59 protein-coding genes and 1 pseudogene (1 of these 60 cut by a window edge) are annotated in these 57671 nt (G+C 39.3%); 18 read left to right on the top strand and 42 right to left on the bottom strand.

Annotated features, from left to right (window positions below; genetic code table 11):
- Positions 1-193, bottom strand: partial view of a YpmS family protein gene (locus tag ATG70_RS21155; RefSeq protein ID WP_098446431.1) — the beginning only. 404 nt of this gene lie to the left of the window's left edge; the window shows 193 of its 597 coding nt (coding positions 1-193); it begins with the start codon at positions 191-193; the stop codon falls past the left edge of the window.
- 117 nt (positions 194-310) lie between these two features.
- Between ATG70_RS21155 and ATG70_RS21150 the strand changes: the two genes are divergently transcribed.
- Positions 311-499: a hypothetical protein gene (locus ATG70_RS21150; protein ID WP_373560797.1), complete on the top strand. Its 189-nt coding sequence runs from the start codon at positions 311-313 to the stop codon at positions 497-499.
- Positions 500-782: 283 nt separating this feature from the next.
- Positions 783-1697: a peptidylprolyl isomerase gene (locus ATG70_RS21145; protein ID WP_098446430.1), complete on the top strand. Its 915-nt coding sequence runs from the start codon at positions 783-785 to the stop codon at positions 1695-1697.
- Between the two features lie 46 nt (positions 1698-1743).
- Here ATG70_RS21145 and ATG70_RS21140 read toward each other — a convergent pair whose 3' ends face one another.
- The 9 genes from ATG70_RS21140 to ATG70_RS21100 all read right to left on the bottom strand — a co-directional run bounded on the left by ATG70_RS21140 (position 1744) and on the right by ATG70_RS21100 (position 12879).
- Positions 1744-2019 carry a sporulation YhaL family protein gene (locus tag ATG70_RS21140; RefSeq protein ID WP_098446429.1) on the bottom strand — a complete coding sequence of 92 codons (276 nt, stop codon included), beginning with the start codon at positions 2017-2019 and terminating at the stop codon, positions 1744-1746.
- Positions 2020-2104: 85 nt separating this feature from the next.
- A complete protein-coding gene (locus ATG70_RS21135) occupies positions 2105-3322 on the bottom strand; it encodes an MDR family MFS transporter (protein WP_306472728.1) in 1218 nt (405 codons plus the stop codon).
- Positions 3323-3458: 136 nt separating this feature from the next.
- Positions 3459-4430, bottom strand: coding sequence for a 3'-5' exoribonuclease YhaM (gene yhaM, locus ATG70_RS21130; RefSeq protein WP_098446427.1), 972 nt, complete (start codon positions 4428-4430; stop codon positions 3459-3461).
- A gap of 48 nt (positions 4431-4478) precedes the next feature.
- The gene (locus ATG70_RS21125; RefSeq protein ID WP_098446426.1) at positions 4479-5849 is read right to left on the bottom strand and encodes a sensor histidine kinase; all 1371 of its coding nucleotides are present in this window, start codon (positions 5847-5849) and stop codon (positions 4479-4481) included.
- Positions 5846-6511: a response regulator transcription factor gene (locus ATG70_RS21120; protein WP_098446425.1), complete on the bottom strand. Its 666-nt coding sequence runs from the start codon at positions 6509-6511 to the stop codon at positions 5846-5848. Before ATG70_RS21120 ends, ATG70_RS21125 begins: the two co-directional genes overlap by 4 nt.
- Before the next feature lie 4 nt (positions 6512-6515).
- On the bottom strand, positions 6516-9302 hold the full coding sequence (locus tag ATG70_RS21115) for an ATP-binding protein (protein WP_098446424.1): 2787 nt from the start codon (positions 9300-9302) through the stop codon (positions 6516-6518).
- Positions 9302-10543: a metallophosphoesterase family protein gene (locus tag ATG70_RS21110; RefSeq protein WP_098446423.1), complete on the bottom strand. Its 1242-nt coding sequence runs from the start codon at positions 10541-10543 to the stop codon at positions 9302-9304. Before ATG70_RS21110 ends, ATG70_RS21115 begins: the two co-directional genes overlap by 1 nt.
- 190 nt (positions 10544-10733) lie before the next feature.
- Positions 10734-11987, bottom strand: coding sequence for an ABC transporter permease (locus ATG70_RS21105; protein WP_098446422.1), 1254 nt, complete (start codon positions 11985-11987; stop codon positions 10734-10736).
- The gene (locus tag ATG70_RS21100) at positions 11980-12879 is read right to left on the bottom strand and encodes an ABC transporter ATP-binding protein (RefSeq protein ID WP_098446421.1); all 900 of its coding nucleotides are present in this window, start codon (positions 12877-12879) and stop codon (positions 11980-11982) included. The genes ATG70_RS21105 and ATG70_RS21100 overlap by 8 nt, the downstream gene beginning before the upstream one ends.
- A gap of 140 nt (positions 12880-13019) precedes the next feature.
- On the opposite strand from ATG70_RS21100, the gene ATG70_RS21095 reads away from it, so the two are divergent.
- The gene (locus ATG70_RS21095; protein WP_098446420.1) at positions 13020-13205 is read left to right on the top strand and encodes a YhzD family protein; all 186 of its coding nucleotides are present in this window, start codon (positions 13020-13022) and stop codon (positions 13203-13205) included.
- Positions 13206-13265: 60 nt separating this feature from the next.
- Here the strand turns inward: ATG70_RS21095 and ATG70_RS21090 are convergent, their stop codons facing one another.
- Positions 13266-14747, bottom strand: a complete 1482-nt coding sequence (locus ATG70_RS21090; RefSeq protein ID WP_098446419.1) for an aldehyde dehydrogenase family protein — start codon at positions 14745-14747, stop codon at positions 13266-13268.
- A gap of 159 nt (positions 14748-14906) precedes the next feature.
- Positions 14907-15758, bottom strand: a complete 852-nt coding sequence (locus tag ATG70_RS21085) for a Cof-type HAD-IIB family hydrolase (protein WP_098446418.1) — start codon at positions 15756-15758, stop codon at positions 14907-14909.
- A gap of 197 nt (positions 15759-15955) precedes the next feature.
- Here ATG70_RS21085 and ATG70_RS21080 point away from each other — a divergent pair, with 197 nt between their 5' ends.
- Positions 15956-16177, top strand: coding sequence for a hypothetical protein (locus ATG70_RS21080; protein ID WP_098446417.1), 222 nt, complete (start codon positions 15956-15958; stop codon positions 16175-16177).
- A gap of 150 nt (positions 16178-16327) precedes the next feature.
- On the opposite strand, the gene ATG70_RS21075 is transcribed toward ATG70_RS21080, so the two are convergent.
- The gene (locus ATG70_RS21075; protein ID WP_098446416.1) at positions 16328-16696 is read right to left on the bottom strand and encodes a YlbF family regulator; all 369 of its coding nucleotides are present in this window, start codon (positions 16694-16696) and stop codon (positions 16328-16330) included.
- An 83-nt stretch (positions 16697-16779) separates the two neighbouring features.
- Positions 16780-17922, bottom strand: a complete 1143-nt coding sequence (locus ATG70_RS21070; RefSeq protein ID WP_098446415.1) for a DUF445 domain-containing protein — start codon at positions 17920-17922, stop codon at positions 16780-16782.
- Positions 17923-18049: 127 nt separating this feature from the next.
- Between ATG70_RS21070 and ATG70_RS21065 the strand changes: the two genes are divergently transcribed.
- The 10 genes from ATG70_RS21065 (at position 18050) to ATG70_RS21020 (ending at position 27421) form a co-directional block, all read left to right on the top strand.
- Positions 18050-19408, top strand: a complete 1359-nt coding sequence (locus ATG70_RS21065; protein WP_098446414.1) for a YheC/YheD family endospore coat-associated protein — start codon at positions 18050-18052, stop codon at positions 19406-19408.
- A gap of 12 nt (positions 19409-19420) precedes the next feature.
- On the top strand, positions 19421-20509 hold the full coding sequence (locus ATG70_RS21060) for a YheC/YheD family endospore coat-associated protein (RefSeq protein WP_098446412.1): 1089 nt from the start codon (positions 19421-19423) through the stop codon (positions 20507-20509).
- Complete coding sequence (locus ATG70_RS21055; protein ID WP_098446411.1) at positions 20478-21851, top strand: YheC/YheD family endospore coat-associated protein; 1374 nt, start codon at positions 20478-20480, stop codon at positions 21849-21851. Before ATG70_RS21060 ends, ATG70_RS21055 begins: the two co-directional genes overlap by 32 nt.
- Positions 21848-23011, top strand: coding sequence for a YheC/YheD family endospore coat-associated protein (locus ATG70_RS21050; protein ID WP_098446410.1), 1164 nt, complete (start codon positions 21848-21850; stop codon positions 23009-23011). Before ATG70_RS21055 ends, ATG70_RS21050 begins: the two co-directional genes overlap by 4 nt.
- A 44-nt stretch (positions 23012-23055) precedes the next feature.
- Positions 23056-23274, top strand: a complete 219-nt coding sequence (locus ATG70_RS21045; RefSeq protein ID WP_098446408.1) for a DUF5342 family protein — start codon at positions 23056-23058, stop codon at positions 23272-23274.
- An 84-nt stretch (positions 23275-23358) separates the two neighbouring features.
- Positions 23359-23538 carry a hypothetical protein gene (locus ATG70_RS21040; RefSeq protein ID WP_098446634.1) on the top strand — a complete coding sequence of 60 codons (180 nt, stop codon included), beginning with the start codon at positions 23359-23361 and terminating at the stop codon, positions 23536-23538.
- A gap of 113 nt (positions 23539-23651) precedes the next feature.
- Positions 23652-24542, top strand: a complete 891-nt coding sequence (locus ATG70_RS21035) for a PucR family transcriptional regulator (protein ID WP_098446407.1) — start codon at positions 23652-23654, stop codon at positions 24540-24542.
- A 163-nt stretch (positions 24543-24705) separates the two neighbouring features.
- A complete protein-coding gene (locus ATG70_RS21030; protein ID WP_098446405.1) occupies positions 24706-25803 on the top strand; it encodes an ABC transporter ATP-binding protein in 1098 nt (365 codons plus the stop codon).
- A gap of 174 nt (positions 25804-25977) precedes the next feature.
- Positions 25978-26769 carry a transporter substrate-binding domain-containing protein gene (locus ATG70_RS21025; RefSeq protein WP_257147827.1) on the top strand — a complete coding sequence of 264 codons (792 nt, stop codon included), beginning with the start codon at positions 25978-25980 and terminating at the stop codon, positions 26767-26769.
- Positions 26762-27421 carry an amino acid ABC transporter permease gene (locus ATG70_RS21020; protein ID WP_098446404.1) on the top strand — a complete coding sequence of 220 codons (660 nt, stop codon included), beginning with the start codon at positions 26762-26764 and terminating at the stop codon, positions 27419-27421. The genes ATG70_RS21025 and ATG70_RS21020 overlap by 8 nt, the downstream gene beginning before the upstream one ends.
- 35 nt (positions 27422-27456) lie before the next feature.
- On the opposite strand, the gene ATG70_RS21015 is transcribed toward ATG70_RS21020, so the two are convergent.
- From ATG70_RS21015 to ATG70_RS20990, 6 genes are all read right to left on the bottom strand, one after another.
- Positions 27457-27705, bottom strand: coding sequence for a hypothetical protein (locus ATG70_RS21015; protein ID WP_098446402.1), 249 nt, complete (start codon positions 27703-27705; stop codon positions 27457-27459).
- A 75-nt stretch (positions 27706-27780) separates the two neighbouring features.
- Entirely contained in the window at positions 27781-27996 is a 216-nt protein-coding gene (locus tag ATG70_RS21010) for an alpha/beta-type small acid-soluble spore protein (RefSeq protein WP_048313244.1), read from the bottom strand.
- A gap of 518 nt (positions 27997-28514) precedes the next feature.
- Positions 28515-29867: a TrkH family potassium uptake protein gene (locus ATG70_RS21005; protein ID WP_098446632.1), complete on the bottom strand. Its 1353-nt coding sequence runs from the start codon at positions 29865-29867 to the stop codon at positions 28515-28517.
- Between the two features lie 253 nt (positions 29868-30120).
- Positions 30121-30834: an alpha/beta fold hydrolase gene (locus ATG70_RS21000; protein ID WP_098446401.1), complete on the bottom strand. Its 714-nt coding sequence runs from the start codon at positions 30832-30834 to the stop codon at positions 30121-30123.
- A gap of 70 nt (positions 30835-30904) precedes the next feature.
- Positions 30905-31477, bottom strand: a complete 573-nt coding sequence (locus tag ATG70_RS20995; RefSeq protein WP_098446400.1) for a hypothetical protein — start codon at positions 31475-31477, stop codon at positions 30905-30907.
- Between the two features lie 3 nt (positions 31478-31480).
- Complete coding sequence (locus ATG70_RS20990; RefSeq protein WP_098446399.1) at positions 31481-32884, bottom strand: SpoVR family protein; 1404 nt, start codon at positions 32882-32884, stop codon at positions 31481-31483.
- A gap of 171 nt (positions 32885-33055) precedes the next feature.
- Between ATG70_RS20990 and ATG70_RS20985 the strand changes: the two genes are divergently transcribed.
- Positions 33056-34021: a bile acid:sodium symporter family protein gene (locus ATG70_RS20985; protein WP_098446397.1), complete on the top strand. Its 966-nt coding sequence runs from the start codon at positions 33056-33058 to the stop codon at positions 34019-34021.
- A 38-nt stretch (positions 34022-34059) separates the two neighbouring features.
- On the opposite strand, the gene ATG70_RS20980 is transcribed toward ATG70_RS20985, so the two are convergent.
- The 5 genes from ATG70_RS20980 to ATG70_RS20960 form a co-directional block, all read right to left on the bottom strand.
- The gene (locus tag ATG70_RS20980) at positions 34060-35139 is read right to left on the bottom strand and encodes a mechanosensitive ion channel family protein (protein WP_098446396.1); all 1080 of its coding nucleotides are present in this window, start codon (positions 35137-35139) and stop codon (positions 34060-34062) included.
- 67 nt (positions 35140-35206) lie between these two features.
- Positions 35207-36106 (bottom strand): EamA family transporter, encoded by a 900-nt coding sequence (locus ATG70_RS20975; RefSeq protein WP_098446394.1) that lies wholly within the window; start codon positions 36104-36106, stop codon positions 35207-35209.
- A 258-nt stretch (positions 36107-36364) separates the two neighbouring features.
- Positions 36365-36553, bottom strand: a complete 189-nt coding sequence (locus ATG70_RS20970; RefSeq protein ID WP_098446393.1) for a hypothetical protein — start codon at positions 36551-36553, stop codon at positions 36365-36367.
- Positions 36554-36665: 112 nt separating this feature from the next.
- Complete coding sequence (locus tag ATG70_RS20965; protein ID WP_098446392.1) at positions 36666-37235, bottom strand: TlpA family protein disulfide reductase; 570 nt, start codon at positions 37233-37235, stop codon at positions 36666-36668.
- Positions 37236-37437: 202 nt separating this feature from the next.
- Positions 37438-37698 (bottom strand): metal-sensitive transcriptional regulator, encoded by a 261-nt coding sequence (locus ATG70_RS20960; RefSeq protein WP_098446390.1) that lies wholly within the window; start codon positions 37696-37698, stop codon positions 37438-37440.
- A gap of 157 nt (positions 37699-37855) precedes the next feature.
- Here ATG70_RS20960 and ATG70_RS20955 point away from each other — a divergent pair, with 157 nt between their 5' ends.
- On the top strand, positions 37856-38044 hold the full coding sequence (locus tag ATG70_RS20955; RefSeq protein WP_098446389.1) for a hypothetical protein: 189 nt from the start codon (positions 37856-37858) through the stop codon (positions 38042-38044).
- Between the two features lie 99 nt (positions 38045-38143).
- Here ATG70_RS20955 and ATG70_RS20950 read toward each other — a convergent pair whose 3' ends face one another.
- The 15 genes and pseudogenes from ATG70_RS20950 to ATG70_RS20885 form a co-directional block, all read right to left on the bottom strand.
- Complete coding sequence (locus ATG70_RS20950; protein WP_098446387.1) at positions 38144-39880, bottom strand: phospho-sugar mutase; 1737 nt, start codon at positions 39878-39880, stop codon at positions 38144-38146.
- 194 nt (positions 39881-40074) lie between these two features.
- Positions 40075-41610 (bottom strand): bifunctional GNAT family N-acetyltransferase/carbon-nitrogen hydrolase family protein, encoded by a 1536-nt coding sequence (locus ATG70_RS20945; protein ID WP_098446386.1) that lies wholly within the window; start codon positions 41608-41610, stop codon positions 40075-40077.
- Between the two features lie 115 nt (positions 41611-41725).
- Positions 41726-42163 carry a CBS domain-containing protein gene (locus ATG70_RS20940; protein ID WP_098446385.1) on the bottom strand — a complete coding sequence of 146 codons (438 nt, stop codon included), beginning with the start codon at positions 42161-42163 and terminating at the stop codon, positions 41726-41728.
- Positions 42164-42241: 78 nt separating this feature from the next.
- On the bottom strand, positions 42242-43111 hold the full coding sequence (locus ATG70_RS20935) for a ComEC/Rec2 family competence protein (RefSeq protein WP_179886358.1): 870 nt from the start codon (positions 43109-43111) through the stop codon (positions 42242-42244).
- A 124-nt stretch (positions 43112-43235) separates the two neighbouring features.
- Positions 43236-44405 carry a sporulation protein YhbH gene (gene yhbH, locus ATG70_RS20930; protein ID WP_098446382.1) on the bottom strand — a complete coding sequence of 390 codons (1170 nt, stop codon included), beginning with the start codon at positions 44403-44405 and terminating at the stop codon, positions 43236-43238.
- Positions 44406-44691: 286 nt separating this feature from the next.
- Entirely contained in the window at positions 44692-44859 is a 168-nt protein-coding gene (locus ATG70_RS22645; RefSeq protein ID WP_179886343.1) for a hypothetical protein, read from the bottom strand.
- A 59-nt stretch (positions 44860-44918) separates the two neighbouring features.
- Positions 44919-45476 carry a signal peptidase I gene (gene lepB, locus ATG70_RS20925; RefSeq protein ID WP_098446380.1) on the bottom strand — a complete coding sequence of 186 codons (558 nt, stop codon included), beginning with the start codon at positions 45474-45476 and terminating at the stop codon, positions 44919-44921.
- A 157-nt stretch (positions 45477-45633) separates the two neighbouring features.
- Positions 45634-47529: a PrkA family serine protein kinase gene (locus tag ATG70_RS20920; protein ID WP_098446379.1), complete on the bottom strand. Its 1896-nt coding sequence runs from the start codon at positions 47527-47529 to the stop codon at positions 45634-45636.
- 183 nt (positions 47530-47712) lie between these two features.
- Complete coding sequence (locus tag ATG70_RS20915; protein ID WP_098446377.1) at positions 47713-48018, bottom strand: antibiotic biosynthesis monooxygenase family protein; 306 nt, start codon at positions 48016-48018, stop codon at positions 47713-47715.
- A 762-nt stretch (positions 48019-48780) separates the two neighbouring features.
- The gene (gene trmL / locus ATG70_RS20910; RefSeq protein WP_098446376.1) at positions 48781-49254 is read right to left on the bottom strand and encodes a tRNA (uridine(34)/cytosine(34)/5-carboxymethylaminomethyluridine(34)-2'-O)-methyltransferase TrmL; all 474 of its coding nucleotides are present in this window, start codon (positions 49252-49254) and stop codon (positions 48781-48783) included.
- Positions 49255-49318: 64 nt separating this feature from the next.
- Positions 49319-50206 (bottom strand): amidase domain-containing protein, encoded by an 888-nt coding sequence (locus ATG70_RS20905; protein ID WP_098446374.1) that lies wholly within the window; start codon positions 50204-50206, stop codon positions 49319-49321.
- Positions 50207-50261: 55 nt separating this feature from the next.
- On the bottom strand, positions 50262-50888 hold the full coding sequence (locus ATG70_RS20900; RefSeq protein WP_257147826.1) for a YczE/YyaS/YitT family protein: 627 nt from the start codon (positions 50886-50888) through the stop codon (positions 50262-50264).
- Between the two features lie 207 nt (positions 50889-51095).
- A complete protein-coding gene (locus tag ATG70_RS20895; RefSeq protein ID WP_098446373.1) occupies positions 51096-51632 on the bottom strand; it encodes a methylated-DNA--[protein]-cysteine S-methyltransferase in 537 nt (178 codons plus the stop codon).
- A gap of 66 nt (positions 51633-51698) precedes the next feature.
- A pseudogene (gene queG / locus ATG70_RS20890) lies at positions 51699-52836 on the bottom strand (tRNA epoxyqueuosine(34) reductase QueG).
- A gap of 31 nt (positions 52837-52867) precedes the next feature.
- Positions 52868-54562, bottom strand: a complete 1695-nt coding sequence (locus ATG70_RS20885; protein WP_098446370.1) for an ABC-ATPase domain-containing protein — start codon at positions 54560-54562, stop codon at positions 52868-52870.
- 82 nt (positions 54563-54644) lie between these two features.
- Between ATG70_RS20885 and ATG70_RS20880 the strand changes: the two genes are divergently transcribed.
- Positions 54645-55313: a B3/B4 domain-containing protein gene (locus ATG70_RS20880; RefSeq protein ID WP_098446369.1), complete on the top strand. Its 669-nt coding sequence runs from the start codon at positions 54645-54647 to the stop codon at positions 55311-55313.
- Between the two features lie 274 nt (positions 55314-55587).
- Positions 55588-55809: a protein YvfG gene (gene yvfG / locus ATG70_RS20875; protein WP_098446367.1), complete on the top strand. Its 222-nt coding sequence runs from the start codon at positions 55588-55590 to the stop codon at positions 55807-55809.
- A gap of 40 nt (positions 55810-55849) precedes the next feature.
- On the opposite strand, the gene ATG70_RS20870 is transcribed toward yvfG, so the two are convergent.
- Both ATG70_RS20870 and ATG70_RS20865 read right to left on the bottom strand, forming a co-directional pair.
- Positions 55850-56551: a DsbA family oxidoreductase gene (locus ATG70_RS20870; protein ID WP_098446366.1), complete on the bottom strand. Its 702-nt coding sequence runs from the start codon at positions 56549-56551 to the stop codon at positions 55850-55852.
- Positions 56552-56652: 101 nt separating this feature from the next.
- On the bottom strand, positions 56653-57288 hold the full coding sequence (locus ATG70_RS20865) for a DUF421 domain-containing protein (protein WP_098446365.1): 636 nt from the start codon (positions 57286-57288) through the stop codon (positions 56653-56655).
- Between the last annotated feature and the right edge of the window lie 383 nt (positions 57289-57671).

Here is a 57671-nt window from a genome sequence, read left to right as displayed (position 1 = left end):
CATTCAATTCATCTTTTTTCATCTGAATCGAAAATGTCGTTTCAAAAGGTTCTTCTGTATTTTTCTCATTTGAGAGTTTGGCAATCTCACTTTCAGGAAAATAGTATTGATAGAATCCTACTACACCTGCAAAAATGAGGACGACAGCAGCTAAGAGAATGATAAAGGCCGTCTTCCATCGGTTTTTAAACATTTGAACAGCTCCTTATGGGACGAATATTTTCCATGATACTACGGATTGAAAGATAAGTTAAAGAAAACCGTTATATATTTCTTCGAATTAACGAAATGGACTCTGGGAGGTTCTTACATGACCATTATTGGATTAATCTTCATCCTATTTGCGACTTTCATTCTAGTTACATTTAACTCTATGACAAATGCCCTATGCTTGAAGAAAAACATTCCTGAAGAAAAACAGCCAAATGTATTTAGAACCATTAACGTTCTTATCACGATTTTGCTTATTTCTTCCTATGTAGAAGTTTTATTCACTTAGGATAGGATACAAAAAACGTATCTGCATGCATACTCAAAAAAAGATGAGGCGATGAGCCTCATCTTTTTTTGTTTCGCCTGCTTCGTCTGCTCGACTATTGCCGTTCAAAAAAAGAAGAGGTTTCCTGAATTTAATTATATCAATTTCACACAGAACCTGGTTGTTTTGTGTAATTTTTCTCATATTTCCAATTCAATTTAACTTCACATATCTTTCTATGCTATAGTATTAACTGTATCACAATATTGTTAAATTTAACTAACCCTTTAGGAGTGTATACTTGATGAAAAAAATGTTCATTATGCTTTCTGCTTTAATCGCTTTACTTGCGATATCCGCTTGCAGCAATGATTCAGGAGATAATTCAGAAGCTGTCGTTGAAACAAGTGCTGGAAATGTTACACAGGAAGAATTTTATCAAGCATTAAAAGATCAAGCTGGTGAATCGGTACTAAGCGATCTAGTCCAAACGAAAATTCTAGAAGATAAATACGATGTTTCTGATAAAGAAGTTGAGAAAGAACTCGATAAGATCAAAGAAAATTTTGAAACAGATGAGCAACTTGAACAAGCCCTTCAATCAAATGGATACCAGGACATTGAGCAGTTTAAAGTCGATGTACGAAAGCAGCTTCTTGCTCAAAAAGCGGCGACCGACGGTGTAGAGGTGACGGACGAGAAGCTTAAAGAATTCTATGAAGATAACAAGAATCTTTTCACAGAACTAGAAGCAAGCCACATTTTAGTTGACGATGAAGAAACAGCGAAAGAAGTGCAAAAGAAACTAGAAGACGGCGGAGATTTCGCTGAACTTGCAAAAGAATATTCGAAAGATGGATCAGCTGAAAATGGCGGTGATCTTGGCGTATTCAAAAAAGGTGACATGGTTGCAGAGTTTGAAGAAGCTGCCTTTGCATTGAAAGAAGGCGAAGTAAGTGACATTGTTCAATCACAATTTGGCTATCACATTATTAAGCTAAAGAAGAAAACAGTTATGTCATTTGAAGATGCAAAAGATCAAGTTGAAGAACAGTATATGCTACAAAATGCAAAAGACGTACCAACAGTTATTGATGAACTAATCAAAGAATCTGATATTAAAGTAAAAGATGATCAGTTTGAGGATCTCTTCAAAAAAGAGGAGACAGAAGAAAACACTGAAACTGAAGAGTCTGACGACGCTCAATCAGAAGAATAACGTTAAAAAGACGAAAGGGCTTAGCCCTTTCGTCTTTTTTATTGTGCTATTCCGGTATTCGCTGTTTCCTACGTTCGCGTTCTTCCTCCATTCGTTCCACGTACACTCTACCTTCTTCTTCAATATGAATCTGATCAACTTTTCTCTCTTCAGCTGTTAATTGCATTGTCTTATAACCACTGTAGACAATACCTGCTAGTACAAAATAAATCCACCATGGAAATTGAGAGAGTACGCCTGATAATGTGGCCGATATCTCAGTGAGTTGAAACAAACTTAAAATGAACAAAAAACCTAGAAGTATAAGAACGCCTTTCCTCATCCAAAGCACTTCCTTTCTTTCGTACAAGCTTCTTCAATTACTACACTTTATGTACAAAAGAAATGAATTATACCAGTTAGAAGAGTTAAGAATGGTTAACCCCCTCTTTCTCACTCATGTTAAACATCACAAAATAGATGACAGCAGCACCCACAGCGAGAAAACTGATCAAGTAAAACGTCCACTGAAATCCTATTAAGGCTGTAAGTGGTATAGCTACTGGTGCGACCGTTCTACCGATTGTAAAACGAAGACTTGCAGCTGCAAAATATTGACCACGCATATGCTCTGGAGCTAGACGTGAAACGAATCCTTCTTGAATCCCAACAACCATCAGCTCTCCCATTGTAAAAATAAACATAGCAATAGCAAGAAGCCATATAGAAGTAACGTTTCCGAATAAGATCATGCTTAGCGCATAGATCAAACAAGAAACAATAAAAACATTTCGCTCTTTAAATTGATTCATTTTAGTTGTCATATAAACGGTTAACAGCGCAACCAGTAAGCCATTTTCTGATATGAGCCAACTAAATATCTGATTGCCATCTGCTCTGATCGCAGTATTTAAGAACGTAAACACAGCTTGCTCTGGCACTTTTTCGCTTAAATAAACTGCGATTAATAAATCAAGCTGCATAAATGTCTGAGCGACAAGGACGCCAGCCAAAATAAATAACAGAAAAACTTTGTCATTCGCAATCACTCGATAGTCTTGAAGCTGAGTCCAAAGAAACTTTGTCCATTTCGTAGAGGAATCTGTAACGAGACTATTTTGTCTCTTTTCAGGAGCTGTCTCACGAATAAAGATGGAAATTAATACTGCCAGAGAGAAGCTGACGGCAGCAGCAATTAATAGCAAACCAAATCGATGCTGAAAGAAGAATAGTCCGCCTAGAATTGGTCCGACGACAACTGAAATATTGAGTGCTGTATAGAAGACAGAAAAGACTGTATTCCGGTCCTTTTCTTCCACAACATCTGCAACCATGGCATGACTAGCTGGCCAGTACAATGATCCGAAGATGCCAAGAACAGAAAAGCTTACAAACGTTAGCATTGGGGAACTAAGCCATGGAGAATTAGCAAACGCAAACACAACAAACGTGAGTCCCTGCCCTAAAGCAGAAAGAAACATCATTTGCTTTCTTCCATATTGATCCGCGCAATACCCACCAATTAAATTAGCGATTACGGCAACAACCTGAGACAAAACTAGTAAAAGACCTGCCATTCCTTTCCCAAATGAATCCGAAAAATAAATGGCCATAAAGGGAAAGAACATCCAAAAAAGAATGTTCATCAATCCCTCCCCAAATAGTCTAATCTTTAAATTCCGATCCCAATCCTTTAATTTCATGTCCATCCTCCGAGGTGTCCTTTTTCTCAGAAAAAAGAGAAATGGTTCAAAGAACGCATTTCCCTTCTGTTACCATACTTTATTTTGTTGCATTTTCACTAATAGGTGTCATCTTAGGTTTATAAAATGAACGATTATCAAGGGCAAAGACGCGATCTGTAAATTCACCTGGCTCAACTTTATTAAGAGCTCGATCAAGCATATTCATTTTCGCATCAATGTTGTCAATCATATGCAAAATCTCTGCTTCCCGAATCATTGGAGGCTTTGGACTACCCCACTCCGCTTTACCATGGTGACTCAAGATCAGATGTTGAAGAAGCATAACTTCTTCACCTTCAATTTCTAAATCCTTTGCTGCCTGACCGATTTCATTCACCATGATGGATATATGACCGAGTAGCTTTCCTTCATTCGTATAGCTTGCTGCAATCGATCCTGATAGCTCTACGACTTTTCCTAAATCATGTAGGATAATTCCGCCATAAAGCAAATCTGTATCAAGAGATGGGTATAACTGAGATAAGGACTTAGCAATATCAAGCATGGAAACGACATGATAAGATAATCCCGAAACAAACTCATGATGATTTTTTGTTGCGGCTGGGAAGGTCAGAAAGTCATTTTGATGTTTTTTTACAAGATGACGGGTAATACGCTGAATGTTTGGATTCCGCATTTCAAACACATACTGCGTGATTTTCTCCATAATTTCATTCACTTCAAGTGGAGCTGATTCAACAAAATCACTTACTTTCACCTGGTCCATATCTGTTGCAAGGCGAATAGCTTTAATTCTTAGTTGATTACGTCCACGATAGCTTGTCACATCACCTTTGACCTTAATAATTTGTTGAGCATCAAAACTCTCTTCATCGTCAGAAGATGCGTCCCAAAGCTTAGCCTCAATATCTCCTGACTTGTCCTGTAAAATTAATGTAAGAAAAGGCTTTCCATTACTTGCTACGCCTTTCACTGATGATTTAATTAATAAGAAGTGATCCACTTGATCACCTACTCGGTAATGTCCGATTCCCTTGAATTCCTTCATCTTTCCACCTCCGGGTCAAAATGTATTTATCTAGTATAGCATAGCGCCTTACTCAGACCTTTCGCTTTGTTTTTTCGGCATTATAATCGAAAAAACAACTCCCTGATCCAAATTGGTTACTTCTGCTATTCCTTTGTGACGTTCCGCAATTTTTTTGACGATCGCAAGTCCGATACCAAATTGCCCTTTATCACCTTTTTGGAACGGTTCAAACAATCTATCTTTTTCTACTTTTTGAAATGATAGTGGTTCACCATCATTATAGACTTCTAATATAAGGCGTCCTTCATCCTCACGAGCCATTAAGTGAATCTCACTGTTAGCATAGCGCAACGCGTTTTGAACAAGGTTGTCCATAGCCGTTAACATTTGTTCATGTATTGCCGTCAGTTCTATCTGTTCCCCTGATATCGAAAACGTCACATCTTCCCTCTGATACATGAATCGTTCACGAAGTTCTTCAGCAAGGACCCCAAAGCGAAATGTTTCCCATTTTCCTTCAGGCTCATCAATTGAATCCAGCTTAATATACGTCAGCATCCCTTTTACACGTTGCTCCATCCGATCGGATTCATTTAAAATGACTGTCATCGTATTATCGAGTGAATCAGGCATGACGCCATCTTTAATAGACTGCGCATAGCTTTTGATGATCATTATCGGTGTTTTCAACTCATGAGAAGCATGTTGGATAAATGTTTTCTGCGCTTTATCATATCTCATTAAGTTCTGCCTCATTGATTCAAATTGATTGGAAAGTTTCTGAAACTCCTCATCACCTTCCCATTTGAACGGCTCCTTCCAATTGCGGTTTGCAATTTGCTCAAAACGTTCCCCAAGCACGGTTAAAGGTCTTCGCAAATATTGCGCAATCCACGCTGCAGGAAAAAGGCTAAGAAACAAAGCAAAGAGTAAAATGATAATTAATCTCCACCAGAGGCGGTCAATCATTTGATTGCGATACGTATCCCACATATAAGAAATAAAGTATGCTTCTTGTCCATTCACATCAACTTTGGATATCACATAAAACAATGATGCCTGGTTATTATACGTGAGTTCATAACGTCCTTTATCTTTCTTCTGATCCAGCGCATTTTTGCGCATTTCAATAATAACTTCATCCGGAATTGGATCTCCTTGTAGTGGGCCACTATACAGTCTTGTAATCAATGTATGTCCCACTGACCGCTCAGCGTCTCTCCGCTCAATAAAATCTTGATCTGTTTGAGGTGGAAGTGGACCATCCTGATCAGGAAACGTATATCGTTGTTGCTCACTCTCAATAATCTGGTACGTTTCTTCTGTTAACGTTCCTTTAATAGAAAGAGGATAGATAACCGCAATCACGACGCCCACAAGCAGTACTAGAATCATAAACGAGAGCCAAATCCGTTTTGTTAAGTTCAGGCGAATCATGTGATTAACCGATAACCAAGTCCATAAGACGTCTCAAGATTCATGCGGGGCATTTTCTTTCTTACACGTCTAATCACATCATCAACGGCGCGATCTGACCCAACATAATCGTCTCCCCAAACATGAACAAGAATTTGTTCTCTAGACAATGTTTGATTAACATGATCAACTAAATAAAGAATTAAGTCCATTTCTTTCGTTGTTAATTCAACAGGCTCTCCTCGATCTAGCACTTTTCTTGAAACAGGGTCAATTTCATATTCTACAATTTCAAATCGTTTTTGGGAAGATTGCTGATACACTCGCTTTAATAGCTTTTTGGCGCGAATGATTAGTTCTCTCGGCATGAATGGCTTTGCAATATAATCATCACTTCCTAATTCAAGACCAACAATGCGATCAAGATCTTCATCTCTTGCTGAAATAAAGATAACCGGCACATCGTCCTCTGCCTTAATTTTCTTTAACAATTCATATCCATCAATTCCAGGAAGCATAATATCCAATATCCAAAGATGACAGGATTCGTGAATGCTTTCGAGCGCTTCTTCACCACTCAAAAAAGTTTTTACTACAAATCTTTCCTTTTCCATATACGTTTTTAATATTTGAACTAGATTCTCTTCGTCTTCAACCAAGTGTATTTTGTAAACTTCTTCCATAAATTCACCTCATTAAATGATCTTTTTTATTTATCACATCAGATGAACGTTCAAGTACATGCATCTTGTCATTTATCCCAACCGTGGTAGCTGTATGGCATGTTAATAAAACCACTTGATGTTCTTTAGAAAACTTCTTAATAAATGCTTTCGCAAGATTCGTCCGTTTTTCATCAAAATTCACAAAAATATCATCAAGAAAAATTGGCATTTCTACTGCAGATATAGAAGCAAGTGCGAGTCTTATACACAAATATAATTGCTCAGCTGTTCCCCTACTTAATTCAGATGGTTTGTACGCTCGTCCGCTCTTATGAACAACTCGAAAAGGTTCACCTTCTAAAGGTGGATAAATAGCGGTGTAACGCTCATCTGTAATTGTTTTGAAGTATTCTTCTGCTTTCTTCATCACAGCTGGTAGGCGTTCTTCTTGATATCTTGCTTTCGCTTTCGCTAGAAGATCAGATGCTACTTTCATGACAGACCATTTTCTGGCATATGCGTTAATCTCATCCTCCTTTTGCTGCCGTTGCAAAAGTAGCTCATCATACGTGCCATCTTCTGTTAAAAGACGAATTTTTTCTTGCTCACCAGCTATCTGCTTGTAAAGCGTCTGCTGCTTCTCCAATATAGACGTTTCTTCCTGCTCTACTTGTTGACGCTGATCCTCTAATTCTCCCACAGTTGTAAACCTCACAGATGTATCCTCACCGAGCTGAGATGAAAGAGTAGCAAGCTTTTGGTTCAGCTCTTTTGCTTCTTGATGAGCTTTTCCTTTTGTTCGATAGGCCTCTTCGCCTTCTGTCTCTGCTAACAGCATTAGCCCCTCTATTTCCTCATTGCAGCTGTTTAATTTTGCAGAAACCTCATCGCACTGCTCCTCTAGGGATTTTAACTTACTTTTCGCCAAGTCAACTTTTTTCAAACTTTCTCTTTGTTCTTCCGCTTTTTGGAGCACGCGTTGAATCGCATTTTCAGGCGTTTGATAGTGTAAATTCACTTTGTCACATAAACGCTTCATTCTATCTTCGACCAAGGCTAAATGAGAGTCAAGCTCCTCTATCTGCTTCTGCTTTTGATGACGGTCCGTCTGTAGCTTCTTGATTGAAACTACCCTGTCAAATGCGTCTAGCAATGATGTAGAAGGTAAATTTTTTGGAAACGAATGACGTACGAGCCACTCCTCCAAATCCTTATCAAGTTGATACCTCTCTGCTTCCCAGAGATCCACTTTTTCTGCAGCTTTCAAGTATGCACGGTTAAGGCGATCAATTTGATCTTTTATTTGTTCAGCTTGTCGAGTCCACTCTCTCTCACGGATCAGTGCCTCATCTTGCAAGCCGCCTTTAGAGGCCTTGGTTGTGTAAGTCATAAGGATTGCTCCACCGATAACAATAGCCGCCGCTACGAAACCAAGAAGCCAATTTTCTGCTAAACCTATCACAATCAGAAGTATGATGGCGACTGCCATCATCTCAAATGGCCGCTTTTGGGTTGAAAAGCTTTCTCTCTCTCCCTTTTTATGCTTTTTCTCAGAAGCAATGCGTTCTTTTATGCGATTGAACTCATTTTCTTCTTTCTCAAGATCTTCTTTAGCCGTGAGGAATCCCTCATTAACGTATTGGTATTTCTGATTTGATTGCTGGTAGGCTTCTGTGATTTGTTTTAAGCTTTCACGCCCTGAAAACGACGTCTTCACAGGTTTTACTTTTTCTTCAGTTTCTCCTAATTCCTGCAACTCTGATTCAAGTGTTTTCTCAAGTGATAAAAGTTCTTGCTTACGTCTTCTTCTTTCTTCTGTTCTTCCTCGGTAAAGAATCATTTCTTCGTTCAAAGAGGAAACTTCTTGTAAGAACGTTTTTGCATCAGGAAGAAGATGATCAGGATGAATTTCTGCTTGTAGACCCTGCTTTCTTTTCTTTAAACTTTCTAATTCCCCAGATAAAAGGACAGACTGTTCTTTCCATTTATCGAACCTCCCAAGTCCCTCCTCTGGAAAAGGATCGAACTCAGGTAGAGTATCCAATAAATGATGAAGCTTCTGTTTTTGTTTTAGAAGAGGGAAAATTTGTTTCTCATAATCAAGGGTTCGCTGCTCAGATTGAAGGAATTGCAACCTTTCTGCATTGCCCTTCACTTGTGTTTCTAACTTCTCGACCTTCTCGATCAAATGGTTATAGCTCTCGTTTTTCTTCTCCCATTCGTTCGTCTTTTTCTTTAATAACTCATAGCTTTCCAGTTTTTCATTAAGTTGTGGTTTTCTACCACCTGGCTTAAAAATTTCGCCTTGCCACTTTTCAAAGTTCTTTTCAATGGCAAGTAATGAAGCCCCACCGCTCATACCGGCTTCATATAATACTTGATTCCAACCTTCTTCATCATAGTATTGATAGTCATTTAGCGTTGTCAAATTACAAAAGAAAATTTGTCTAAAGCTCGTTCGATTCATTCCCTTTAATAGTGCCTTTAAATCGTCACTATCTCCAAATGAGCCGTTCGAATAGTAGATCACAACCTGTTCAGACGTGCGATCTTTCGTTCTTTCAATTCGAAACATTTCTCCATTATTTTCAACAGAAAGCACTCCTCCAAAACGCGGCAGTTGATTCATCTTATAGTTATTTTCTTGACGAGCCTGAAAGCCAAATAAGACGTATTCGATAAACGCAATAAGCGTTGATTTTCCTGCTTCGTTCTCTCCAAATATAAGTTGCAATTCAGTTGAAATATCTTCGATTCGATCGTTTTCAAACTTTCCGAAACCATAGATTTCGATGCCATTAAGTTTCATTACTCGCCATCTCCTTTTGAATCAATGAGGTAGGTGAGCAAAAGTTCTTCCGCTTCTTTTATTAACTGACTTTCATCTTCTAATGGATGAAGTGCCTTTCTCGCTCGCCTGTGGCTATAGAGAGGGGATATGGCTTCTTTCAGATCATTTTGCTCATAGTGGTCTGAAATAAAGAGAATGTCTTGTAAAAAGCCACTCTGCTCTTTTAAACTGTCCCGATCCCATGAAGGCATAGAATGCAAAGATAATTTGTACGGCCACACAAATCCGTTATCTTCCATGTCTCGATTTAATTGGAGCGTCTGGAGAAGGTCATCTAATTGGTTTGCATACAGCAGATCTGTATGTAATGAACTTATCCCGATAAATTCAAAATTGATTAAATGCCCGCCTGTAGAGAAGTTTTCCTGATTCAGTATTTCTTCACAAACGTTTAGAAGTTGCTCCATGGAATTACATTTCCCAATATCAACAACTGGCCTATGCCATGTAACATCAGACGTTTGATGAAAAACCGTGAATGGATCAGCATCGCTTAACTTTACAAAATAACATCCCTTTTTGCCACGTTCTTTAGAATGAGCCCCCTGGATGTTTCCGGGATACACGATCGGTGGATTTTCCAGTAACTCTGTCCGTTGATGAATATGACCAAGCGCCCAATAATCGAAGTTTTTTTCGATTAATTCACTTAACGTAAACGGGGCATAAGCAGAGTGCTCCGTCTGTCCTTCTAAATTTCCGTGAAGCATTCCGATTTGGAAACTCTCTTCATCCGTCCTTTGATAAGCACTTACCATCCGTTCATTCACATGACGAGTTGGATAACTAAATCCATGAATCCAGGCAACCGTCTTTTCTTCTTGCTTGAATGGAACAGCTTCCACTTCCTCACTGAAAAAGTAGCTTGATTCTGGCCAAGTTAAAGCAGCCCACTCTCCGTCCAGTGCATCATGATTTCCATGGGAAAGATAGCTATAAATCCCCGCTTCATCTAATCTCTTTAACTCTTGTAAGAGAACCATCTGTGTCTTTATGCTACGATAGCTACTATCAAACAAATCTCCAACAAAAAGGACAAAATCGACACGTTGCTGAATAGCAAGATTAACGATAGCGCGCAAAGAGCGATAAGCACTTTCTCGAACAAATTCATGAATCGAAGTTGGTAATTGATTAGCACCGGTGAATGGTCTATCTAAATGTAGATCCGCACAGTGCAGAAAGGATACTTCTTTCATCACTCATCTCCCTTTCAAATGCTCTCTACCATTCATTTTACCATATCTAATCGAGCGCACGTTCGTACGCTTTCACATTCTTTACTCACCTGCATCGAACACTTATGAGCCCAACCGATGAAGATGTAAAAAATAAATAAGACCCGAAGAAACCATATCTCCGGGTCTGCTAACTTCTTTTCTTTTGATGTTATTGTTCACGTTTCGATAACTTTAATGCTTTTCCAATGTCTTTTAATGAAGATGACTTTCCATACATGAGAACACCACCTCGGTAGACTTTCGCGCCCATAATGCCAAATAACACAATTGCTCCAACGAGCAACGTAAGGCTTAGAGCTACTTCCCAGAATGGAATCGAGAGCATTCCTACACGTAAAAACATGACGACCGGAGAGAAAAACGGGATATAGGATGAAATCGTGACAAATGTAGAAGATGGGGTACTTAGTCCGAACATCGCTATAAAAAAGGCAATAATAATAAGAAGCTGTATTGGCATGATCATCTGCTGCACTTCTTCGGCTCTACTAACGAGTGAACCGACCATAGCAAGAATCGTTGCATATAGTAAATACCCAAGAATAAAGAATACAATCGCATAGACGATAAGCGAAGTTGACAAGTTGCCGAAATCAAGAAATGAAAGGAATCCTGTTTCTGTGAGTTCGTCTTCCTGCATTTGCATAAACAGATAACCACTCGCAATAATAATCGCGTATTGCGTTAAACCAAGCAAAGCGATTCCAAGAATTTTGCCAAACATTTGCTTTACGGGAGAAACACTTGATATTAAGATCTCCATCACTCGTGATGATTTCTCAGTTGCTACTTCAACAGCTACCATATTCCCATAAAAAATGACTGAAAAGTAGATAACGAACAAGAGCACATAGACAAACACGCGCGCTTGATTCAATTCCTCCTCCGTCTTTGCCCCTTTTTCTAAAGCTACTTTCTCAAACTGTACAGGCTGATCAATTTGATTAAGCTGCTCCGGAGTCACGCCAGCTTTTTCAGCTGCGAGTGTACTCTTCATTTGTTGAAGAGCTGTTTCAATCACTTGAGGAGTGACTTGTTCTGCCACCGTCTCCGCTTTATAAAGACCTGTCGGTTCGAGAGCTTCGTTTTCTTCTAGAACCAAGTAGCTGTCAAGGTCTCCCTGTTCGACCGCCTCTTCCGCTTCATCTTCTGTTCCCTCGAACTTTTCTAAGACAATTTCCGCGTCCATCATCTTGATTTGATTTTCAAGGGATGGATAAAACGAGCCAGTATCAATTACCCCTACACGATCGGCCTCACTTGAATCGAACGTATTCATAATGGTTGAGATGTTCGTAATTAAAAAAATCATCAATAATGTAATAACCGTCGTAATAATAAAAGCTTTGGACTTTAATCGGTTTAAATACGTCTGGGATAGGACGATGAAAAACTTATTCATATGCCGCACCCACCTTTTCGATGAAAATATCATTTAATGACGGCTCTTCTAATTCAAACTGTCGAACAAACCCTTTACTTACCAACTCCCGTAAAACGGTTTGAGACACTTGTTCATTTTCAATTTGAACGATGCTATGATTCAATCCCTGTTTCAATCGAACAACTCCGGCAACGTTTTCTAAAAAGGCAACGTCAAAATCTGCATCAATTCGAATATTCTTTTTTCCATATGAACGTTTAATTTCTTTTAAATTTCCTGATACAACTGCTTTTCCTTTATGTAGGATACAAAGATGCTCACAGAGTTCTTCCACATGCTCCATACGATGACTGGAAAACAAAATGGTCGTCCCACTCTTTTTCAAATCAAGCACCGCCTCTTTTAGTACTTCAACATTTACTGGGTCAAGACCACTAAAAGGCTCATCAAGAATGAGCAATTCCGGTTTGTGAATAACACTTGCAATAAATTGAATTTTTTGTTGGTTTCCTTTCGATAGTTCTTCTACTTTCTTGTCAAGGTACTCAGGGACTTTAAACCGATCAAGCCATATCGCTATTTCCTTTTCAACTTCTGCTTTCTTCATTCCTCTTAACTTACCAAGATAAATGAGTTGTTCTTTCACTTTCATCTTTGGATAAAGACCGCGTTCTTCAGGTAGGTAGCCAATTAAATGACTGGAATCATAAGAGATCCCTTCTCCCTTCCAACTAATGGTTCCTTTTGTTTGATCAATAAGTCGCAGTAACATCCGAAAGGTGGTGGTTTTACCCGCTCCATTCCCACCGAGCAAACCAAAAATCTCATTCTCTGGAATAGATAAATTAAGACGCTCAACTGCTGTAAAAGCGCCAAACTGCTTTGTAACATTTTGAAATTCGAGCATAATTTCCCCCTCTTAATTGATCTTACTTCATTCGAAACACTCCTCGATAAGTATAACGCTTGATTCATCTAAAAGATTCATTTTTTCAGAAAAAAGTGACAACAAATTGATCAATCGGTAAACTACTAATAGGAGGGGATTACATGGAAAAATACATTATCACGGCATTTGAAAAAAGTGGCGCTACCGTTCTTGATGAAAGTTTCGAGGCGCAAGACGACAAGGAAGCTAAAAAAGTAGGCGAAGAGCTGTTGAAACAAAAAGGATTTGAAAATCATACGGCACGTGTCGTATCATCTGCAGGTAAATTGATCGTCTTAAAAAGATAGCCCAAACGGACTACCTCACAAAAACCGCCCGTCCATAAAGGACGAGCGGTTCTCTTTTGATTACTTTAAGTTAATCCAAACGCTCTTCACTTCTGTGTAGTTATTTAGTGCATAAGAGCCCATTTCTCTTCCGATACCAGATTGCTTATAGCCACCAAACGGAGAAGCGGCGTCAAACGCATTGTAGCAGTTCACCCATACCGTTCCAGCTTTTATTTTGTTTGCAACATAGTGAGCAGACTTCAGATTCTCTGTCCAGAGTCCAGCTGCGAGACCATAGTTCGAGTCATTTGCTCGTTCGATCACTTCATCAAGGTCTTCAAACGGCATTGCCGCAACAACAGGGCCAAAGATTTCCTCTTTTGCAATGGTCATTTTATCATCTACATCAGAGAAAATGGTTGGCTGGACGTAGTATCCCTTATCATAAGGAACTTGTCCACCAGTCAGTAATTCTGCGCCTTCATCTTGTCCTTTCGAAATATATTTCATAACTCGCTCGTGCTGTTCAGCCGATACGAGTGGGCCCATTTCAGTATCAGGATCCAAGCCAGCTCCCTGCTTGATCTTTTGACTATGGCTTACTAAGTCAGCCATCACATTATCATATGCTTTCTTCTGAACAAAAAGTCTTGATCCCGCACAGCAAACCTGGCCCTGATTAAACATAATACCACTTAACGCGCCTGGTATCGCTTTTTTCATATCAGCGTCTGGTAAGATAATATTTGGAGACTTCCCACCTAGTTCAAGCGTAACCCTCTTCAAATCATTTGAAGCCTGATTCATAATATATTTCCCAACCTCAGTCGACCCAGTAAATGCAATTTTATCCACATTTGGATGTTTGACGAGTGCATCCCCTGCCGTCTCACCATATCCTGGTACAACGTTCACAACACCTTCAGGGAAACCAGCCTCTTCCATCAATTGAGCTAAGTAAAGTGCTGAAAGCGGCGTTTGCTCCGCAGGCTTAAGTACAACCGTACAACCAGTTGCAAGAGCAGCACCAAGTTTCCAGGCTGCCATAAGTAGAGGGAAATTCCACGGAATGATTTGTCCCACAACACCTAATGCTTCATGGCGCGTATAGTTAAAGAACGGACCGTTAACTGGAATGGTTTGTCCCATGATTTTGGTTGACCAGCCAGCATAGTAGCGAAAATGCTCAATCGCAAGTGGAACATCCGCATTTTGCGTCTCACGAATCGGTTTACCATTATCAAGCGTATCAATCATCGCAAGCTCTTCTTTATTTTCTTCCATCAAATCAGCTAGCTTATAAATTAAGCGACTTCTAGCAGAGGCAGACATGCGAGACCACGGTCCGCTATCAAAAGCTTTCCGAGCTGACATAACTGCTTCATCAATATCGTCTTTCATTGCTTCACTAACTGTAGCAAGTACTTCACCTGTTGAGGGGTTTAGCGTATCAAATGTTCTACCTGATACCGAATCCTTCCATTGACCGTTAATATAAAGTTGCTTTGTGCCTTTCAGAAATTCCGTCACCTTTGGATTCAAGTCGAGTAATTTTTGCATACTATCCCTCCAGAATTCAAAATTATCAAACATTATACATATTAGCTGTTTTTTCGTGAAAGCCTTTTCATTTCAAGAAAATGATACAAAAGTCGCACAAAAGACGCCTTCATTCCCTACTATTCGTCAGGGTTCGATGAAGGCGTCCGTAAACTTGAGCTACCTTTTTAGTTGGACACGCATTTGCTTTCGAAAAACTTCTTTTACCATATAAGAAACGCCTTGTTGATCATTTGATCGCGTTACCCAGTCGGCAAGTCTCTTTAATTCATACGAAGCATTCCCCATTGCCACGCCAAGACCCGCTTGTCGAATCATTTCAGCATCACAATCTGCGTCACCGATCACAACCATTTCATCCACAGGCACTCCTAATTTCTCCCCTAAAATACGAAGTCCTTTTGCTTTAGAAACGCCTTTTGGAATGATGCCAAAATTACATTTTGTCGATCGAACAACGGATATCGAAGGAATGCGCTCCTCTAACATAAGACGTGCTTCCTCTCTTTCTTCTTCATTAAAGAAATGCGCATCAATTTTTGGAGGAGAGAGGTCTTTCTTTTCTAGATACTCACTTAGTGTTTCCACAAAGTTTACAGGATAGAATAATGGATCTCCTATACCTAGCGTCATCTTTGCTGATAAATAGTTGTTATGCTTCACTCGATTTCCAACAGCTAGCCGTTCATGAATGATGCGAATATGGCAATCGAATTGCTCTAGAATATTAACAATCTTATTAACATCTTCGATTGAAATTCTTTCTTCATAAATTGGCTTTTCAACCTCTTCAGCAATAAAGGCGCCACTATGCGTAACGAGCATGACGTCATCTAACTTCACTGCCCTTGCAATTTTCTTAGCAGATGCAAAGTTACGACTCGTTGTGAGCGTTACGTATACTCCTTTCTCTCTCACATAACTAATGGCTTCCTTCGTTTCTTTGTCAATTTTATGATTAGATCTAAGTAAAGTTCCATCAATATCTAATGCTAGAAGTTGATAAACCATTCAAATCCCTCCTATATAGAAGTACTCCCTTCCCCACTTATCTCTATGACTCGTAACTCTTGTCTTATCACACTAATTTACCTGATTTAAAACGCTATCAGAATTAAGCGTTTAAAAAAGTGACAGTATGGGAAGTTTTAATATGAAACTAGTATTATTACAAATGTATTACAATAACGGAGAGGGGTCTTAGACGTATGACAAAAGGGAAAGAAAGAATCAGATTTGACTGTACAGGAGCATTTAGTGAGCCACATATTTATAAATGTTCTGAATGCGACCATGAATTTAGAGGGATCATTGCCGAAGATAAGAAAACGGATCACCAATTAAACTGTCCTCATTGTTCAGTAGAAGAGACGATCATTACACAACCGACTCAGTTTGAAGTCATTGGCGTTATTGAGAACGCTTCCTAAGCACTTATCCCTTTTATAGCTAATTCCGTGTTTTTGTGCTTATTCGAATGAAGCGCACGTTTCACTCGAATAAACCCAAAATCAAGCACCGAACGCACGAGATACAAAACATATAAAAAACCGCTCATCCTAAGATGAACGGTTTTTTTATTACTGCTGAATGTCTTCTTCAGAGCTACCGTAAAGGTCCTCTAGAGGCTTCGTTACGATTTTGTTAATGTCCTGAATTACCTGGCTCATGCGCTGTTCTTGCTGCATCAACTGGGAAATCACTTCATGTTGCTGCACAAGTTCAACTTGTTGTTGAGCTTTTTGAGCTTCTTCTTCTGTGATCTGTTGACCAGACATTTGCTTCTGTTGAAGCTCCATTTGCATGTTGCGGAAGTTATCAAAAAGTTTCTTTGATACTTCATCTTGATTTACCTGATCGTATAATTCTTTAAGCTTCGTGTAGTCCTCATGCTCGCGCATTGCGCTTTCTAATTCGTATGCTACGTCGTAAAGATTTTTCTCTGCCATTCTATCTACCTCCTTAGTAAGTGAGGATTATTTCGCTCTCATAACCCTATACTTCCCCACTATAACAAAGACTGAAACGAAATTCATCCCAAAAGGGTGATGATTATGCCTTGAATTAATCCAATCATACCTCCGAGTACTGCTCCTAGATACGTAATCATTTTAAATTCGCGCCTAGATATCGATAAAACCATTTCTTCAAGACGTCCTACTGAGAACGTCTCAACCTGACTTTTTACTACATCAGCAAGGTGCAATTGCTCCATGAGCGGCTGCAAATTCTGACTTAGGTACTGACCAGCTGCATCCACTATTCTTGGCACAAAGTCTTCAATAATACGCTGTTTATAAGGCTCTATTGCTTCTGATAGGCTTAGGTTCATCACATGCTGAATTGGAAGTTCATTCACAATAAGGTTCGTTATTCCTTGCACGAGCTCTTCTGAATCGAATTTGTCTTCAAACGTTTCTAATTTCGTTTCTTTAAGCGATTGCCATTCTTTCTCCAGCATCGTGATGATAACATTTTGAATATCTTTTTGCTTTAAAAGACGAAGCAGCTCAGGTTGCACCTTATCGACTAATCTTGTATTCGTAAAAAACATATTAATCATACTTCCAAGCGTTCCACGGTCAGCAAGATAACGATCAATCATGACAGATAGTTTGTTCTTTCCTTCAGAAGAAGCGATGTAGTCACTGATTTTCGTTAAAATAAGATCTGCAATCGGTTCGATTGCGCCATCAATTCTCTCCTGTGTTTTCTCTGGAAGAATCTCAGCTAATTCCTTGCTTTTTAAATTCACTAGTTTGGTTTCAATTTTTTTCGTAAGATACGTGCTTGCTTTTAACCTTATTTCTTGCTCGGGATTCTCGAGGTGAAGTAATCGCTTTAAAAGATCCTCGATTTTTTCATCAGACTCTACTAATTTCAACACTTCTTTTTGTGCATACTCAATCATCGTACACTTGAAAACAGGATCATTCATTTTTTGCTGAATTCCTTCAGCAGTTAAAAGGTGTTCAACAACCATTTTTCCAAGTTGCACTGCTAATTCATCTCTTCGCTTCGGAATGAGACCAGGAGTAAATGGAACTTTCCATTTACCTATGTACCGAGCTTCATATGGTCTAAACAGCATTTTAATCGCTAATGAATTCGTGAATCCACCTATTACTGCGCCAATAGCGATCATAAAGAGGATTGTTATAATTATGGACGACATGATACCTCAACCTTTCTATCCTTCACGTTCACATAGTAAACTTCATCTTCATAGTATACGATATCCGCTATTGCCTATCCAGTTAAAGGAAGGTAATAAAGCAAAAAATGTTGAACGAGGGTCTTGAATGAAACTTGCTGAAAAAATTATTATACAACCAGAAAATTCAAGCTCTTCCCAGTCAAAACTTACGTTAACCATTCCAGAAAAAATCGCTTCTAAATGGAAACTGACGGATTCTCCCCTTCCACTGCGATGTGGTGCGGTTGAAGTCAGCGTTTCAATAAAGGTCTATCATACACCATCAAGTCATACCGTATACTGTTCACCTGATCTCCTCCGTTCCCTGTCATTGCCAGATCAAACCATTCCGATTACCATGAGCTTTTGTCATCAGAAACAAATACTCTCACTTGGTCCAATCTTCTGCCTTGCTCTTAATTCTTCTTCAAAAGCAGAGAATCCGTTTGGATCCTATACGGATTTTTGTAAGGAAGTTGCAGAGTATTGCGAGGAACATCATATTCTTTTCTACGTGTATACGTTACAGCCTTGGAATGAAACAAAGGTATCTGGATTCATTTGGAATCAACGAACATGGGTGGAAACGATACTGCCAATACCATCCGTTATCTATAATCGAATCCATTCTAGAAAACTTGAGAATTCTCATTTTATCAAACAATTGAAAGTCTATTGGCAACAACAGAAAATCCCCTATTTTAATGAGTCATTTCTTGATAAATGGGACGTACATCAGAAACTCCTATTATACGATGAGATCGTTCCATATCTTCCTGAAACGGTTCTCCTAGAAGGGTTTGATACGATTGAAATCATGATTACAAAACATCCTATCCTTTATTTAAAACCGTTAAATGGAAGCCAGGGCAAACATATTTTTCGAATCAGTCAAAGTGATAATCTCTTCCATCTTGATTACTCTAGCTTTAATGGCAGTCAAACAATTTCATCTTCTGCCTTACCGAACCTCTACAAGACGATTCGCTTACGATCTAAATATATTCCCTACCTTATCCAACAAGGCATACCTCTCATCGATATTGACGGATGTCCCGTAGACTTCCGAATTCTATGTTTAAAAGGTACTGGTGGGAAATGGTCAGTTGTATCAGCTGTATCGCGAGTTTCCCGAACAAATGAACAATTTGTTTCAAATATCGCACGTGGTGCTCTATTAAAAAAATTCCATGAAGGTCTCGCTCCTTTTGAAGATTCGATGAAAAGCCAACTAATGCGGATTCTCCCTGAACTTGCTCGTGAAGTTTCACAAATCATTGATCGTGAGAGTGAAGGTTTATTTGGGGAGCTTGGAATCGACATGTCAGTGGATCAAGACGGTCATCCGTGGATAATTGAAGTAAACACAAAACCTTCAAAAACCTCAGAGGGAACAACCTTAAGTACCTACCGTCCGTCCGTAAAAGCGCTAATCCGTTTGGTACATTGGTATTCATCCTTATAGAAGGGGGAGATTATGAAATCATTTGGTATTCTCCAACATTCACTTCAACATGAAATGGATTACGTCTCCAAATTAAGTGAAGCTGGAATAGATTTAGGTTTCGACGTCTATCGTTTTTCACCTAGCCAGCATTCTTCTCATCACATACAGGGGCTAAAATACGAACCACTGCAAAAAGATTGGGTGGAAACGAACTTTAAGGTACCGGAATTCATCTATGATCGATGCTTTCATAGCGGAAGCACCACAAAAAAAGAAACAGCTTTTATTAGATGGTTGAAAACGGAATCTAACGCCACTTTCCTAGGTCATGGGCTTCCAGGAAAGTGGGAGATATACAAACACTTAAAGAAAAGCCCTTTACTAAATCGACATATACCACAATCGATAAAGCTTCATCCTCACACGTGTGCTAAAGTACTATCCGATTTACTAACTGAACACGGCAAGATTATTCTAAAACCAATTATCGGTTCACAGGGTAACGGTATCATGCTACTCACTCAAAACCAGGACCAGATTGGTGTTCAAATCAATCATAATGGGCGTATCTTTCATCATACTTATGATAAAACCAGTTCTTTACTAAAAATGATCAGGAGCATTTTAAAACAGCGCGACTATATCGCACAGCAATGGCTTTCTTTGCTTGATCAGAATAATCGACCGTTTGATCGAAGAGTGGTCATGAAAAAAACCTCCTATACAACCTGGGAAGAAATCGGTCGGGCAACTCGTGTAGGAAACCCTGAATCTTTTGTATCAAACTTGCATAGCGGTGGCACCATTCAAACCGACCAAAAGCTTTTAATGTCAGAGTCTGTCTTTCATCAAGCTGAGTCAATAATCAGCCGACTTTCTCATTGCGTAGCTACTATTTTAGAAGAAACTTTCTCTCCATTGTTTGAACTTGGATTAGACTTCGGAATTGATCGATCAGGTAAAGTCTGGTTACTTGAAGCAAATTCAAAACCGGGGCATAAGGCCATTCGGTCGCATCAAGATTACTATACGATTCCATTTTACTATTGCCATTCGCTTATCAGCGAGAAGAAAGGGGTTAACTGCTATGGAGGCAACTCTTCCATTAAAAAAGGATAGTACTTCTCAAGGGAATTTCTATGTTCCAGCCTCTCTGTTTAAGCGTTGGGTCGATCGCATTTCTTTTCCTAATCAGCTATGTTTTGGTTCCAGACGATCCTTTTGCACAGTCTCTCCTCATCCGGATAACAAAGAAGAGTACCTTCTATCAGAAGATTTATGGAAGGTGCTTGGTGTTCCTTCAGAAACGTCTGTTCATCTTTTTGAGAAGGGAAATTCACTTCATATCGGACCGCTAATTGGGATTTTCACAGCAGGTTTTACAAAGGATAGTATGAGACCGATTGGGGAAAGAAGTATGTATTTCGCTAAATTATTGTCAGCTACCTTGAAGTGTGGTGCTATTGGCTTTGCTTTTGGAGCGCATCACATTGATTGGAAAACAGGAAGTATTAAAGGATTGATGTATAACAAACGAGGCTGGTACAGAGTAACCGTACCAATCCCAGATGTTGTTTACGACCGCCTTCCAAACCGAAGCTCAGCAAGCATTGAACAAGTCAGTACGACAATGAAGAAACTTCAGTCGCAATACTTCACCCCCTGGTTTAATCCTGGATTTTTTGATAAGTGGACGATGTTCGAGAAATTAAGCACAGATGAAGCCGTTAAAGATTATTTACCAGAAACGGTTCTAAGTCCTAAAGCAACGATCATCGCAAGCATGTTGAAAGAGTATGAGCAACTATATATTAAACCTGCCAACGGAAGTCTTGGTCTTGGCATTCAGCAAATCTTAAAACCAGCTAATGAAAAGTATTATTATTGTCGCTTCAGAACAGATAAAGAGAACCGACTTAGACGATATACATCACTAGCAAGGCTCCTCAAAACGCAGTACCCAAATGGAATGGACGGTCTCATTGCTCAACAGGGAATTGATTTACATCGCATTCATCACCGTTCAATGGATTATCGCGTTCATACAAACAAAAACAAAGAGGGATACTGGGAAGTCAGTGCGATTGCTGCAAAAATCGCAGGCGCAGGAAGCTTAACGACTCACATGGCATCAAACGGAACGGTTAAAACAATTGGAGAACTCACTTCTGAATATGGCGTAAAGAAGCAGGTAGAAACTGATTTAATGGAGGCTGCCCTTCAATTAAGTCGTGCGATAGATAAAAAAGTCTCTGGCTTTATTGGTGAAATTGGGTTTGATCTTGGTATTACAAAAGAAGGGAAAATTTATTTATTTGAAGCAAATTCAAAACCAGGTAGAGGTATTTTCTCCCATCCGAAATTAAAAGCAGAAGAGGCAAGAACGAGAATGTTACCGATCGAATATGCCATCTTTCTAGCACAATCGACAATCGAAAAGCAACTGGTTACGACAGTATGATTGAATTATTTTATAGTCATGCAAATAAACGCTGGTATCAGCAGAGCAGTTATCAATCCATTTACTGGGGGAAAGAGCCAAATAAGCTCTCTCCCTTTCCCTCTTTTGCTTCTTCTATTATGAAATTGCAGTCGTCCCATGATGCCATCAGGCCTCTTGTCGGAATTCTTGCAGGATCTAACCCCAAGCATCACTTCAGTGGTAATGGCACGATATTCAAAGCCATTCAAAAAGAGCTTACTGATTCTGGCGGACTTTCTTACGTATTTACACCTGATGATATTCACTCATCGTTTATAACTGGTTATCTTTACGATCACTTTTCTCAAAAATGGACAGGTTATCGTTTCCCGTACCCTAACATCGTTTACAATCGGATTCCTGACCGCGAAGAAGAGCACTCCGATAAAGTGACCGCTTTTTTCAGCTTATTAAAGAAGAAAGGAATCCCATATTTTAATCGGTCATTTTTCCAAAAAGATCATGTACTTGCTCACTTATCAGCAAACGAAGAATTATTACCTTTTATTCCAGAGACAGCATCTGTTACCGAATCAAATGTAGAAAAATTTCTCAATACACATCACTCCATATTCTTCAAACCAACTTCAGGTAGTAAAGGAAGAGGAATTTTTAAATTAAATAGAGTAAAGACTGGATTTCATTATATCGATCATGAAAGGAGTTATTTATTTTCAACTTTCTCCTTATTAGAAGAACATCTTGCTGCTCAAATTGGAGAGTCTTACATCATGCAACGTAAAATTAAACTGGCAACACATCAAGGAGAAGCTTATGATTTTCGTGTCCTTTTACAAAAACCGTTCAAAAGCTGGCAGGTCACAGGCATTGGAGTTCGTGCAGCTCCACCTAATGGACTAACAACCCACGTTCCAAAAGGTGGGCGTATTCTTCCGTTTCATAAGGTTGCCACTCAGGAAGATGAAGCGCGACTGACTGCGCTTGCGATTCGTACAGCTGAAGTTCTCGAAGAAAAAGAACAGATGCTCGAATGCTCTTTAGACATCGGAAAAGATCAAGATGGACAGCTATGGATTTTTGAAGCGAATGCAAAACCAATGCGTTTTGATGAACCATTGATTCATCAAGCTTTTATACGTTCCCTCACCACATCTTTTCGAACGTATTCAGCGTATTAACTTCCTATGTTATGATGATAAAAAAGTGGACATGGGGGAATACAATGATTTCGCACTTTCAATATAAATCCGTTGGATCAAAAGTAAGAAAACCTAAATGGGAAGTATCTTTTTTTCACCAAGGAACGTATTACCGTACGCTATACCTTCATACTGGAGAATTCGAATGGTTCCAGCCCGCTCCACCCGAATCGGAACAAAACAAACTTCAGTCTCAAATTCATGAACTTATGCTTTTCCATGTATACGAACAAGATTCATAATCCTCCTCAAGGGAACGCATACTATCCTTATTCAATGAAATAAGGAGATGAATCAGGTTGCCAACTAAAAAAACAGAAGATTCAATGTACGAAGGCCGCGATAAGTATGATATGGATATCGACCGTATGGTAAATGAAGGAATGGCTGGCGGGGCCGTTCATCAAAGTTACAGACAAGCACAAATTGAAGAAGCCATCCCCGTGATGGAACAAGAGCCGCCCTATTCAAGCGTAGAAAAAAAAGATAAAGACAAACAGAAATAATGTAACCAAAGAACCTCTTGCATACGAAGAGGTTCTTTTCGATTCCTTCTCTATTAATTTGAAGCAGCTGATGCGTTATACTAGAGGATAACTGTACACTAGGAGGACCACTTATGAATGCAAAACTTGCCGATTTATATGGAAATGATTATGTCCTCACCTCCGAACAGCCCGATCTGTTCCATTGGTACCGAACCACTGATGGGGAAGAATTCGGGATTCGCAAAACTCGTCTTACGGGACGCGAGAAGGATCTTCTAAATGCCCTATTCCCATCCATTCGCATACTAGATGATCGGATGAATGAGGTTCAAGCAAAATGGGCTTCTCTCCTTTTTGAAGATGCTTCAAGCGTGGAACTTAACCTAAATTCACCTGTCCGGTATATCCATTTTTATTTAAAAGAAGCACCATCCGATCTTTCTGATTTTATCGAGGCTATGACTGGCTTGTTTTCTGAGGAAACCGTGCTCTTGTTTGAAAATGAGAGGAAAGGCGTCCTCGTGCAAGCTAACGAAATAGACGAACAAATCGTTCATGAACTTGAACAAACAGCTGCAGCCCTAACAGCTGACTTTTTTACTGGGATGTCTTTGTTTGTTGGTCAGACAATAAGTCATTCGGATAGCAGTCACTTAAAGCGTGTTTATAAAGCCGAAAAAAAATGGTTTGCTACAGGAAGAGAGCTGATGCCTTCTCAAATGGTTTTCACACACGTGGACATTGTCCCTGCTGTTCTTTTCAATGAAGCGAGTGAAGAAACCATTGATTACTTAATTAAACTCATGGAACCAATTCAACATGACTCTGAACTACTAAAAAGTATCCGGATTTATTTAGAATCAAACTTAAACATTACCCTTGCAGCAAAACAGCTTTACGTACATAGAAATAGTCTCCAATACCGTGTCGATAAGTTTATTGAAAAAACGGGAATCGATGTTAAGAGCTTTCAAGGAGCTGTAATGGTTTACCTTTCTCTTCTTGCCATGGAACTGCGTTAATGGACGCAGTTTTTTTAGTGCGTTACCCATTTCCTCTCACGTCTTTCGGTCAAAATGCACAAAACCTCTGAACAAGTTTGTGCACGCTTACAATTTACGACAGCGTTTTCATAGAGTAGACTTAGAACTAGCAAAAGGAGTTCATTTCATAGGAGGCATTAACATGGCAGAGATCGCACTCAATCACATTTACAAAAGATATGATAACAAATTTGAGGCAGTAAAAGACTTTAACCTTGATATTAAAGATAAGGAATTCATCGTGTTTGTAGGACCTTCTGGTTGCGGTAAATCAACAACGCTTCGTATGATTGCCGGCCTTGAAGATATCTCAGATGGCGACCTCGTTATTGGTGATCGTCGCGTAAATGACGTAGCACCAAAAGATCGTGATATCGCAATGGTATTCCAAAACTATGCCCTTTATCCTCACATGAACGTATACGATAACATGGCTTTTGGTTTGAAACTGCGTAAGTTCGACAAAAAAGAAATTGAACGTCGCGTAACGGACGCTGCTCGTATTCTTGGACTTGAAAGCCTGCTCGATCGTAAACCTAAAGCACTCTCAGGTGGTCAGCGTCAGCGTGTTGCACTAGGTCGTGCAATCGTACGTGATCCACAAGTGTTCCTAATGGATGAGCCACTTTCAAACCTAGATGCAAAACTTCGTGTGCAAATGCGTGCTGAGATTTCTAAGCTTCACCAGCGTCTACAAACAACGACAATTTATGTAACTCATGACCAAACTGAAGCAATGACGATGGCAACGCGTATCGTTATTATGAAAGATGGCCTTATCCAACAAGTAGGAACACCAAAAGATGTATACGATGCACCTGACAACGTCTTCGTTGGCGGATTTATTGGCTCTCCTGCAATGAACTTCTTCCGCGGTACATTAGAAGATGGCTACTTCAAGCTAGGTGATATTCAAGTGAAAGTTCCTGAAGGCAAAATGAAAACACTTCGTGATCAAGGATACTTGAACAAAGAAGTCATGCTTGGTATTCGTCCTGAAGATATTCATGATGAGCCAGTATTTATCGAGTCTTCACAGGATACAAAAGTAAGTGCTGTCATTGATGTAGCTGAATTGATGGGTGCAGAAACTTACCTTTATTCCAAAGTTGCAGATCAAGACTTCGTAGCACGCGTTGACTCTCGTACAGATATTCAAAACGGTCAGAATATCAGCCTTGCGTTTGATATGAATAAATGTCATTTCTTTGATACTGAATCAGAACTTCGCATTCGTTAATAAAATGGCTAAAAAAGCTTCCTCTTAAAGCGAGGAAGCTTTTTTATTTGTCTTTTTGCATGAAGCGGTAAATTAACGTCAATAATGTTTCTTGATTGACTTTAAGTCAAATGCTAACTACAATAAATTTATAATTCACATCAATTTTGTAGGAATTAAAAGGAGGACTTTATTTTGAACAAAAAATGGATGCTAGGGTTGGTACTTGCCTTAACACTTACTGTACTTGCTGCCTGCGGTAGCAATGATAATACAGAGAATAGCGAAGAAGGAAGTTCCAATGAAAAAGAAACACTGTTAATTGGAACGGAAGCAACTTACCCACCATTTAGCTATCGTGATGACAATAATGAAATCACTGGTTACGATGTAGAGGTTGCCCGAGAAGTAGCCGATCGTATTGGAATGAAAGCAGAATTCAAAGCAATTGAATGGAAAGGTCTTCTCTCTTCTCTTGAAACTGAGCGTATCGACATGGTAGCGAACCAGGTGACCATTACCGACGAACGGAAGGAACAGTTCGACTTTACTGAGCCTTATACTTATTCTGGTGGACAAGTGATCGTCAACGAGAATAATGAAGATATTAAAGGCATCGAGGACCTTGAAGGAAAAACAGTTGGAACCACACAGGGAAGTAACTACGCACAAGCTGCTGAAGAAGCAGGAGCTGAAACAAAAATTTACAAAGGCGCAAACCAGGTTCTTACAGATCTTAGTAACGAACGTAACATTGAAGCAGCGATGAATGACCGTCTCTTTATTTTAACGGAACTGCCTGAGCAGGATTATAAAGTAAAAGGCGTTGGAGAAACATTCAACAAAACGGAAATGGCATTTGCACTTCCAAAAGGAAATGAAGATTTGGTTAACAAGATCAATGATGCATTGAAGGAAATGAAAGAAGACGGAACACTCGCAGACCTTTCAAAAGAATATTTTGATGGAGAGAACGTAAGTGAGTGAGACAACTGATGTGTTAATTAATTCTTTGCCCTTTCTCCTTGAAGGGGCGAAGAATACACTTCTTCTTAGTTTCTTTTCCATCTTTGGTGCTTTATTCGTTGGATTAATGATTGCATTGTTGCGTCTTTCTAAAAGTAAAATAGCGACTGGGTTAGCAAAATTATATGTCTCGTTCTTTAGAGGCACTCCACTACTAATCCAATTATTTATTTTGTATTATGGTCTTGTCTCTGTTGATATCCAATTAACAGCCTGGCAAGCCGCATACACTGGCCTTATCTTACACTTTGGAGCCTATATCTCTGAATCATTCCGAGCAGCCATCCTCTCCCTCTCAAAAGGACAGTGGGAAGCTGCGATGTCACTCGGGATGAAAAAATCGTTAATCTACAAAGAAGTCATTTTACCTCAAGCTTGGAGAAGAGCGATTCCACCCGTGTGGAATTCTTTAATTGATATCGTAAAAGCCTCTTCTCTTGCTTCCGTACTGACGATTTCAGAATTAACCTATAATGCAGATCAGATTGCTGCATCAAACTTTAAAGTCTTACCAATCTTATTAACGGCAGCTTTCATTTACTGGTTCTTTACGACGATTCTTAATCTCATCCAAAGTTTTCTTGAGAAGAAATTGTATATTCCATCCTCTTAATAAGATAAAGAGCTGCCCTAACCGGCAGCTCTTTGCTATGTAATCCATTCTTCGATTAAATAGACGTCATTCCATCCGCACGTTGGACAAGATAGAAGATGGGGGCATTCATGCGCTTTGCTTTTATATCCGTCCGCTTTTTTCATTGATTCAATAGGCTCATATGCACTATATTCATCATAATACTCCGCTTCTCTTCCCTTATCCGTTAACTTATCTTCACATACCTGACAAACAAGCTCAATAGCAGCAAAGCTATTACAGAGCGGACATTCAAAAGACATAAAGCCTCCTCCTTCTATGGATAAATCACGTAAGAAGGGATGGACGAATCCACCCCTTACAGCCATGGTATAAAATTATTTTTGGTAACCGCCAAGCTGTTGTTCAGCCATTTGAACCAAACGCTTTGTGATTTCTCCACCAACAGATCCGTTAGCGCGAGAAGTTGAATCTGGACCAAGTTGCACTCCGAATTCAGTAGCGATTTCATACTTCATCTGGTCGATAGCCTGAGCCACACCAGGTACTACAAGGTTGTTAGAGCTTCCTTGTCTGCTTTGTTGTTGAGCCATGTCAATCACCTCCTTTGTACAACTAGTTTGTGAAATCCCGATTTTTATATACCAATATTTTTTGGTAAATAAGTCCATAAAAGCGGAAGTGGGCGATTAGACACGGCAGGCACTGGAGCCTTTTCATTTGAACACGGTCTTTGTGTTCGGATGAAAAGGTGAAGTGACCGAGTGTCTGCCCACTGCAGCTGGATCTAACGAAAAGCACAGACGAGCGTTTAGAAACGGAGATATTGGAACCCTTGAACTAGAACACGCCTTTTGTGTTCTGGTGAAAGAGTGAAATATCGCAGTTTCTGCGAGTCGCAGCTAGACCAAGAAAAGCCGAAGCGCCCGTTTAGCCTCGAAAAGCGCTAGAGCCTAATTCCACTTTTCTATAATTTCCTCGATACTTTTATTCTCTCCGCGGCAATGAACAATATCTCCGCTAAAATCAAATTATTTCATCAAAACAGTGAACGAGGACAAAACCAAAAAGACTGTACACAAAAAAGCAAGTGGCACTAGGCCACCTGCTTTTATCCAATAATAACTCGTTCAGTTGGATAGTGGTATCTTTCACGAAGAACCGTTCCTCGAATAAGGAAGAGAAACGAAAGAATCCCAATTCTTCCGATAAACATCAAACACATGATTACAATTTTACCAAACGTACTTAATCCTGGTGTTACACCCATTGATAAACCAGTAGTACCAAATGCTGATGAGACTTCGAAAATAATCGCCACAATCGGAAATGGTTCTGAGAATGAGAGCATAATAATTCCACAGCTCCATACGATAATGGCTACGGTGAAGACGACAAATGCTTTGTGAATGTCCTCATGATGCAATTCTCGTCCAAAAACTTTGATCGATGTCCCGCCTTTTGCGAAGAAGAAAATAGCAAGTAGTACAATTGCAAAGGTTGTTGTTCGAACTCCTCCTCCAACACTGCTTGGGGAAGCACCAATAAACATTAATGCAGATAATAGTAGCTGTGTAGGCTCCTGAAACTGATTCACATCCATCGTTGAGAGTCCCCCACTACGAGTAGTTACCGACTGAAACATGGCATAGAAAAACGATTCATGCCAGCTTTTATCCGCAAAGAAGGTCGTCGCTTCAAAAGCCCAAATCAGAATAGCACCTGATACAACTAACACAAAGAACGTCATTGTAGTTAGTTTTGTAAATAAAGAAAATTTGTAGCGATAACTATTTTGTCTAGAAAACAAAAAGTTTTTCACTTCAATTAAAACTGGAAACCCTATTGCTCCAGTCACAATCAATAAGATATGAATAAATTGCACGAAATAGTCTTGAGCGAACGGCTGAAGCGAGCTACCTGTTATATCAAAGCCACCATTTGTCGTTGCACTAACAGAGGCAAAGAACCCCTGTAAATAGGCTTCCTGCCAGGTTTCAAAGAAGCGAAGGTAATACGTACCGAGAACAAGAGCTCCAACCACTTCTATAATGAAAATCAAGCCAAGAATTTGTTTCATCAATTGCACTAGGCCTGCGAGGGTTGATTGATTTTGATCTGTCATAATCAACTGTCTTTCTTTCAACCCAATCTTCTTGCCCATGACAAGCCAAACAAATGTACCGAGCGTCATAATACCAATTCCGCCGATTTGTAGGACTGCCGCAATGATAAAGATTCCTGGCACGCTGAACGTATCCGCAATAGATACAACAGAAAGACCCGTTACACTTACCGCACTAACGGCTGTAAATAGCGCATCAATAAAGGAAAGCTGCACACCAGGTTTATGGGCAATCGGTAAACCAATTAAGAAAGTGGAAACCGTTACCGCTATTAAATAAAACAAAACGATTAACTGAACAGACGTTAATCGGATTCGTCGAAATCGAGATCTTAACAAAGCATCCACAGCCTTTTCATATAATACAAACTTTTCAGAGAGCTCCTAACCATTTGTTCCATAATTTAAAGTTAGGAGTTGAACTCATATGAAGGGTTAGATAATTACATTCCCTATCTTAACCCATATACGTTTTCTGTCAATCTCTTTCCTATATCCTCCATTATTGAGAATCTTCTTACCTTCTATTCCTTATTCCTTTTATCCGAACTAAAAAACCTCACAAAAATAAGAAGCTGTCAGTGACAGCTTCTTATTTTTGTTCCTTTTCTATCCAAGTTAAAATGGTTTGCACAGTTTCATCGATTTGTTGTTCCGATGTAAGTGATCCAGGATTATCTCCTTTTTGCTCACCGTACATACCATAATTCGCATGATTTCCGCCTTCAATTATATGGATGACAGCTTGAGAAGATAGCAAGCTCTCTTTTGCCTTTTGGTCAGATAAGGCAGCTACTCCATCATCCTCCCCGTATATTGTTAAAGTTGGCATCTCTAAGTTAGACATGTCTTCAATCGGATAAGCAGCGAGAAAAAACAACCCCTGTATGCGATCGGGATGTTCGACTGCAAATGAGGAAGCCACAGCACCACCTAGTGAATGACCACCAATGTACCAATTATCGATCGTGCTATACCGATCGATAATACTCGTAGCTTCGTCGCCATCCAGAATAGCGAGGTTTAACGTTAGTCTCGGGATGACAACAAAATAACCTTTCTCAGCAAGCTGGTGCGCTAGGTACGCATAGGCTTCTTCTTCTACTTTGCCGCCTTGATAAAAGATAATCCCTTTATCTGCGTCTGTTGATCCAAAAGTTAATTCATTTTCATTTGATTTTTCCATATAAGCTAGCGCTTCTTTCGTTGGTTCATATGCAGAGCGCGCCCAGAAAAAGAAAGCGATCGCCAGGACCACTACTAACAATAAAACAATAAGGCTGATTCGTTTTATCACTTTTTTCATATGAGATCCCCTTCATATGTGCATAATCACATATATCATACGATAGATCTCATACTTCGACAAGAGACACCTAAAACGATCGCTGTTTGCCTTGACTTAGAAGCGAATTAATTTCACACTGATACAGTTTTGCTTCTTTCGGACCTACCGCTTCACCCACTTTTGCTTGAAGTTTTGTGAGACGTTCTATTTCTTCTTCCGTTAAGTAAACAGGTGATGGACTCATAATTCCTTTTACCTTTGACCCGTCTGCTTCATTTTTCACAGCATACATTTGAATATTTTCATTTTGAATCGCACTGTTATTTTGATCAATAATTTGATCTGTTTTTTGATCCACGTATCGCTTTAGAAAAGCACTGCTCCCAAATCCTGTGAGCAGTGCTAAGTATAACAAATACTGAGCTGAAGCTGTTTCGATAAACAAAAGCGTTGTTAAAATACCGCCAATAGCTCCTACAAACGGCTCTTTTATAGACCCTAGACTGTAGTAAACTGTTTGATTTTCGTAATTGATTACTTTACGAAAACGCTGGAATTCACCTGAGATAAGAATATTCCCAACTCCTCCTAATGCGCCAGCGACCGTAATAAAGAGAAGATAAGTCCAGAAATGATCATTTAAATGACTCAGGATGTCCAAGGCCTACAAATACCTTCGATGTAATTTCTTTCCGTCATATGAAAAAAGAACTTCTTTATCTTCCACTTTTGTTTCCATATGAACCGGACGCCCCCAAAGCTGATAAATATAAGGAATAACGCGCTCTAGATATTGAAGATCAAGTTCTGTGTCTTCAAAAGAATGGTGAAGATACATTTCGCCAGCTTTCATATAGTTTCCGTCATTGACAGTTAAATAAGGAAAGCCGCCATTTACTCTCATTGTCACAAGTTGATCGCGAATATGCTCCCATTCTTTATCTACAATTTTATAATCGCGCCCTTTTTTCTGAAATAAATATAAATCTTCTTTGTGGACGAGGTCTTTCGTTAAATAATTTCGAATGAATGAAATATCAGCTTCTACTTCACGGACCTCAAACATCTTTTCTCGCCCTTTCCCAGGCTCGAATCCCCGCTGCCTCATCTCTTCCGTTGGGTTATCGTAGACTTCCTCAATATGCTCGAAAATTTTAAGCCCCAGGTAGTAAGGATTAATACGTGTGCGTGAAGGCTGCACAACATTAGCATTTAAAGAAGCAAATTCAATTGCTTCATCCGTCGTTAAATCCATTTCGCGCAGAATACGCTGGTGCCAATAACTTGCCCATCCTTCATTCATGATCTTTGTTTCAAGCTGTGGCCAGAAATAAAGCATTTCTTCTCGCATCATGGTCAAAATATCTCGTTGCCAGTCTTCTAGCTCCGTGCTGTATTCCTGAATGAAAAGAAGAAGATCTTTTTCTGGTTGTGGAGGGAATTTCTTCTTTTTCTTTGGAGTTGGCTCGTCCGCAGAATCATCCTTATCGATTGACCATAAATCATTGTATGGTGAATCATGTTTCACTGGAATTGGTGTATCGTCTTGATAATTATAAGTTAGTCTAGGGCGCATGATAGAAGGATCTATATGTTCTTGTATGGAGAGGACGGCATCAAGGAAGTTTTCTACTTCGTCTTTCCCATAATGATGTTCATAATAAGCAACACGCTCAGCAGTGGCCGTCATACTTTCCACCATGTCTCTTCGTGTATTTGAGAAACGAACATTATTCTTAAAAAAGTCACAGTGCGCCAATACATGAGCAATAATAAGCTTATTTTGAATGAGGCTATTTGTATCTAATAAAAAGGCATAGCAAGGATCTGAATTAATAACAAGCTCATAGATTTTACTTAGTCCTAGATCATATTGCAGCTTCATTTTATGAAACTGTTTTCCAAAACTCCAATGAGAGAACCGCGTTGGCATTCCATATGCTCCGAATGTGTAAATAATATCTGCTGGACATATCTCATAACGCATTGGGTAATAATCGAGTCCGAACCCTTTTGCGATCTCCGTAATCTCTTCTATGGCATAAAAGATTTCTTTCTCTGTAGACATGTCATTCCCTCCTAATATATTGCTTACTAATATGTATGACCGGACAAGTAGGTTCATGATTAGGGGGAAGAAAATCGTTATGGAAAAATAGTTGAATAAGTTTTCAGATAGTATTGAAAATTGTTTGAATAAGCGTATAATCAAGGTTAAAATTTCTAAGGATGTGGTTGAATGAAAGCTCTTGAAAAGGCAAGTCGCTTTGCGGGAAATACATTTGCAGTTTGGGTACTTCTTTTTGCAGTGTTAGGTTTTATTTATCCTGAAGGATTTACGTGGATTACTTCTTACATAACCATACTACTAGGCGTTATCATGTTTGGGATGGGGATGACCCTCTCTACCAATGATTTTAAAGAAGTGGTGAAGCAGCCAAAAAGTGTTGCCATTGGGGTGGCAGCACAGTTCATCATTATGCCATTACTCGCATACGCTCTAGCGGTTCTATTTCAGTTACCCGCTGAAGTTGCTGTAGGTGTCATCCTAGTCGGCTGCTGTCCTGGCGGAACAGCTTCCAATGTGATCACTTATCTCTCTAAAGGAAATACAGCTTTATCCGTAGCCATTACAGCTGTCTCAACACTACTTGCTCCTTTATTAACGCCTGCACTCGTTTTATTATTTGCGAGTCAGTGGCTACCGGTCTCAGCTGGAGATCTATTCTTATCGATATTCCAAATGGTCGTCATACCAATCACTCTTGGCGTTATCGTAAAGCTTATTTTCAAAGAAAAAGTTGCTGAAAGTGTAAAAGCGTTACCCCTTGTTTCGGTCATTTCTATCGTCGCCATTGTGGCTGCAGTCGTAGGCGCAAGCAAGGACCGCATCGCAGAGACAGGACTGTTGATCTTCTCCATTGTTATTCTTCATAACTTGCTCGGCCTAATCATTGGCTATTTTCTCGCAAAATTATTTCGACTTAATGAACGGGATCAACGAGCTATCTCTATTGAAGTTGGGATGCAGAATTCGGGTCTTGGAGCAGCACTCGCAGCAGCTCATTTTAATCCAATCGCGGCCGTACCGAGTGCCATCTTCAGTGTATGGCATAATATATCCGGTCCTATTCTTGCTACCATCTGGAGTAAAAGGAAGCCGGCTACTAAAGAACAAAACGTTTTATCAAAGAGAAGCGCATAGCAAAAAGGCAGGTCTCAAATGGAGACCTGCCTTCTTCTTTAGCTATACATTTTCTCTTCTTCATGAGATCGTGCACTTTCAACATGGAGTGTTTGCGTAGGGAACGCAAAGGAAACTTGCTCTTCCTCCATGATTTTCATAATTTTAAAGTTCACGTCTTGCTTCACATTTAAAAAATCGCCCCACGTTGTCGTATTTGTAAAGAAATAAAGAAAAACATCAAGGCTACTATGATTAAACTCATCAAAAGAAACAAAGATCGTTTCAGGGTGAATTTCATCATGATCTCGAAGCATCTTCTCAATACGAGTAATACACGTTTCAAGTCTTTCTGAAGGCGTATTGTACGTGACACCAACATGGAACGTAATCTGACGTTTCCCCATTTTTGACCAGTTTGTAATATTTTCATTAGCTAGTCTCGCATTTGGAACGGTAACAAGCGCTTGAGCAAACGTACGGATTTTCGTACTTCTAAACGTAATGTCTTCAACGACCCCTTCAACACTAGGCGTTTTAATCCATTCCCCAATTGAGAATGGCTTTTCTGTAATAATCACAATGCCACCAAAGAAGTTCTCAATCGTTTCTTTTGCTGCAAGAGCAAAGGCTAATCCTCCTAGTCCAAGCCCTGTAATAAACCCATTCACATCATAACCAAATTCTCCAGCAATGACGCTGAACGTCATGGCAACAATTAAGAGACGGAGCGTTTTTGATAGAAATGGAATTAGAAGTTGATCAATTTTTAAATTATATTTCGTGTTCATCGTTTGGAAAAACAATGAAGAAGCTGAGGATAAGTTATACAGTCCCCAAGCCGCTAAGAAAATTAACGATGAACTCATAATGTCTTTGAAGAGTTCATTATGATGATCAAGAAAAGAAACATATCGAACAGAAATATTTAATCCTATAATCACAAATAGCATTCGTAGCGGTCTTTCAAATGCTAAAAAAAGATGTGTGAAAAATTCATTAGAAGATTTTCTGCTTAATTTAAGAACGAGATTATAAATATACTTCGCGAAAATTTTCCTCATTAATAGAAAAAGAAGGAAGATTCCAATGGCAATTCCAAGCTGAATCCAGGTGTCATCAATACGTAACAAATCCATTACGCAATTTCCCCTTTACAAAAATAGGTTATAAAGATATACATTCGTTTTCATTTTCTTCTATTTGTCAGTTATCTAAAATTATACTACTTTTTTTGGATTTACTTTCACCGCAAACATCCCATTGGGAAATGACAATGCCAGCAAGAACGAGAAAGACGCCAAACCATTGAATCATATGAACGGCTTCATGGAGAATGATAGCCGAGAGAAACACTGCTGCGGGGAGCTCTGAAGAACTAAGGATTGTTCCAACACTCGAACCAACTTTCGGTACACCTATTGCCATAAAAAGAACAGGAAATATATTCCCAAGGATCGCTAAGAAGAAACCAAACAGCGTCCATTCTAACGATAGCCCACCATGTAGAAGAGATTCTGGAGAAAATGTCGTTAACACAAGAACTCCTGCGACGGTCACCATGAAAAAGCTTTTCTGTATTGCAGGAACTTCTGCTGAAGTTTTGCCCATAATAAAAATGTACATGGCAAAACAAATTGCTGATAAAAGCCCTAATATGATTCCGGTTGGATCATAAGCTAACTTCTCACTTCCAATAATTCCACTCGCTAGAATCGTCCCGATAAGAAGAATGCTAACGGAAAAAAACGTTTTTAAATCTGGCCATTTTTTTTGATACAAGGAATCAATGACAATACCAATCCATGTAAATTGGAACAAAAGCAGAACAGCAATGGAAGCTGGAAGCTTCGAGACAGCAAGCGTATAAAATATGGAAACACATCCGATCATAGCCCCGCCAATCAACAAAAATTTAGCTCCTTTAAAACTTGGCTTTTGTTTAAAGATTAGAAGTAGAACAAGTAAGATCAACCACCCAATGACAAACTGTCCTGCTAAAAGTTCTCCAACAGAAAATCCTCTTGTAATCCCTATTTTTGTAATTGTTGATAGTGATCCCAGACTGCATCCAGCAGCTAAAACAAGCAATACATACTTCCACATTTATGAATCCCCCATTCATTCCACTTTTCTTAATATCAACTTCAGAAAGAGCTTATTACTGTGTGTAAACAATAAAAAATCGCCCCCTGTCGATTTAATCAACAGAGGGCGATGAAAATGAGAGATCGGTCTCTCAGAAAAATCGCCGTCCAGCCATCTTTGGGCTGGTTTTAGTATACAATGTACAGCATAAGTGCTATTTTACAAAACGTCAACGGAAACATATTCTTTCAAACTTAATAAAATTAATAACTCTTTTTAATAAGCTTGATAAAGACCAGTTGTAATGAAGTAGCCAACTAACACACCCAGAAACACTGACATCGATATGTAAGACCATTTTGATTTGAATTCGTACCCAATTCCATCTACTGTTTCATAAATCCAACTGTATTGGACATACCCGAGTATAACAAATAGCATTACACCAAATCCTAGATTTGTCACAGTTCACTCCCCCTTATGTGTCAACTGTTTATCCTCGGTGTTTCCTAAAATTGTCTTCTAAAAAGAACAAAGGAACGAACAACAAGACATAGATAACCAACTAGTGATCACTTTATCGAGCAGAGAATGTCAAATCGTTCATCATTTCTTTACTCATAGGACCAATCACTTTCTTCATGATTATACCATTTTTGTCAATAACATAAGTAGTAGGAATTGTAATGGTCGCGAATGTTTCCATTAATTCTCCCTCTGTGTCCAATAAAATAGGAAAAGTAAGATTATTTTTCCTTGCAAAATCTTTTACAACCTGTGAGGATGACTCATTCGTTGTAAGATTAACCGCAAAGATTTCCGCATCAAACTCTTTCCCATCTTCCTCATAAAACTCCTGCATATCAGGCATTTCTTCTTTACATGGTGGACACCAGGTGGTCCAGAAATTAATAAAGGTAACCTTTCCTTTGGAATCTGAAAGGCTCACTTCTTTCCCTTCAAGCGAATATAATGTAAAATCAGGTGCACGATTTCCTTCTTCAATTCCTATTTCATGAGCATTAGACGTTACTTCAGCAGCTTGCATTTGAGCTGGATCGCTCACTTCTTTCTCTTGATGAGAAGAATAGAGACTATACGCCAAAAAACCAAGAACAACAACGATTCCTATTCTTAGACGTTTCATTTGCTCCTCCTTTTTTCAAATAAACGTAAAAGCAATCATCTCTATCCATTCATGCAAATAGAACTAAAAGCAAATAACAGAAATGAGAAGATCTATTATTCACTATTTCTCCAGCTTGCAAGTTATATACACTCTCATTCGTTTCGATTGACCACAAGATGAATTGTATCCGACACTATAAAATATTTGAGGGAAAATTAAACTAGCGACTTTTCACTAATAGTTGTACGGCTTCTTTTACGACGTCTTCTGTGGACTCACCCTTATCAAGTTGTTCTCGAATGCATTCTTCAAGATTAGAACCAACAATTAATCCAATTGTGCGGTCAATTGCCGTCCGACTCGCAGAAAGCTGAGTAATAACGTCTTTACAATCTTTTTCTTCTTCGATCATCCGGAGAACACCGCGAATTTGACCTTCCACTCTTTTTAAACGATTTTTCATTTCATTTGTATATTCCATGGTATGACTCCCTTTCATGTCCATTTAATTTATTATATATAAGAATATTCTGTCATAATTATATTAATTTCTTGCTACTTCTCTTCATATATTGTAAAATAAATCGTAATTTAAGGATAGGAAAAAGGTTTAGATCATTATAAGGAGGCAGTGCCTTTTGGATTTATCCGAAGATGATAAACGGTTATCTAAAATTTATCGAAAAATTGTTACCTCGAACGAATACAAAGCAGGTAAAATTCTCGAAAAACTAGATAGCGAAACGAAAGACAAAGTATTTCATCTCATTCGTAAGAATAAAGCTGATTACGAACATCAATTGAATAAACAACAACTTCACCAATAGTAGAAAAACCGGTTAGCTAACCGGTTTTTTTTTCATGTTTTTAGTTAAATAAGAAAACCAGGACGAACATTGTCCTGGTTTTCTTTCATCACTATCCTATTATAACCGGTCATTCACCTTACTCATCACAGATTTTCTAAGATCAGCCAATTTATCCTGACTGTGTTCTAGATTATCGCCATTCACTCCAAAATAAAACTTCACCTTTGGCTCGGTTCCTGAAGGTCGCAGACAGAACCATGATCCATCTTCAAGTTTATACTTTAATACATTTGAAGTAGGCAAATCAATTTGTTCACTCTTATCTTGACCTAAATAAGTTCGTTTACTTATCTCGTAGTCTTCTACGCTTTGAACAGTTAATCCAGCTGCTTCAGTAGGTGGCTCTTCACGAAACTTCGCAAGTAAAGATACGATTTTTTCAGCGCCTTCTTTCCCTTTAAGTGTTAGTGATTCCAGCCCTTCTTGATAATAGCCATATTGTTCGAATACCTCGAGAAGTCCTTCATAAAGTGTCATCCCTTTGGATTTGTAAAATGCAGCAACTTCTGCGGCGACAAGACACGCTTGAACAGCATCTTTGTCTCGAACAAAGTCTCCAACAAGGTAACCATAGCTCTCTTCATATCCGAATAAGAAAGTATGCTCCCCAGTCGTTTCAAACTCTTTTATTTTCTCGCCAATGAATTTAAATCCAGTTAACGTATCATATGAAGTCAGGCCATTGTCTTCTGCAATCTTACGACCGATTTCAGAAGTAACAATTGTCTTTAGGACTGCGCCATTTTGTGGAAGTTCACCATTTTCTTTTTTCTGAGTAATAATATAATTCAACAGAAGAGCACCAGTTTGATTCCCAGTAAGAACAACATATTTACCTTCTTTGTTCTTTACAGCTACACCAACGCGATCAGCATCAGGGTCAGTAGCTAAAAGAATGTCAGCATCTTGCTGCTCGCCGTATTGAATTGCAAGTTCAAATGCTGCATGCTCTTCCGGATTTGGAGAAGAAACAGTAGAGAAGTTAGGATCTGGCATCTCCTGTTCCTTTACCACCGTCACATTGTTAAAACCATAAGCTTTTAATCCTTCTCTAACAGGGATATTAGCTGTTCCATGTAAAGGAGTGAAGACGATCTTTAACTGCTCACCCATTTCAGAAAGTAGTGATTGGTTCACGCGAAGCGTTTTTAATTGCTCAACGTATTGACGATCAATCTCTGCGCCAATCATTTGAATGAGTCCTTTGTCTTTTAATTCTTGTTCAGAAGAAACGGTCACCTCTAACTCATTCTCTATGCCGTCTACATATGAAATCACTTCTGAAGCAGCTTTAGGAGGAAGTTGTCCTCCATCTTCGCCATATACTTTGTACCCATTATACTCTGGCGGATTATGACTGGCTGTGATAACGATTCCAGCACAGGCATTTAACATTCGAACAGCAAAAGAAAGCTCTGGTGTAGGGCGTAGCTCTTCAAAGACATATGTTTGAATCCCATGTGTCGCTAACGTCTTAGCGGCTTCCATGGCGAACTCAGGTGACTTGTGACGTGAATCGTATGCAATGGCTACTCCTCGTTTTTGATATTCCTCCCCGTTTGCATCTATGTATTGCGCTAGGCCTTCAGACGCCTTACGTATCGTATATAGGTTCATACGATTAGTACCAGGACCGATTTCTCCGCGCATCCCACCTGTTCCAAACTCAAGGTTTTTGTAAAAAGCATCTTCAAGTGCTTTACCCTGTCCACTAAGAGCTTCTAGATCCTTTTTTAATTCCTCATCAAGTGAAGTTGCTGATGTCCATCTCTTGTACGCGTTTTTCCAGTCCATTTTTTTCCTCCCGTTATGTATAGCTTCTTTATCACGTTTGTATCATTTCTAGAAAACCGACTGAAGTCCTTCCTTTTGGTCAGATTTTCTCCTATTCTTACTTAATCATAATACGAATTGTTTGATCAGCCAATGCTATTTAGGAAAAAGACACCATTTCCTAAAAACCGACAAAAAAAGCAAGCCGTTGAGGCTTACTTTTTATAATGAATTTCATATAAGTCTTTTCGACGATCTCGTAATTGACGAACCGTTCCAGACTGACGCTGCCTTCTTAGAATTTCAAGATCGACATCCCCTACAACGACAGTTTCAATATTCGGGTGACACTCTCCCGCAATGCCGTCTCTTGAAAATGCAAAGTCAGATGGCGTAAAAATGCCGGATTGCGCATACTGAACATCCATATTCTCTACTTGAGAAAGGTTGCCAATTGTACCAGCAATCACTGTATAAATTTGATTTTCAACCGCTCTAGCCTGCGCGCAGTATCGGACGCGTAAATATCCTTGACGATCATCGGTACAAAAAGGTGTAAACAGTATATTTGCCCCTTTATCCGTTGCAATCCGACCGAGCTCTGGAAATTCAATATCATAACAAATTTGAATTGCGATTTTGCCACAGTCTGTATCGAAAACTTCGATCCCATCAGAACCGTGGATGCCCCACCAGCGACGCTCATTCGGTGTAACATGGATTTTGTACTGTTTTTCAATCGTTCCGTCTCTTCTAAACAAATAGGCTATATTGTAGATTTTTTCATCCTCTAATACAAAGTGAGAGCCACCAATAATGTTCACATTGTACTTAACTGCTAATTCAGTGAAAAGTTCAATGTAAGGCTCTGTATACTCTGTTAATTTACGCACGGCTTTACTTGGAATTTTCTCATCCATAAACGACATAAGTTGTGTTGTAAAGATCTCTGGGAAGACTGCAAAATCAGAGCCAAAATCAGCTGCCACATCTACATAATATTCTACCTGGTTTGCAAATTCCTCAAAGGAAGATATCTTCTTCATGGCATATTGAATGGCACAAATCCTTACAGGGAAAGAGGACCTAAAGTGTCTTCTTGTCACTGCCTTATATTCAACGTTATTCCATTCCATTAACGTAGCGAACTGCTTTGACGCTTTATCGTCTGGTAAGTAGTTTGGATTGATTCTCATCACGTTAAAACCATTCATTAACTGGAACGTTAACACCGGATCATAAATATTTTGGAATTTCACTTCCTCCACATATTCAGATGCCTTCATTTCATCTGCATGTTTATGATAATTCGGAATTCGTCCACCGATTATGATACTCTTAACATTTAATTCACGTGCAAGATCTTTACGTGCATCGTATAAGCGCTTGCCGATCTTCATTCTTCTATATTCAGGATGAACCATTACTTCAATTCCATATAGGTTATAGCCATCTGGATTATGGTTTGTAATATAACCTTCATCTGTAATATCGTCCCATGTATGCTGATCATCGTACTCATCAAAGTTAACCATCAGACTTGAACAGGAACCAATAATTTCTCCCTCAAGCTCTACACAAAACTGACCTTCCGGAAAGATATCAAGGTGACTTTCCAGGTGTTCTCTTTTCCAGGGATCCATTCCAGGAAAACACTTTTTTTGTAACGCTAGGATTTCTTCGATATCCTCGTGATGAATTTGCCTGATCTCAATCTTTTTTTCGAATTTCGATACGTCTAATTCTGACATCTGCTTTCCCTCCACTTTAGATCTATTTTACTATGTACCCTTTTTATGGCTGTTTGTACCTTAATTTTATCATATGTAAAAAGAGAGGAGACTGACGTCGTCAGTCTCCCTGGCTTTACGCCTTTGGAGCACCATTCTGAGAAATGCTTGATAGCGCTGTACCCGCTTCTTGCTGATCAGGTGTTTTGGTTGCAAAATCTCCAAGTGACACCATTCCAACAACCTGATTGTTTTCTACAACAGGCAAGCGACGGATTTGATTCTGAGCCATCAAAGCCGCAGCTTCTTCTGCACTCATGTTAGAAGTGGCTGAAACAATGTTATCAGACATACATTGACTCACCTGACAGTTAGCATTTCCTCCAGTCGCAGTGGCACGAGTTGTAATATCACGATCCGTGACCATTCCATAAAGCTGACCGTTCTTCATTACTGGTAATGAGCCAATGTTGTGTTGGTTCATTAACGCGGCTGCTTCTTGAATGGACTGCTCTGGCGTTACAGACACAATGTTCTTAGACATGAGATTTTGCAGATTGTTTTGCACAAGCATTCCTCCCAGGTTGTATGATCATTGAGTTTGGAAAGGCATTGCCTTCCACCGTTATAGTGTAGGCTCAATTCAAATATATTATTTTTCCTTTTTATGTGAGATAAGATTATTTTCGGTATGGAAGCTAATATTCTTTCCGTCACTTGTTGCAATAATTGTTCCGATTTGATCCGTTCTAAGAATGGAAATATCATTCCCACGCAACCTTTGAAGCACATCACTATCAGGAAAATGATACCGGTTATCTTTTCCGACTGAAATCACAGCAGTTTCAGGACTCACAGCTTTTATAAACGCTTCTGTAGTCGCAGAGTTTGCTCCGTGATGGCCCACTTTCAACACTTCAGATACTAGATGCTTCTTTTTCAATCCATCGAGCATTTGCTTTTCCACTTCTACACCGGCATCCCCCATAAATAAAAAACGATTATCCCCATGTTTAAGACGCAGAACTGCACTATAGTCGTTAAAATCCTCGTACTCAGCATTTTCAGAAGGTGAAATCACCTGTACACTAACACGACGCCCAAGTTTTATCTTCACGCCTTCGTGCGCCGTCGTAACAGGAATGTCTTTTTTCTTCAATTCCTTGAGTAAAGATTTATAATGAGTAGTTGGATAAGATACATCTGGCATCAGCACCCGTTCCACTTCAAAACCTTTTATCACCTCATCCATGCCACCGATATGATCGTGGTGAGGGTGAGTAGCTACGAGATAATCCAATTGCTTAACTCCTAGCTCTTTTAAATAATTGGTTACCATTCCCCCATCACCATTATCGCCTGCGTCCACTAACATTGTTTCTTCTCCAAATGTAATGAAAATACTATCAGCCTGTCCAACATCCAGAAAGTGAACCTCAACCAAATTTGTTTCTGCAGTCACGAGATACGGCATTTGTAATAGGATAAGATGGGAGAAAAAAAGAGCGATTAAAAACTTCATCATCGTCCCTCCTATTTTTTCTTCCCATTAGTATGCTCTTTCCTTTCTTAACTAAAAGCATAATGTTGCTGGTAATCCGTTACTTTGCATACCAAAAGAAAAAACTCCCCATTTCAGGGAAGTTTTATGAACGAACTTCTTCTTCTTTTCGAAAGAAACTTTTCATGGCATGGTAAACATCTTTTTTCTCTTTTAAAATATAATGCCTAAATTTCGGGTCATGGATATTCTTATAAGCGCTCATTAGTGTAGAGTGTCTGTTATAAGCATTTACTTCTCCATATCCGAACATATTGGATACCTTCATGATTTGATTCACCAGTTTAACGCATCTTGTGTTATCAGACGTTAAATTATCGCCATCTGAGAAGTGGAATGGATAGATGTTATAACGAGATGGAGAATACTTTTCATCAATTAATTCAAGTGCTTTTCGATAAGCGGATGAACAAATCGTTCCACCGCTTTCTCCTTTTGAAAAAAAATCGTCTTCTGTGACGACTTTTGCTTCTGTATGATGAGCGATAAACTCGATCTCCACTGTTTCGTATTTTGACCTAAGAAAACGAGACATCCAGAAGAAAAAGCTTCTAGCCATATACTTTTCCCATTTTCCCATCGAGCCACTTGTATCCATCATCGCCAAAACAACCGCTTTTGACTCACGCTTAATTTCTTCATTCCATGTTTTAAAACGAAGGTCATCTTGATAGATCGGTGTAATTGCTGGTTTACCGCTAATGGCATTTCGCTTATACGCAGTTAATATGGTACGTTTTTTATCAATATTACCCATTAGACCAGTTTTTCGAATATCGTTAAATTCTACTTTTTTCTGGACAACATCTGCTGTTTCTTTTTCACGTAAATTCGGCAATTCAAGTTCTTTAAATAGGATATCCTGAAGTTCTACAAGCGACACTTCTGCTTCGTAGTAATCTTCTCCAGGTTGATCACCGGCTCCCTCACCCTTACCTGCTCCTGGTTGCTTTTCGCCGGAGCCATCACGTGCTACTACGTCTCCCACCTGGCTATCGCCTTCGCCCTGCCCAACGTGCTTTGATTTATCATAGTTGTAACGAATTTTATATTCATCAAGTGATCGAATTGGTATTTTAATGACATCTCGACCGTTGGAAAGAATAATGTTCTCTTCACTGATGAGATCCGGGAGATTGTTTTGGATAGCATCCTGAACTTTTTCGGCATGGCGTTGTTGATCCTGATAGCCTTTTCGGTGGAGGGACCAATTCTCCTGAGAGACGACGAAATTGTTGGAATTCTTGTCTTTCATGCCTTATTCCCCTCCTTAAAAAAATAAAATTTCTATCGGAAATTTATTCAATGATCGATGATCGCTCATGATGATTGTTCAAAAGCAGCATCCTTATATGGACATCCCTGGCTGCGTTGAATAGTATACTTTATCCTATGCAAATACAAGCGATAATTGACAATTAATTCTGACAAATTAACGTTTTATCAAACTTCTTATTGGATTTGGACAAAATATTGACCCTTCCTTCCCTCTTTTGCTATTCCTACGATTATTCCCCAAAAAAATAACCCCCGGTTGGGAGTTATTTTTCATCGGCTTTCTCTTCATGTTGAACTGGGTCTGGACGACGACCCTTTTTCTTAAGTTCATCATTTGTCTCTAGTTCTTCCATCTCTTTACCAAGCGCCTGCATTTCCTTTTCATCCATTGCCATTGAGCTATTGTCCGGTTTATCTTTTCGGTCTGCCATCATGCATCACCTCATTAATCTACGTACCCAGATCTCATCATTATTAACCTATTTGCACTTCATTTTTCGAACGTGAAGTCGAATTTTTCAAGTGGCCAATAACGAAGGTTTACTTCTCCAACTACTTGATCCATTGGTACAAAACCAATATGCCGACTATCATAACTATGTCTCCGATTATCACCCATTAAAAATAAAGAGTTCTCTGGAACCTTCATTTTGCCTGTTTTATCTTCAAGATTGAAGTTTTCCGTTAAATTACCGTTAAATATCTCATCCTTGTACCGTTCAAGATAAGGTTCACTCATCTTCTCGCCGTTTACATACAGATGATCATTTTTGTATTCGATTGTATCCCCCGGGAGACCAATCACTCTCTTAATATAATCTTCTTGTTCGTTCGCATGAAATACGACAAGATCAAACCGATCAGGCTCAGATACTTCGTAGCCAATTTTATTAATTATTAAACGATTCCCGTCTTGAATCGTTGGCATCATCGATTCGCCGTGTACCACATAATTCGTGATGAGAAATTCACGAATAACAATCGCCAGGACGACAGCTATTGAAAAAGCCTTTATCCACTCCCAAAGCGGATTGCGTTCCTTCTCCATCTCAAACCTCTTTTCAATACGTCTTTACGTCTAATCTATCACTCCTAATTAGCTGGCACAAGCGCACCCGCCTTGGTAAGCGATTACATAAAGAATGTTTTGGCACATTCATACATTCCAAAAAGCATACCCCCTTTTGAGGTATGCTTTTTGAAAATTATCGGTTTAGGAGACTTCCAACATAACGGAGCAGTTCGTTGGCTGAAATCGAATTGTAGCCATGTTCATCAATAAGACAAGCAATAACCTCATTGATTTTTTTGAGTTGGTTCTCATTTGGTGTTTTAGATGAAGTTGTAATTTTTACGACATCTTTTAAGTCTGCAAACAATTTCTTCTGAATCGCTTCTCTTAAACGCTCATGAGAATTGTAATCAAATTTCTTACCTTTCCTTGCGTAAGCAGAGATTCGAATCAAGATCTCTTCACGGAATGCTTTCTTCGCATTTTCAGAAATTCCGATTTGCTCCTCAATCGAACGCATGAGTTTGTCATCTGGACTCATTTCTTCACCAGTCAGTGGATCACGCAATTTATTTTTATTACAGTATGCTTCTACGTTATCAAGATAGTTATCCATTAACGTTTTCGCACTTTCTTCATAGGAGTATACAAAAGCTTTCTGTACTTCCTTCTTCGCAATTTCATCATATTCTTTACGTGCGATCGAGATGAAATTCATATAGCGCTCTTTGTCTTCTTTCGAAATAGAAGCATGTTGATCTAGTCCATCCTTCAATGAACGTAATACATCTAGTGCATTAATGGACGGTACTTCTTTTCTTATAATGGTGGAAGAAATCCGGTTAATGACATACCGTGGATCAATTCCGCTCATCCCTTCATCTGAATGCTCTTTATGAAGCTCATCCACATCTACCTGATTAAACCCTTCCACGATTTCTCCATCATAGAGTCGCATCTTCTTAACAAGATCTACTCCCTGACGATTCGTATCTTTTAACCTCGTCAAGATGGAGAAAATGGCAGCCACTCTAAGAGCATGCGGGGCAATATGAACATCTGCCACATCGCTTTCACGAATCATTTTCTCATAAATACGTTCTTCCTGACTAACTTTCAAGTTATATGGAACCGGCATAACAATAATACGAGAGTGAAGAGCTTCATTCTTTTTGTTCGATATAAATGAACGGTACTCCGCTTCATTCGTATGGGCCACAACTAATTCATCCGCCGAAATTAAAGCAAAGCGCCCGGCCTTGAAATTCCCTTCTTGTGTGAGTGACAGCAAATGCCATAGAAACTTCTCATCACATTTCAACATTTCCTGGAACTCCATCATACCGCGATTTGCTTTATTTAACTCGCCATCAAATCGATATGCTCTTGGGTCAGACTCCGATCCAAACTCAGCAATTGTTGAAAAGTCAATACTCCCTGTTAAGTCTGCTATATCTTGCGACTTTGGATCTGATGGACTAAATGTACCAATACCTGTCCGCTTATCTTCGTTAAAGAAAATACGTTCAATCACGACATCTTCAATACGGCCACCATACTCCTCCTCAAGACGCATAACGTTAAGCGGAGAGAGGCTTCCTTCAATTCGTATTCCATATTCCTCATGGAACTCATCTCTTAAATGATGTGGAATCAAATGAAGTGGATCTTCATGCATTGGACACCCTTTAATTGCATATACGGCACCTGAATCTTCATGTGAATATTTTTCTAAACCTCTTTTCAATACAGTAACTAGCGTCGATTTACCACCACTAACTGGCCCCATCAATAAGAGAATTCGTTTCCGAACATCTAACCTTTTGGCAGCTGGATGAAAATATTCTTCTACAAGACGTTCGATAGCTTCCTCGAGACCGTACAGTTCTTCTGAGAAAAAAGAATAACTACGCTTCCCGTCAACTTCATCGATCCCGGCATCTTTTATCATATTATAAACACGTGAATGAGCTGACTGCGCTACTTCAGGTCGTTCCCGGATAATGTCTAAATACTCGCTGAAGGTTCCTTCCCACTTCAGCCGCCTTTCATCTTCTCGATGCTGCTGGATTTTACGTAAGATATCCATTACGAGCCCCCTCCAAGTTTGATTCATCGGATTTAATACATGTTATGCGGGGATGTCCTATAACATTCGGCTTTCTTTTTGAACGTAAAGACACGGATAAGGGCTAAATAAGTTCACGTAAAAGAGGGATCACAAGAACTTTATAAAATAAACAAAAAGAGCCGGCTCGGCCGGCTCTCACTCTTACGTATGATAGACAACAGTAAACTCACTAAGTTCATTACCAGTTGCGGGTGATTTCTCTTTCGATTCACGTTTTTCTTTATGAGCATTCTTGAAGGAATCGGAATGTACCCAGTTCTGATAAGCCTCTTCATTTTCCCACTTCGTAAACACAATTAACTTTCCATTCTCAGCAGATTGTTCCAGAAACATAAATTCTAAACAACCTTCTACATTCTTCATACTCTCTGCGCTCTTACCAAAACGTTGTTTCATCATGTCCTTCGCTTCATCTGGCACCTTTAATTCATTCATGACAACATACATAATTAAAAAGCCTCCTTTATCTTTCTATCTCTATCCTATCGAATAACCGTATTTTTTTCCAATTCAAACCACCCACATCTCCAAGAATTCCCCTCAAAACATTCACACCTCACCTCACATGGTTTATAATGAGAGGTAGATTTGGACACAATTTTACCTGAGGAGGATGAGACCATGAGTTTCCTGGGTATTTTAGTAGTAATCCTGGCATTCCTAGCAGCAATCTTCACAGCTGGCTACAACGACCGACCAAGCAAAACCAAAAAAGGTAGTAGGTAAAACGAAAAGCGGAAGTGGGCGGTTAAATCCGCAGGATGTTGGAGCCCTTTCGAATGAGACGCTTTTTGTCTCAATCGAAAGGGCGAAACAGCCGGAGGATTTGCCCACTGCAGCTGGACAAGAAAAGCGGAAGTGGCCGGTTAGGTCCGACAAGCGCTGGAACCCTTCAATATGAACACGGTCTTTGTGTTCATTTTATGGGGTGAAGCGATCGAGAGGCTGGGCGCTGCAGCTGGATCTAACGAAAAGCGGAAGTGGGCGGTTAGACACGGCAGGCACTGGAGCCTTTTCATTTGAACACGGTCTTTGTGTTCGGATGAAAAGGTGAAGTGACCGAGTGTCTGCCCACTGCAGCTGGATCTAACGAAAAGCACAGACGAGCGTTTAGAAACGGAGATAGTGGAACTCTTTATCTGAATAACGCTTCGATCGTCTATCAAAAAAAGAACGACTTACAGCTCTTTGCTGAAAAGTCGTTCTTTTTTATTTCATTCCAGGGTAATTTTGCTGTCTCAACGCTTCATAAACCATAATTGCAGCTGTATTAGATAGGTTAAGAGCGCGAACGTGATCAGTCATCGGTAGACGAAGACAACGTTCTTTATTATTCTCAATCAATTCATCTGGCAAGCCGTTTGTTTCTCTTCCAAAAACAAAATACGTATTCTCATCTTGATCAGAGTAATCAAAATCAGTATGTGTATTTGTACCATATTTCGTTATATAGTAATATTTCCCATCCTGATTTTTTTCAAAAAACTCATCTAGAGAATCATAATAATGAACATCAGCATATTGCCAGTAATCCAATCCAGCACGTTTCAACATCTTATCATCAGTTGAAAAGCCCAATGGACGAATTAAATGTAAACTTGTATGAGTAGCTGCACATGTTCGTGCGATATTCCCCGTATTCGCCGGTATTTCTGGCTGAAAAAGGACGATATTTAAAGACATCTTCATTCACCTCCACTTCAAAACATTTCTATTATAGCATGTTTTTAAATGGAGATGGAATTCACTAATCTTCAATATGAAAAAACTTATACTTGATTTCAGGTGTCCACGCCGTAGAATCTTCATAAGCCCAATAGCGCATTCTGCTATTTGTCGTATGAGCATTTACGAGAGGATACCCCTTCTCATCATTATCAACAACGAAAGTAGTATGTTGCCAATGACCATCTCCATCGAAGTCATAGCAAATAATATCTCCAGGAATCAAATCATCAGGATTTGCTACTTCACGTGCGCGTAGACCAGTCTTCGAGCCACTTAAATGCCAGCGAAGAGCATGGGCCACTGTCCAAGAATAACTCCAATTACTCCCTTTCATCCACCATCCTTTTGTGCGATCAGGATAACCACGCATTAGAGCCTTTCCCGCATGAAGACATTGTGAAATATAGTTCGTACAATCAACATCAAATGATTGATATGCCGGGTTATAATCGTCCCACCAGCGTTCAGCATACTTAAGAGCAGATAATCGATCATAGTATGACCCTTTCATACGAACGCGATCGTCTCCTTCACTCTCTATTGTTTGAGGAGGCTCTCCTTCAACTTCCACAGAACAATCTAAAACAAGATCACCTTCACTCATCTTCGCGAATCTCTTTTCCATTCGTTCTTCTTGATAAAGTTTCTTTCCTTGCTTGATCAAGAACTGTTGATGGAGAAGGTAATCATACATTTGATCATTTGAAAAACCTTTCTTGCTAAGAAGGATTCCTTTGTTTTTTATTCGAATAACAGCGGCTCCTCTATCCTCACATTGTTGCAGGTACCGGGCCGCTGCTTCTTCTTCTGTTGTAGGACGAATTCCTAACCTAGCTAATTCCGTACCATTTATTAAACTAGTTGCTTGATCTTTCCAAAAAGATTTCAACTCTTCTCCCCACCCCATATGCGTCCCCCCTCATCGCAATTTATGATAAGGGAAACTCACACATGACATGGAATCAAGAATGAACAGCTGCTTTAGGTGAAGAATGATTTATTTTTTTTAGGAGTTTATCAAACCAACCGACAAGGAAACCGAGTAGGAGGACTTCAACAAACGTACCTGCACCAATGGGACCACCAAGAAGAAAAGCTAAAACAAATGCAATAGCTTCCGTTATCGTCTTTGTAACACCGATACTCCATCCGGTTCGTTCAGTAAGGGCAAGCATTAATTCATCATTTGGAATAGATGCCAATGAAGCAAATAAATACACAGCTATCCCAAGTCCCATAATGACTAATCCAACAAGAAACAACATCCATCTGGGAACGATTCCATTTACGTCGATAAAAGTTAATATTTTTAAATTCAATAAGTCTACAAACAGTCCTAGTAAAATAATCGGGATAAAACCAGCCAGATTAGGCTTTCTCATCATAATGAGACTGTTAATGAAAATCAAAATACCTCCAACAATAAACACCCATGATCCTACTGTAAATCCGATTTGATCAGAAAGAGCTACATAAAGAGCATCCCAGGGAGCAATTCCAACATCAGCATTGATTAACAATACTACTCCAAAGGCAAGGGTAAATAGGCCTGCTACGTAAATAAGGCTTTTCGACAAAAAGCTGTTCATCATTTCCACTCCTCTTAAGAAGACTCTGAATACAATCATTTGCTTGTTGCATTCATTACTTTTTATTTAAATTTTTCATCTGTCATTTAACCGCATTTGCTATTTTACAAGAAAGCACACGCTTTTTGTAGCATTATGCCTAAGACGAAAAATTCAAAAAAGCCTGTTTGCCACGGATAAATCGTAGCAAACAGGCTTCAAATCTTGTTATGGCAACATTGCATGCATGGCATGGTGTTGTTCAAGTGATAATAAATATTCTTTCTTCGTGACGCCACCACCGTATCCAACGAGAGCACCATTGCTTCCAATTACTCTATGACAAGGTACAATAATGGGAATCGGGTTTCGATTATTAGCTGAACCAATTGCTCGAACAGCTTTTGGGGCGGAAATACCGACGGCAACATCTCTGTAGGAACGCGTTTCCCCATATGGAATTTCCGAGAGGTTTTTCCATACTTTCTGTTGAAAAATCGTTCCTATTGGATCAAGCTGAAGATCAAAAACCTTTCTTTTTCCACTGAAGTATTCCTCCAATTGCATGACAATTGGTTCAATCATATCAGAATTGAAAACAAGGTCCGCATTTACATGATGTTTCTTGTACCATGTTTCAGCAGCAGGCAGCACATCCTCCTGGCAACCAAAATCGAGCCTACTAACTCCTTTCGAACTAGCAAACAACGTTAATGTACCAATCGGTGATTGAAACTCCCCATAATAAATCACTTGTTTCTCCATTCTATCCCTTCTTTATTGTACATTTTTCACTATCTTACAACGCATCTAATCGTTTGACCATCAGCATTAAGCCTTATTTTGAAGCATTGACAGGCCCTTAGCGATCATCTGCCACATCCGTATCTTTTTCTCTCATTTGCTCCTTCATAAGGGCATGAAGGGCCTTCTTACCACCGATTTTTCCAAGAGCCCACGCTGAGGTTCCGCGGATCACCGGACGAGGGTCGTTTTCCATCACTTCCACAAGGGTATCAACTGCTGTTTCATCTTTATAATGAGCAAGAGCAAGAATCGCATTTCTCTGGATTGGCTTCTTCCCTCTCCATGAGCCCGCTGCTTTACCAAATTGCTCTTTAAATTCACGATTCGTCATGGTTAAGAGTGGGATCAATTTTGGTTTTACCATTTCTGGATCAGGTTCGAGTTCAGGATGGTGATGAAAATCTTTTCCTTTGTTTTTAGGACAAACAAGCTGACACGTATCACACCCATACAAACGATTGCCTAATTTAGACCTGTATTCGTCAGGTAAAAAACCCTTTGTTTGCGTAAGAAAAGCAATGCATTTATTCGCGTTAAGCTGACCACCTTCAATCAAGGCACCCGTTGGACAGGCATCTACACAAATATTACAGTCTCCACATCCCTCCTCAACAGGCTCGTCAGGTTCCAAATTTAGATCAGTAATCATTTCACCAAGGTAGACCCATGATCCAAATTCTTCTGTTATGGTCATTGTGTTTTTACCGCTAAAACCAATGCCGGCTCTTTCAGCTACAGCTCGATCGGATAATTCGCCCGTATCGACCATTGAACTCGTTCTAGCTTCAGGAACCTTCGATTTAATATATGCATCTAGGAGGGAGAGTTTCTCTCTAAGCACATGATGATAATCAACACCCCATGAAGCGCGACAAAATAGTCCTCTTCGTTCGCCTTTCTTACTTCTTGGGCTATCCTTCATTCGCGAAGGATAAGCAATGGCAATCGAAACAATCGTCGTTGCACCGCTCAACAAAAGCTCAGGCTTTGTTCTCTTCTCGATATTAGATTCCTCGAACCCCGACTGATACCCAAGCTCTTGCTGACGCTGCAATCGTTGTTTCAGTGTTTTAAACGGATCTGCAGCAGCGAAGCCTATTTTATCAATCCCAATTGTTTTACTGTATGCCACAATATCAGCTTTTAATTGTGCGTTTGTCATTCATTACCCTCCTTTCTTTATTGGCGTGAGTTTATTTTATTTTTAACGTTCGAATCCGATTTAATATCGCCGCCATTTCCGTTCTTCTAATTCGAGCAATGTCTCCTGGATGCTGATCTTGAAATAACGAAAAGGAACCTAGCCCCTCACTATTTATTCTTTCTTCAATGAAGTCCAATAGCTCAGGAATCGACTTATTTCCTAACATATGATTTCTTTCTAGGAAATGAAGAACATCAGCAGCAAATCTTGTTTGGCTGGAATCAACAAGTTGCTCTACTTGAAGAAAGGAAACTTCCGTATGACCATATTGAATTTGGTGCAGTCCTCGAGCAGTCACTTTCGATTTCTTTCCCTTTTGACTGTTCAAACTACTCCGTTCAGGTACTCTCTTTCTTGCATCACCAAACGTTTCTCCACCTTCTTTTTGGCGGGCCGATTCTTGCGCAATTTCTTTAGCTTTTTTGGTTACATCGTATGGACGATAATTTTCCATTAGAATGACCTGATCAGCTACCTCAAAGTAATCCCCAGATCCACCCATAACAAGTACGGTTGATATGTGTCGTTCTGTACTCAATTGCTTTACACGATCAATAAATGGGGTAATGGGTTCTTTTTCCTTTGCAACTAACTGCTGCATCCGATAATCTCGAATCATAAAGTTTGTCGCACTCGTATCTTCGTCAATTAGAAGCGTATCTGCACCAGCTTCTAGTGCTTCTATAATATTCGCAGCTTGTGACGTACTTCCACTAGCATTTTCAGATGTGAAAGACCGTGTATCCTTGCCATATGGAAGATTGTTGATAAATGGCGATATATCAACTCCAGTTACCTGACGTCCATCTTCAGAACGAATCTTCATTGCGTGGTGATTTGTGAGCACATACTCTCTTCCATCTCCTGAAATATGATCATAGACGCCATGCTCCATAGCATGCAAGAGCGTACTTTTTCCATGGTAACCACCACCAACAATTAAAGTAATCCCTTCTTTTACAGCCATCCCTGCTAAAGATTCTGACCGATGTGGAATCTTAAGAGATACTTCCATACTTTCAGGCGATTCAAATTGAACAGCCTTTTGCTGCATAGGACGATCGCTAACCCCACTCTCACGTGGCAAAATAGCTCCATTTGCTACAAAGCTAACATATCCGTTTTCAGTGAGGTAGTCACGAATCGCCTCCTGTTGATCTGCTAGAAAAAGCGCCTTAACAATGAGATCTTTATTTAGTGCAAAGACAGATTTTTTCATAACGTCTGGAATACGATGCAAAAGCAAGTCAAGCGCCTGTCTCCCAAGAACTTTCCTACCTTGAGCAGGTAATCCAATTGATAGACAAATTGTAATAACTTCCTCTGTGAGGTTCACTGCGGCTCGCTCAATGACCTTTTGACTAGGTTGATCGATAAAGAGCAATCCACTTTTCCCGGTGCCTTTTGCATGCTTCTCCGTCTTTTTAATGGCCCCTCCTACTTCTCGCGCAATCCAATCTTCCGTTCGGACTCTCCTCACAGACGATTCAAACCATTCACGTTCTATAATTGTTTTCGTACGAGGAACGATGATTCTTATCCGAGAAGGGCTTGCAAACGGGTCTCCCTGAACATAATCAATCGCAAGGGTAAAATCATTAAAGTTATAGCGTCCTTTAATGTCCTTGTATGCCTTATACCCTTTTCCATCAATGCGTTCTAGCTGTTTTTTTAGTTCCTTCATATATGAGGCAAACCTCCTTTTAAGCTTCAAAATTTGGTATATGGTAAAATGAACGAAAAATATGAACTAGGAGGAAAGTGTGATGACCAATATTACTCTCGCTCCATCTATTAAAGAGCTTTATCCTGATTTTAAAATTGGTTATGCTATTTATCATAATATCGTGGTTGAAAAGTCACCGCAAATGGTACGCGGTCGCTTTCAATTTTATCAAGAAACAATGATGATGGACCTTGAACAGATCGATCTCAATTCGTTTTCCGCCGTCTCAGAATGGCGATCCATTTTCAAAAAATTCGGCACGGATCCTGCTCGATATCGTCCCTCTTCTGAATCTCTCTTACGACGATTAAAAAAAGGAAGTGCGATACCTCTCGTTCACTCTGCTGCCGACATCAACAACTTACTATCGCTTCAATACAAAATTCCAATTGGAATCTATGATCTTGATCAAATCGAAGGAGATATTACGATCGATATTGGAGATAATGATACCTTCTATGAAGGTTTAAATGGTCGTGAGGTCTCTTTTAATAACAAAATCCATTCGTTCGACCAAAAAGGTGCGTTCGGAAGTCCGATTGTCGATTCTAAAAGAACGGCCGTAACGGAAAATTCAACAAACGCGATTCAGCTCTTTTATCTCCAACCGTCACTACCCTTATCAGAATGTAAAAAACTAGTAAACGCTTCTGCTGAAATGTTTCATCAGATTCATGGTGGTCATGTTGAAAACGAAATTTCCATTTAAAGGAATATTTTAGACATAAAAAAACGCAACGCTTCGTTAATATTAACGAAACACTGCGTTGGGTCAATGGTGAAAATTCGAGGAATTTCTACAATCCTCGCTGATGTAGATAGAATACCATAGAACGTATGTAAGAAACAACACATTTTTCATAATTTCTTAACAAAACAATTCTTTCATTTTATTTTTAGGACACCTTTACGCACAGTATCAGGTTTGACGCCTACTAAATCTCCATCTATAATCGGAACTACCAATAGAAAGGAGAACGAATATGGAACCATTCTCTACACCATTTTTCGAAGAAAATTTTCGACAATACATACAAAAAAACAGAGATGTATTCTCAAAATTAGAGGCAATGAATAGCTACTATCGTTCTGTCGTTTCATCTATGATCTATGACAACCTTAACAAAAACTCTGAAATTGTTCGTCGTATTCGTAACCTTGATTCAGCTTACAAAACGATTAAACAAGAAAATACAGACGCATAAGAAAAAGCTCTCTTTTCAATAAGAGAGCTTTCTTACGCTTTTATTTAGGAAGATCGCAAGAGTCAGCAGAACACGCTTCTGCATTACCACCAACGACCTCAAGCTGATTACCTTCTCCCCAGGCCTTCTGAACGGCCTGTTCGAACATTTCGACAGGCTGAGCACCTGACACGGCATATTTACCGTCAAATACGAAGAACGGCACGCCCTGGATGCCTAGCTGACTTCCCATTGCTTCATCACTGCGAACTTCTTTCGTAAACTCTTCAGTTCCTAGCATACGTTTTATATCCTTAGCGTCTAACCCAAGCTCCTCACCAAGTGACGCAAGTGTTTCATGATCACCGATATTTTTGGATTCAGTAAAGAAGGCATAAAAAAGACGTTCTGACATCTCATTACTTTTACCATGCTCTGTTGCATAGTGAACTAGACGATGGGCATCAAATGAATTCGTTGGAATCATTTGATCGAAATCATACGTAAGGTTTTCTCCTACAGCTTGTTGTCTCATATTCTCACACATACCTTGAGCTTGTTCTAGACTCACATTATATTTCGCTGCTAAAAGCTCAGCCATGCTTTCTCCATTAAATTCTTTTGCATTCAGATCAAGTTCAAAGCTTTTAAAAACGACTTCTACTTGATCACGCTGTGGGAAAGTCTGAAGCGCACTCTCAAGACGTCTTTTTCCTATATAGCAAAATGGACATACAAAGTCAGACCATACTTCAATTCTCATCAAATCACTCTTTCAGTTTATCATTATTTTTACGTACTTATATTTTATCACCTCTATTTTCAAATGAGCAGGAATTTGCTCAACAAGGTCTTCACTATGAATCATTGAAGTTTATTAGGTACTGGTGGATTATGAACATTTGACCCCACCTCATCAAATAAAGTGGATTTTTTATCAACAGAATTTGCCGGAGGTGTCTTTAGTACAGGACTGTTTGATAAACCATGGATAACTTGATTAAGGCTCTTTAACTCTTCGTAGATCTTGGCGACCTCCTCCTTCGTCGCAGGTTGCTTCGATTCTTTAAGCTGAAATCCAAGCTGGCCATTTGGCTCTAACGTGGCATCAGCTACATCCGAGATAGAGTGAATTTGTAATTGTCTTAGTTTCATTTCAAGCTGATCAACTGTAAAGCGTAATTTTTTTAAATTATTTTCTTGTAGAACGCCATTTTTAATTAGAATTTTTGAGCGCCCAGTAATAAACCGTTCTAGCAAATCAAATTTCAGCTGACTATATTCAACAATAACGAGAGTTAAAACAAGTGCCAGGCCTACTAAAAGTGTCGTAAACACGTTTTTACCTACAATGGGTTGAATAAGTAATGAGCCAATCCCAATCATGATGACTACTTGGGCAAGCGTCATTTGGGAGATCGATTTACGACCTGCCACACGTAAGAGCAACGTTCCCCCGATCACAATTAACACAGCTTTCCATAGTAGATCGAAATCCATAAACAGCCTCCTAGGTATATTTAATTCTATCGCTTAGTATGCCGTTTTCTAGTTAGTTAAATCTGGTTTCACTCAAATAAGACGATAAAGGTTAAGATATATAAAAAAGACCTCAACGAGAACGTTGAAGTCTTGTAATTACGTATGTAATGGTACCGGTGGTCGGGTTCGAACCGACACTCCTCTCGGAACACGATTTTGAGTCGTGCTTTGAGTTTCGTTAATTCTATAAAGGTTGAGAAACCGTGATATTACCGTATATTCGAACGTTAATTGTGGTTTTCTTTACATCACTATTCGTACGACTAATGTACATTGTTCATTATAGTGGTATTTTATTATTTTTGCAATCAAATTCAAATGAAAAAGAATGCCTAATTTAG

The sequence above is a fragment of the Bacillus sp. es.036 genome, from assembly GCF_002563635.1.
GTDB lineage: Bacteria > Bacillota > Bacilli > Bacillales > Guptibacillaceae > Guptibacillus.
Note: the sequence above shows the minus strand (reverse complement) of the source record. Positions and strands in the feature narration are given on the sequence as shown.

What these genes read in the sequence shown, in the direction of transcription:
- ATG70_RS20985 (WP_098446397.1), top strand. Translation starts at nt 33,056, where the DNA reads ATGAAAGCTCTTGAAAAGGCAAGTCGCTTTGCGGGAAATACATTTGCA.
- lepB (WP_098446380.1), bottom strand. Translation starts at nt 45,476, where the DNA reads ATGGAGAAGGAACGCAATCCGCTTTGGGAGTGGATAAAGGCTTTTTCA.
- ATG70_RS21095 (WP_098446420.1), top strand. Translation starts at nt 13,020, where the DNA reads ATGGAAAAATACATTATCACGGCATTTGAAAAAAGTGGCGCTACCGTT.
- ATG70_RS20965 (WP_098446392.1), bottom strand. Translation starts at nt 37,235, where the DNA reads ATGAAACGTCTAAGAATAGGAATCGTTGTTGTTCTTGGTTTTTTGGCG.
- ATG70_RS20945 (WP_098446386.1), bottom strand. Translation starts at nt 41,610, where the DNA reads ATGTCAGAATTAGACGTATCGAAATTCGAAAAAAAGATTGAGATCAGG.
- ATG70_RS21090 (WP_098446419.1), bottom strand. Translation starts at nt 14,747, where the DNA reads ATGCAAAAATTACTCGACTTGAATCCAAAGGTGACGGAATTTCTGAAA.
- ATG70_RS20885 (WP_098446370.1), bottom strand. Translation starts at nt 54,562, where the DNA reads ATGAAGGAACTAAAAAAACAGCTAGAACGCATTGATGGAAAAGGGTAT.
- ATG70_RS21085 (WP_098446418.1), bottom strand. Translation starts at nt 15,758, where the DNA reads ATGGTTTATCAACTTCTAGCATTAGATATTGATGGAACTTTACTTAGA.
- ATG70_RS21045 (WP_098446408.1), top strand. Translation starts at nt 23,056, where the DNA reads ATGATTTCGCACTTTCAATATAAATCCGTTGGATCAAAAGTAAGAAAA.
- ATG70_RS21080 (WP_098446417.1), top strand. Translation starts at nt 15,956, where the DNA reads ATGACAAAAGGGAAAGAAAGAATCAGATTTGACTGTACAGGAGCATTT.
- ATG70_RS21030 (WP_098446405.1), top strand. Translation starts at nt 24,706, where the DNA reads ATGGCAGAGATCGCACTCAATCACATTTACAAAAGATATGATAACAAA.
- ATG70_RS20905 (WP_098446374.1), bottom strand. Translation starts at nt 50,206, where the DNA reads ATGGGGTGGGGAGAAGAGTTGAAATCTTTTTGGAAAGATCAAGCAACT.
- ATG70_RS20940 (WP_098446385.1), bottom strand. Translation starts at nt 42,163, where the DNA reads ATGCTTGTGCAAAACAATCTGCAAAATCTCATGTCTAAGAACATTGTG.
- ATG70_RS22645 (WP_179886343.1), bottom strand. Translation starts at nt 44,859, where the DNA reads ATGGCAGACCGAAAAGATAAACCGGACAATAGCTCAATGGCAATGGAT.
- ATG70_RS21015 (WP_098446402.1), bottom strand. Translation starts at nt 27,705, where the DNA reads ATGTCTTTTGAATGTCCGCTCTGTAATAGCTTTGCTGCTATTGAGCTT.
- ATG70_RS20935 (WP_179886358.1), bottom strand. Translation starts at nt 43,111, where the DNA reads ATGAAGTTTTTAATCGCTCTTTTTTTCTCCCATCTTATCCTATTACAA.
- ATG70_RS21115 (WP_098446424.1), bottom strand. Translation starts at nt 9,302, where the DNA reads ATGAAACTTAATGGCATCGAAATCTATGGTTTCGGAAAGTTTGAAAAC.
- ATG70_RS20920 (WP_098446379.1), bottom strand. Translation starts at nt 47,529, where the DNA reads ATGGATATCTTACGTAAAATCCAGCAGCATCGAGAAGATGAAAGGCGG.
- ATG70_RS20895 (WP_098446373.1), bottom strand. Translation starts at nt 51,632, where the DNA reads ATGGAGAAACAAGTGATTTATTATGGGGAGTTTCAATCACCGATTGGT.
- ATG70_RS20990 (WP_098446399.1), bottom strand. Translation starts at nt 32,884, where the DNA reads ATGTCTACAGAGAAAGAAATCTTTTATGCCATAGAAGAGATTACGGAG.
- ATG70_RS21075 (WP_098446416.1), bottom strand. Translation starts at nt 16,696, where the DNA reads ATGGCAGAGAAAAATCTTTACGACGTAGCATACGAATTAGAAAGCGCA.
- ATG70_RS21135 (WP_306472728.1), bottom strand. Translation starts at nt 3,322, where the DNA reads ATGAACATTCTTTTTTGGATGTTCTTTCCCTTTATGGCCATTTATTTT.
- ATG70_RS21140 (WP_098446429.1), bottom strand. Translation starts at nt 2,019, where the DNA reads ATGAGGAAAGGCGTTCTTATACTTCTAGGTTTTTTGTTCATTTTAAGT.
- ATG70_RS20870 (WP_098446366.1), bottom strand. Translation starts at nt 56,551, where the DNA reads ATGAGAATTGAAGTATGGTCTGACTTTGTATGTCCATTTTGCTATATA.
- ATG70_RS21035 (WP_098446407.1), top strand. Translation starts at nt 23,652, where the DNA reads ATGAATGCAAAACTTGCCGATTTATATGGAAATGATTATGTCCTCACC.
- ATG70_RS20865 (WP_098446365.1), bottom strand. Translation starts at nt 57,288, where the DNA reads ATGGATTTCGATCTACTATGGAAAGCTGTGTTAATTGTGATCGGGGGA.
- ATG70_RS20915 (WP_098446377.1), bottom strand. Translation starts at nt 48,018, where the DNA reads ATGTATGTTGTCATGAATGAATTAAAGGTGCCAGATGAAGCGAAGGAC.
- ATG70_RS20900 (WP_257147826.1), bottom strand. Translation starts at nt 50,888, where the DNA reads ATGAACAGCTTTTTGTCGAAAAGCCTTATTTACGTAGCAGGCCTATTT.
- ATG70_RS21145 (WP_098446430.1), top strand. Translation starts at nt 783, where the DNA reads ATGAAAAAAATGTTCATTATGCTTTCTGCTTTAATCGCTTTACTTGCG.
- ATG70_RS21150 (WP_373560797.1), top strand. Translation starts at nt 311, where the DNA reads ATGACCATTATTGGATTAATCTTCATCCTATTTGCGACTTTCATTCTA.
- ATG70_RS21040 (WP_098446634.1), top strand. Translation starts at nt 23,359, where the DNA reads ATGTACGAAGGCCGCGATAAGTATGATATGGATATCGACCGTATGGTA.
- trmL (WP_098446376.1), bottom strand. Translation starts at nt 49,254, where the DNA reads ATGTCTTTAAATATCGTCCTTTTTCAGCCAGAAATACCGGCGAATACG.
- ATG70_RS21055 (WP_098446411.1), top strand. Translation starts at nt 20,478, where the DNA reads ATGGAGGCAACTCTTCCATTAAAAAAGGATAGTACTTCTCAAGGGAAT.
- ATG70_RS21065 (WP_098446414.1), top strand. Translation starts at nt 18,050, where the DNA reads ATGAAACTTGCTGAAAAAATTATTATACAACCAGAAAATTCAAGCTCT.
- ATG70_RS21125 (WP_098446426.1), bottom strand. Translation starts at nt 5,849, where the DNA reads ATGATTCGCCTGAACTTAACAAAACGGATTTGGCTCTCGTTTATGATT.
- yvfG (WP_098446367.1), top strand. Translation starts at nt 55,588, where the DNA reads ATGGAACCATTCTCTACACCATTTTTCGAAGAAAATTTTCGACAATAC.
- ATG70_RS21000 (WP_098446401.1), bottom strand. Translation starts at nt 30,834, where the DNA reads ATGAAAAAAGTGATAAAACGAATCAGCCTTATTGTTTTATTGTTAGTA.
- ATG70_RS21070 (WP_098446415.1), bottom strand. Translation starts at nt 17,922, where the DNA reads ATGTCGTCCATAATTATAACAATCCTCTTTATGATCGCTATTGGCGCA.
- ATG70_RS21050 (WP_098446410.1), top strand. Translation starts at nt 21,848, where the DNA reads ATGATTGAATTATTTTATAGTCATGCAAATAAACGCTGGTATCAGCAG.
- ATG70_RS21060 (WP_098446412.1), top strand. Translation starts at nt 19,421, where the DNA reads ATGAAATCATTTGGTATTCTCCAACATTCACTTCAACATGAAATGGAT.
- ATG70_RS20960 (WP_098446390.1), bottom strand. Translation starts at nt 37,698, where the DNA reads ATGGAATATACAAATGAAATGAAAAATCGTTTAAAAAGAGTGGAAGGT.
- ATG70_RS21010 (WP_048313244.1), bottom strand. Translation starts at nt 27,996, where the DNA reads ATGGCTCAACAACAAAGCAGACAAGGAAGCTCTAACAACCTTGTAGTA.
- ATG70_RS20950 (WP_098446387.1), bottom strand. Translation starts at nt 39,880, where the DNA reads ATGGACTGGAAAAACGCGTACAAGAGATGGACATCAGCAACTTCACTT.
- ATG70_RS20880 (WP_098446369.1), top strand. Translation starts at nt 54,645, where the DNA reads ATGACCAATATTACTCTCGCTCCATCTATTAAAGAGCTTTATCCTGAT.
- yhaM (WP_098446427.1), bottom strand. Translation starts at nt 4,430, where the DNA reads ATGAAGGAATTCAAGGGAATCGGACATTACCGAGTAGGTGATCAAGTG.
- yhbH (WP_098446382.1), bottom strand. Translation starts at nt 44,405, where the DNA reads ATGAAAGACAAGAATTCCAACAATTTCGTCGTCTCTCAGGAGAATTGG.
- ATG70_RS21120 (WP_098446425.1), bottom strand. Translation starts at nt 6,511, where the DNA reads ATGGAAGAAGTTTACAAAATACACTTGGTTGAAGACGAAGAGAATCTA.
- ATG70_RS21105 (WP_098446422.1), bottom strand. Translation starts at nt 11,987, where the DNA reads ATGAATAAGTTTTTCATCGTCCTATCCCAGACGTATTTAAACCGATTA.
- ATG70_RS21110 (WP_098446423.1), bottom strand. Translation starts at nt 10,543, where the DNA reads ATGAAAGAAGTATCCTTTCTGCACTGTGCGGATCTACATTTAGATAGA.
- ATG70_RS20975 (WP_098446394.1), bottom strand. Translation starts at nt 36,106, where the DNA reads ATGTGGAAGTATGTATTGCTTGTTTTAGCTGCTGGATGCAGTCTGGGA.
- ATG70_RS20980 (WP_098446396.1), bottom strand. Translation starts at nt 35,139, where the DNA reads ATGGATTTGTTACGTATTGATGACACCTGGATTCAGCTTGGAATTGCC.